The 52,339-nt window shown below is 50.1% G+C and carries 64 protein-coding genes and 3 tRNA genes; 35 read left to right on the top strand and 32 right to left on the bottom strand.

Going from position 1 to position 52,339, the window contains the following annotated elements; translation table 11 throughout:
- Positions 1-96: 96 nt before the first annotated feature.
- The 4 genes from SU32_RS15410 to SU32_RS15395 form a co-directional block, all read right to left on the bottom strand.
- Positions 97-705 (bottom strand): DedA family protein, encoded by a 609-nt coding sequence (locus tag SU32_RS15410; protein WP_054000268.1) that lies wholly within the window; start codon positions 703-705, stop codon positions 97-99.
- The gene (locus SU32_RS15405; protein WP_054000267.1) at positions 702-1,070 is read right to left on the bottom strand and encodes a hypothetical protein; all 369 of its coding nucleotides are present in this window, start codon (positions 1,068-1,070) and stop codon (positions 702-704) included. The genes SU32_RS15410 and SU32_RS15405 overlap by 4 nt, the downstream gene beginning before the upstream one ends.
- A gap of 1 nt (position 1,071) precedes the next feature.
- Positions 1,072-2,289 carry an NADP-dependent isocitrate dehydrogenase gene (locus tag SU32_RS15400; RefSeq protein ID WP_054000266.1) on the bottom strand — a complete coding sequence of 406 codons (1,218 nt, stop codon included), beginning with the start codon at positions 2,287-2,289 and terminating at the stop codon, positions 1,072-1,074.
- A gap of 137 nt (positions 2,290-2,426) precedes the next feature.
- Entirely contained in the window at positions 2,427-2,768 is a 342-nt protein-coding gene (locus SU32_RS15395) for an antibiotic biosynthesis monooxygenase family protein (protein ID WP_201454977.1), read from the bottom strand.
- A gap of 94 nt (positions 2,769-2,862) precedes the next feature.
- On the opposite strand from SU32_RS15395, the gene SU32_RS15390 reads away from it, so the two are divergent.
- The 6 genes from SU32_RS15390 to SU32_RS15365 all read left to right on the top strand — a co-directional run bounded on the left by SU32_RS15390 (position 2,863) and on the right by SU32_RS15365 (position 9,484).
- Positions 2,863-3,699, top strand: coding sequence for an RNA methyltransferase (locus SU32_RS15390; protein ID WP_054000264.1), 837 nt, complete (start codon positions 2,863-2,865; stop codon positions 3,697-3,699).
- Positions 3,692-4,501 carry a glutamate racemase gene (gene murI / locus SU32_RS15385; protein WP_054000263.1) on the top strand — a complete coding sequence of 270 codons (810 nt, stop codon included), beginning with the start codon at positions 3,692-3,694 and terminating at the stop codon, positions 4,499-4,501. The genes SU32_RS15390 and murI overlap by 8 nt, the downstream gene beginning before the upstream one ends.
- Positions 4,502-4,546: 45 nt before the next feature.
- A complete protein-coding gene (locus SU32_RS15380; protein ID WP_245625556.1) occupies positions 4,547-5,182 on the top strand; it encodes a MarC family protein in 636 nt (211 codons plus the stop codon).
- 147 nt (positions 5,183-5,329) lie between these two features.
- Positions 5,330-7,114, top strand: a complete 1,785-nt coding sequence (locus SU32_RS15375; RefSeq protein WP_054000262.1) for an SLC13 family permease — start codon at positions 5,330-5,332, stop codon at positions 7,112-7,114.
- Positions 7,115-7,359: 245 nt separating this feature from the next.
- Positions 7,360-7,977, top strand: coding sequence for a 30S ribosomal protein S4 (gene rpsD / locus SU32_RS15370; protein ID WP_054000261.1), 618 nt, complete (start codon positions 7,360-7,362; stop codon positions 7,975-7,977).
- A 7-nt stretch (positions 7,978-7,984) separates the two neighbouring features.
- Positions 7,985-9,484 (top strand): glycosyltransferase family 39 protein, encoded by a 1,500-nt coding sequence (locus tag SU32_RS15365; RefSeq protein ID WP_144421169.1) that lies wholly within the window; start codon positions 7,985-7,987, stop codon positions 9,482-9,484.
- 11 nt (positions 9,485-9,495) lie between these two features.
- On the opposite strand, the gene SU32_RS15360 is transcribed toward SU32_RS15365, so the two are convergent.
- Positions 9,496-9,963, bottom strand: coding sequence for a DUF1203 domain-containing protein (locus tag SU32_RS15360; protein ID WP_054000259.1), 468 nt, complete (start codon positions 9,961-9,963; stop codon positions 9,496-9,498).
- A gap of 72 nt (positions 9,964-10,035) precedes the next feature.
- Here SU32_RS15360 and ttcA point away from each other — a divergent pair, with 72 nt between their 5' ends.
- Positions 10,036-10,881, top strand: a complete 846-nt coding sequence (gene ttcA / locus SU32_RS15355) for a tRNA 2-thiocytidine(32) synthetase TtcA (protein WP_054000258.1) — start codon at positions 10,036-10,038, stop codon at positions 10,879-10,881.
- 15 nt (positions 10,882-10,896) lie between these two features.
- On the opposite strand, the gene SU32_RS15350 is transcribed toward ttcA, so the two are convergent.
- The 7 genes from SU32_RS15350 to SU32_RS15320 all read right to left on the bottom strand — a co-directional run bounded on the left by SU32_RS15350 (position 10,897) and on the right by SU32_RS15320 (position 17,955).
- Positions 10,897-12,168, bottom strand: coding sequence for a multidrug effflux MFS transporter (locus SU32_RS15350; protein WP_201454976.1), 1,272 nt, complete (start codon positions 12,166-12,168; stop codon positions 10,897-10,899).
- A gap of 11 nt (positions 12,169-12,179) precedes the next feature.
- Positions 12,180-12,878, bottom strand: a complete 699-nt coding sequence (locus SU32_RS15345) for a DUF2461 domain-containing protein (protein ID WP_054000257.1) — start codon at positions 12,876-12,878, stop codon at positions 12,180-12,182.
- Positions 12,875-13,363 (bottom strand): YtoQ family protein, encoded by a 489-nt coding sequence (locus tag SU32_RS15340; RefSeq protein WP_054000256.1) that lies wholly within the window; start codon positions 13,361-13,363, stop codon positions 12,875-12,877. Before SU32_RS15340 ends, SU32_RS15345 begins: the two co-directional genes overlap by 4 nt.
- Positions 13,364-13,494: 131 nt before the next feature.
- Entirely contained in the window at positions 13,495-13,827 is a 333-nt protein-coding gene (gene grxD / locus SU32_RS15335; protein WP_054000255.1) for a Grx4 family monothiol glutaredoxin, read from the bottom strand.
- 135 nt (positions 13,828-13,962) lie between these two features.
- The gene (locus tag SU32_RS15330; protein ID WP_018687743.1) at positions 13,963-14,196 is read right to left on the bottom strand and encodes a BolA family protein; all 234 of its coding nucleotides are present in this window, start codon (positions 14,194-14,196) and stop codon (positions 13,963-13,965) included.
- Positions 14,197-14,207: 11 nt separating this feature from the next.
- Complete coding sequence (purL, locus tag SU32_RS15325) at positions 14,208-16,445, bottom strand: phosphoribosylformylglycinamidine synthase subunit PurL (protein ID WP_054000254.1); 2,238 nt, start codon at positions 16,443-16,445, stop codon at positions 14,208-14,210.
- A gap of 100 nt (positions 16,446-16,545) precedes the next feature.
- On the bottom strand, positions 16,546-17,955 hold the full coding sequence (locus tag SU32_RS15320) for an aminotransferase-like domain-containing protein (RefSeq protein WP_054000253.1): 1,410 nt from the start codon (positions 17,953-17,955) through the stop codon (positions 16,546-16,548).
- Positions 17,956-18,046: 91 nt separating this feature from the next.
- Between SU32_RS15320 and SU32_RS15315 the strand changes: the two genes are divergently transcribed.
- Positions 18,047-18,310 (top strand): DUF1127 domain-containing protein, encoded by a 264-nt coding sequence (locus SU32_RS15315; protein WP_054000252.1) that lies wholly within the window; start codon positions 18,047-18,049, stop codon positions 18,308-18,310.
- A gap of 60 nt (positions 18,311-18,370) precedes the next feature.
- Here the strand turns inward: SU32_RS15315 and SU32_RS15310 are convergent, their stop codons facing one another.
- Positions 18,371-18,739 (bottom strand): hypothetical protein, encoded by a 369-nt coding sequence (locus SU32_RS15310; RefSeq protein ID WP_054000251.1) that lies wholly within the window; start codon positions 18,737-18,739, stop codon positions 18,371-18,373.
- A 181-nt stretch (positions 18,740-18,920) separates the two neighbouring features.
- On the opposite strand from SU32_RS15310, the gene SU32_RS15305 reads away from it, so the two are divergent.
- Entirely contained in the window at positions 18,921-19,259 is a 339-nt protein-coding gene (locus SU32_RS15305) for a hypothetical protein (RefSeq protein WP_054000250.1), read from the top strand.
- A gap of 10 nt (positions 19,260-19,269) precedes the next feature.
- Here the strand turns inward: SU32_RS15305 and purQ are convergent, their stop codons facing one another.
- The 3 genes from purQ to purC are packed head-to-tail and all read right to left on the bottom strand — an operon-like array spanning position 19,270 to position 20,956.
- Positions 19,270-19,941: a phosphoribosylformylglycinamidine synthase subunit PurQ gene (gene purQ / locus SU32_RS15300; RefSeq protein WP_054000249.1), complete on the bottom strand. Its 672-nt coding sequence runs from the start codon at positions 19,939-19,941 to the stop codon at positions 19,270-19,272.
- A complete protein-coding gene (gene purS / locus SU32_RS15295; RefSeq protein WP_054000248.1) occupies positions 19,941-20,183 on the bottom strand; it encodes a phosphoribosylformylglycinamidine synthase subunit PurS in 243 nt (80 codons plus the stop codon). The genes purQ and purS overlap by 1 nt, the downstream gene beginning before the upstream one ends.
- A gap of 8 nt (positions 20,184-20,191) precedes the next feature.
- Positions 20,192-20,956 carry a phosphoribosylaminoimidazolesuccinocarboxamide synthase gene (gene purC / locus SU32_RS15290; RefSeq protein ID WP_054000270.1) on the bottom strand — a complete coding sequence of 255 codons (765 nt, stop codon included), beginning with the start codon at positions 20,954-20,956 and terminating at the stop codon, positions 20,192-20,194.
- A gap of 231 nt (positions 20,957-21,187) precedes the next feature.
- Here purC and SU32_RS15285 point away from each other — a divergent pair, with 231 nt between their 5' ends.
- Positions 21,188-21,505, top strand: coding sequence for a DUF1476 domain-containing protein (locus tag SU32_RS15285; protein WP_054000247.1), 318 nt, complete (start codon positions 21,188-21,190; stop codon positions 21,503-21,505).
- A gap of 14 nt (positions 21,506-21,519) precedes the next feature.
- The gene (locus SU32_RS15280; RefSeq protein WP_082376824.1) at positions 21,520-22,323 is read left to right on the top strand and encodes an HpcH/HpaI aldolase family protein; all 804 of its coding nucleotides are present in this window, start codon (positions 21,520-21,522) and stop codon (positions 22,321-22,323) included.
- Positions 22,324-22,329: 6 nt separating this feature from the next.
- Here SU32_RS15280 and SU32_RS15275 read toward each other — a convergent pair whose 3' ends face one another.
- From SU32_RS15275 to SU32_RS15240, 8 genes are all read right to left on the bottom strand, one after another.
- On the bottom strand, positions 22,330-22,887 hold the full coding sequence (locus tag SU32_RS15275) for an RBBP9/YdeN family alpha/beta hydrolase (protein WP_054000246.1): 558 nt from the start codon (positions 22,885-22,887) through the stop codon (positions 22,330-22,332).
- Positions 22,888-22,936: 49 nt separating this feature from the next.
- Positions 22,937-23,812, bottom strand: a complete 876-nt coding sequence (locus SU32_RS15270; protein WP_054000245.1) for an EamA family transporter — start codon at positions 23,810-23,812, stop codon at positions 22,937-22,939.
- Positions 23,812-25,134: an adenylosuccinate lyase gene (purB, locus tag SU32_RS15265; protein ID WP_054000244.1), complete on the bottom strand. Its 1,323-nt coding sequence runs from the start codon at positions 25,132-25,134 to the stop codon at positions 23,812-23,814. The genes SU32_RS15270 and purB overlap by 1 nt, the downstream gene beginning before the upstream one ends.
- 61 nt (positions 25,135-25,195) lie before the next feature.
- Positions 25,196-25,693 (bottom strand): hypothetical protein, encoded by a 498-nt coding sequence (locus tag SU32_RS15260; RefSeq protein WP_054000243.1) that lies wholly within the window; start codon positions 25,691-25,693, stop codon positions 25,196-25,198.
- 14 nt (positions 25,694-25,707) lie between these two features.
- Positions 25,708-26,460, bottom strand: a complete 753-nt coding sequence (locus SU32_RS15255; protein WP_054000242.1) for a DUF2259 domain-containing protein — start codon at positions 26,458-26,460, stop codon at positions 25,708-25,710.
- A 15-nt stretch (positions 26,461-26,475) separates the two neighbouring features.
- A complete protein-coding gene (gene rpe / locus SU32_RS15250) occupies positions 26,476-27,159 on the bottom strand; it encodes a ribulose-phosphate 3-epimerase (RefSeq protein WP_054000241.1) in 684 nt (227 codons plus the stop codon).
- Positions 27,160-27,219: 60 nt separating this feature from the next.
- Positions 27,220-28,236, bottom strand: coding sequence for a P1 family peptidase (locus SU32_RS15245; RefSeq protein WP_054000240.1), 1,017 nt, complete (start codon positions 28,234-28,236; stop codon positions 27,220-27,222).
- Positions 28,233-29,249: an ABC transporter substrate-binding protein gene (locus SU32_RS15240; RefSeq protein WP_144421167.1), complete on the bottom strand. Its 1,017-nt coding sequence runs from the start codon at positions 29,247-29,249 to the stop codon at positions 28,233-28,235. Before SU32_RS15240 ends, SU32_RS15245 begins: the two co-directional genes overlap by 4 nt.
- A gap of 147 nt (positions 29,250-29,396) precedes the next feature.
- On the opposite strand from SU32_RS15240, the gene SU32_RS15235 reads away from it, so the two are divergent.
- From SU32_RS15235 to SU32_RS15210, 6 genes are read left to right on the top strand one after another with little or no spacing between them, the layout of a single operon-like run.
- Complete coding sequence (locus SU32_RS15235; protein ID WP_054000238.1) at positions 29,397-30,317, top strand: AAA family ATPase; 921 nt, start codon at positions 29,397-29,399, stop codon at positions 30,315-30,317.
- Entirely contained in the window at positions 30,317-31,579 is a 1,263-nt protein-coding gene (locus tag SU32_RS15230) for a vWA domain-containing protein (protein ID WP_082376822.1), read from the top strand. Before SU32_RS15235 ends, SU32_RS15230 begins: the two co-directional genes overlap by 1 nt.
- Positions 31,579-31,896, top strand: a complete 318-nt coding sequence (locus tag SU32_RS17450) for an XdhC family protein (protein ID WP_054000237.1) — start codon at positions 31,579-31,581, stop codon at positions 31,894-31,896. The genes SU32_RS15230 and SU32_RS17450 overlap by 1 nt, the downstream gene beginning before the upstream one ends.
- On the top strand, positions 31,897-32,589 hold the full coding sequence (locus SU32_RS15220) for an XdhC family protein (protein WP_054000236.1): 693 nt from the start codon (positions 31,897-31,899) through the stop codon (positions 32,587-32,589).
- Between the two features lie 5 nt (positions 32,590-32,594).
- The gene (locus tag SU32_RS15215; RefSeq protein WP_054000235.1) at positions 32,595-33,605 is read left to right on the top strand and encodes a molybdopterin-binding protein; all 1,011 of its coding nucleotides are present in this window, start codon (positions 32,595-32,597) and stop codon (positions 33,603-33,605) included.
- Complete coding sequence (locus SU32_RS15210) at positions 33,602-34,189, top strand: nucleotidyltransferase family protein (RefSeq protein ID WP_054000234.1); 588 nt, start codon at positions 33,602-33,604, stop codon at positions 34,187-34,189. Before SU32_RS15215 ends, SU32_RS15210 begins: the two co-directional genes overlap by 4 nt.
- Here the strand turns inward: SU32_RS15210 and SU32_RS15205 are convergent.
- On the bottom strand, positions 34,174-34,401 hold the full coding sequence (locus SU32_RS15205; protein ID WP_054000233.1) for a DUF2256 domain-containing protein: 228 nt from the start codon (positions 34,399-34,401) through the stop codon (positions 34,174-34,176). The genes SU32_RS15210 and SU32_RS15205 overlap by 16 nt on opposite strands.
- Positions 34,402-34,462: 61 nt before the next feature.
- On the opposite strand from SU32_RS15205, the gene SU32_RS15200 reads away from it, so the two are divergent.
- Entirely contained in the window at positions 34,463-35,332 is an 870-nt protein-coding gene (locus SU32_RS15200) for an alpha/beta hydrolase (RefSeq protein ID WP_054000232.1), read from the top strand.
- A 24-nt stretch (positions 35,333-35,356) separates the two neighbouring features.
- On the opposite strand, the gene SU32_RS15195 is transcribed toward SU32_RS15200, so the two are convergent.
- The 3 genes from SU32_RS15195 to SU32_RS15185 form a co-directional block, all read right to left on the bottom strand.
- A tRNA-Glu gene (locus SU32_RS15195) sits at positions 35,357-35,431 on the bottom strand.
- Positions 35,432-35,704: 273 nt separating this feature from the next.
- Positions 35,705-36,934, bottom strand: a complete 1,230-nt coding sequence (locus SU32_RS17445; protein ID WP_245625555.1) for a YcbK family protein — start codon at positions 36,932-36,934, stop codon at positions 35,705-35,707.
- A gap of 154 nt (positions 36,935-37,088) precedes the next feature.
- Positions 37,089-37,529, bottom strand: a complete 441-nt coding sequence (locus tag SU32_RS15185; RefSeq protein ID WP_054000230.1) for a VOC family protein — start codon at positions 37,527-37,529, stop codon at positions 37,089-37,091.
- Between the two features lie 222 nt (positions 37,530-37,751).
- On the opposite strand from SU32_RS15185, the gene SU32_RS15180 reads away from it, so the two are divergent.
- The 6 genes from SU32_RS15180 (at position 37,752) to SU32_RS15155 (ending at position 40,152) form a co-directional block, all read left to right on the top strand.
- Positions 37,752-38,330: a cold-shock protein gene (locus tag SU32_RS15180; protein WP_211097791.1), complete on the top strand. Its 579-nt coding sequence runs from the start codon at positions 37,752-37,754 to the stop codon at positions 38,328-38,330.
- Positions 38,331-38,371: 41 nt separating this feature from the next.
- Entirely contained in the window at positions 38,372-38,839 is a 468-nt protein-coding gene (locus SU32_RS15175) for a DUF192 domain-containing protein (protein ID WP_054000228.1), read from the top strand.
- Between the two features lie 102 nt (positions 38,840-38,941).
- Positions 38,942-39,018, top strand: a tRNA-Pro gene (locus SU32_RS15170).
- Between the two features lie 41 nt (positions 39,019-39,059).
- Positions 39,060-39,365 carry an ETC complex I subunit gene (locus SU32_RS15165; protein ID WP_054000227.1) on the top strand — a complete coding sequence of 102 codons (306 nt, stop codon included), beginning with the start codon at positions 39,060-39,062 and terminating at the stop codon, positions 39,363-39,365.
- Positions 39,366-39,439: 74 nt separating this feature from the next.
- Positions 39,440-39,516, top strand: a tRNA-Arg gene (locus SU32_RS15160).
- A 237-nt stretch (positions 39,517-39,753) separates the two neighbouring features.
- A complete protein-coding gene (locus SU32_RS15155; protein WP_054000226.1) occupies positions 39,754-40,152 on the top strand; it encodes a Kazal-type serine protease inhibitor domain-containing protein in 399 nt (132 codons plus the stop codon).
- On the opposite strand, the gene SU32_RS15150 is transcribed toward SU32_RS15155, so the two are convergent.
- Positions 40,149-40,508 (bottom strand): response regulator, encoded by a 360-nt coding sequence (locus SU32_RS15150; protein WP_054000225.1) that lies wholly within the window; start codon positions 40,506-40,508, stop codon positions 40,149-40,151. The genes SU32_RS15155 and SU32_RS15150 overlap by 4 nt on opposite strands.
- 131 nt (positions 40,509-40,639) lie before the next feature.
- Between SU32_RS15150 and SU32_RS15145 the strand changes: the two genes are divergently transcribed.
- The 6 genes from SU32_RS15145 (at position 40,640) to SU32_RS15120 (ending at position 47,137) form a co-directional block, all read left to right on the top strand.
- A complete protein-coding gene (locus SU32_RS15145) occupies positions 40,640-41,776 on the top strand; it encodes a PAS domain-containing sensor histidine kinase (RefSeq protein ID WP_054000224.1) in 1,137 nt (378 codons plus the stop codon).
- 466 nt (positions 41,777-42,242) lie between these two features.
- Positions 42,243-43,262 carry an amino acid ABC transporter substrate-binding protein gene (locus tag SU32_RS15140; RefSeq protein WP_054000223.1) on the top strand — a complete coding sequence of 340 codons (1,020 nt, stop codon included), beginning with the start codon at positions 42,243-42,245 and terminating at the stop codon, positions 43,260-43,262.
- An 83-nt stretch (positions 43,263-43,345) separates the two neighbouring features.
- Positions 43,346-44,527, top strand: a complete 1,182-nt coding sequence (locus tag SU32_RS15135) for an amino acid ABC transporter permease (RefSeq protein WP_054000222.1) — start codon at positions 43,346-43,348, stop codon at positions 44,525-44,527.
- A gap of 3 nt (positions 44,528-44,530) precedes the next feature.
- A complete protein-coding gene (locus SU32_RS15130; protein ID WP_054000221.1) occupies positions 44,531-45,667 on the top strand; it encodes an amino acid ABC transporter permease in 1,137 nt (378 codons plus the stop codon).
- Between the two features lie 9 nt (positions 45,668-45,676).
- Positions 45,677-46,480: an amino acid ABC transporter ATP-binding protein gene (locus SU32_RS15125; protein ID WP_054000220.1), complete on the top strand. Its 804-nt coding sequence runs from the start codon at positions 45,677-45,679 to the stop codon at positions 46,478-46,480.
- A 33-nt stretch (positions 46,481-46,513) separates the two neighbouring features.
- Positions 46,514-47,137 (top strand): DUF2459 domain-containing protein, encoded by a 624-nt coding sequence (locus tag SU32_RS15120; RefSeq protein ID WP_160316317.1) that lies wholly within the window; start codon positions 46,514-46,516, stop codon positions 47,135-47,137.
- On the opposite strand, the gene SU32_RS15115 is transcribed toward SU32_RS15120, so the two are convergent.
- Together SU32_RS15115 and SU32_RS15110 are read right to left on the bottom strand one after the other, a co-directional pair.
- Positions 47,092-48,228, bottom strand: coding sequence for an FAD-dependent oxidoreductase (locus SU32_RS15115; protein ID WP_054000218.1), 1,137 nt, complete (start codon positions 48,226-48,228; stop codon positions 47,092-47,094). The two genes, SU32_RS15120 and SU32_RS15115, sit on opposite strands and share 46 nt — an antisense overlap.
- Positions 48,228-48,476 carry a zinc-finger domain-containing protein gene (locus SU32_RS15110; RefSeq protein ID WP_054000217.1) on the bottom strand — a complete coding sequence of 83 codons (249 nt, stop codon included), beginning with the start codon at positions 48,474-48,476 and terminating at the stop codon, positions 48,228-48,230. The genes SU32_RS15115 and SU32_RS15110 overlap by 1 nt, the downstream gene beginning before the upstream one ends.
- Positions 48,477-48,585: 109 nt before the next feature.
- Between SU32_RS15110 and SU32_RS15105 the strand changes: the two genes are divergently transcribed.
- The 3 genes from SU32_RS15105 (at position 48,586) to SU32_RS15095 (ending at position 50,535) form a co-directional block, all read left to right on the top strand.
- The gene (locus tag SU32_RS15105) at positions 48,586-49,344 is read left to right on the top strand and encodes an alpha/beta fold hydrolase (RefSeq protein WP_054000216.1); all 759 of its coding nucleotides are present in this window, start codon (positions 48,586-48,588) and stop codon (positions 49,342-49,344) included.
- Positions 49,345-49,419: 75 nt separating this feature from the next.
- Positions 49,420-50,235, top strand: coding sequence for a serine O-acetyltransferase (gene cysE / locus SU32_RS15100; protein WP_054000215.1), 816 nt, complete (start codon positions 49,420-49,422; stop codon positions 50,233-50,235).
- A 78-nt stretch (positions 50,236-50,313) separates the two neighbouring features.
- Positions 50,314-50,535 (top strand): DUF3126 family protein, encoded by a 222-nt coding sequence (locus SU32_RS15095; RefSeq protein WP_054000214.1) that lies wholly within the window; start codon positions 50,314-50,316, stop codon positions 50,533-50,535.
- A 12-nt stretch (positions 50,536-50,547) separates the two neighbouring features.
- Here the strand turns inward: SU32_RS15095 and SU32_RS15090 are convergent, their stop codons facing one another.
- Complete coding sequence (locus SU32_RS15090; protein WP_054000213.1) at positions 50,548-51,294, bottom strand: hypothetical protein; 747 nt, start codon at positions 51,292-51,294, stop codon at positions 50,548-50,550.
- 89 nt (positions 51,295-51,383) lie between these two features.
- Between SU32_RS15090 and SU32_RS15085 the strand changes: the two genes are divergently transcribed.
- Together SU32_RS15085 and SU32_RS15080 are read left to right on the top strand one after the other, a co-directional pair.
- Complete coding sequence (locus tag SU32_RS15085; RefSeq protein ID WP_054000212.1) at positions 51,384-51,716, top strand: hypothetical protein; 333 nt, start codon at positions 51,384-51,386, stop codon at positions 51,714-51,716.
- A gap of 35 nt (positions 51,717-51,751) precedes the next feature.
- Positions 51,752-52,279, top strand: coding sequence for a gamma carbonic anhydrase family protein (locus tag SU32_RS15080; RefSeq protein WP_054000211.1), 528 nt, complete (start codon positions 51,752-51,754; stop codon positions 52,277-52,279).
- Positions 52,280-52,339 lie beyond the last annotated feature (60 nt).

Below are 52,339 nucleotides of genomic sequence, written 5' to 3'. Positions count from 1 at the left end.
TCTACCCCTTTGATTTGCCGCATGTCCGGGCAGAAAACCGGTCCCACTTTTCCTGACATGCTTTAAGGTCAGAGCAATTCTATCTGCGGGATTGATTTAAGGTCGCTTGCCAGCTTTGGATTTGGCAAGCGATTTTTTAACCCGTGACCAAAAGAACAGCGTGGCGATAAGCCCGCCAATGAAGAACACGATATTGGCAACGAGGCTGTCAATTGATGTGATTGACGCGCTGAACCCGTAACCGATGGACAGAAAACCGGCAATCCAGATGATTTCGCCGCAAATGCTCATCACGGTGAATTTGAGCCATGGCAGGCCGGTAATGCCGACGAGATAATTAAGATAGGGGCTGACGGGGCTCACGAGCCAGCGGCTGAAAAAGATGCCGATGGCGCCCCATCTTTGTGAGTACATCTCTGCCCGTTTGAACATTTTTCCCCAGCGGCTGTCAGCCAGATAGGATGCAAAGGCAGGCCCGCCCGCACGCCCGACCGCATAGCCGAACTGATCGCCTAAAGCAGCGCCGCAAATACAGGCCAGAAATACGTTAATCGGCGCAACGGTTTTATCAACCAGAATTGCGCCTACCGTTAGAAGTACAATCGTTGTCGGAACAGGAATAATGCCTGTCTGCCCAGCAAAAAGAGCAACAAATAGTGCCTGTACGCCATAAAGGGCAAACCATGTCAGCACAGTATCTATCATGATGGCGGTTCGCCATATTCTTCTTCAATCACCGATTGAATCTGCATGATGATAACCGATACCGGCTTATCCTGTTCTTTCGCGATACGGGCAATTGAAACGCCATTCAGCGCATTGTCAGAAATCTGCAAAGCGTCGTTGAGTTCGTGAGCGTCAACTTTCCAAACACGCGCAATGTGATTGATAGACATCCATGAGGCGATAGGTCTTTGGCGGTGATCCGTCCAATAGGTGAAGTGGACAAGAGCTTTCAGGCCGAAAATAAATGTCAGCGCGGCAGCCGCAAGAAAAGCGGATGCCAAAAGGGGCCTGCGGCGCAATAACACCGCAAGCCCCCTTAAAATGGTTCGCTGACCATGGGCCATATTAGCTGGCAGCCATTGCCTTTTGCAGGTTCTCGTCGATTTTATCGAGGAAGCCTGTTGTTGAAAGCCAAGGCTGGTCCGGGCCGATCAGAAGCGCAAGGTCTTTGGTCATAAAGCCGCTTTCAACTGTATCAACGCAAACCTTCTCCAGTGTGAGTGAGAAGTTAAGCAGATCATCATTGTTGTCGAGCTTGGCACGGTGCGCGAGACCGCGTGTCCATGCAAAGATCGAAGCGATTGAGTTTGTTGATGTTTCTTCGCCTTTTTGATGCTGGCGGTAGTGACGTGTCACTGTACCATGTGCCGCTTCTGCTTCCACAGTCTGGCCATCCGGAGTCATCAAAACAGACGTCATCAGACCAAGCGAGCCGAAGCCCTGGGCAACAGTATCGGACTGAACGTCGCCATCATAGTTTTTACAAGCCCAAACATAGCCGCCTGACCATTTAAGGTTGGAGGCAACCATATCGTCGATGAGGCGGTGCTCATACCAGATTTTGGCTTCTTCGAATTTCTCTTTAAATTCAGACTGATAAATTTCTTCAAAAATCTGCATGAAGCGGCCGTCATAGACCTTCATGATGGTGTTTTTGGTAGAAAGATAAACAGGCACTTTGCGCTGCAAACCGTAATTGAGTGATGCGCGGGCAAAATCGACGATTGAAGCGTCGAGGTTATACATGCCCATGGCAATACCGGCTGCCGGTGCATCGAAGATTTCGTGTTCGATTTCCTGACCGTCCTCACCGACAAATTTCATTGTCAGTTTGCCTTTGCCGGGGAAACGGAAGTCTGTTGCGCGGTACTGGTCACCAAAAGCGTGACGGCCAACGATAACAGGCTTGGTCCAGCCTGGAACAAGGCGCGGAACGTTTTTACAGATGATCGGCTCACGGAAGATAACACCGCCAAGAATGTTGCGGATCGTACCGTTTGGCGAGCGCCACATTTTTTTCAGTTTGAATTCTTCAACACGGCCTTCATCAGGCGTGATCGTCGCACATTTAACGCCGACGCCATATTCTTTGATCGCATTGGCGGCATCAATGGTGATTTGGTCATCAGTCGCATCGCGCGATTCTACGCCCAGATCGTAATATTTCAGATCAATATCAAGGTAAGGGTGAATGAGTTTATCTTTGATAAACTGCCAGATAATGCGTGTCATTTCATCGCCGTCGAGCTCTACAACGGGATTGGCGACTTTGATTTTAGCCATGTATGCCTCAGTTTTTGGTGTGGTGAATATGCGTTATCACGCATATCCTTCGGATTATGAGAGCGGCTATAGCAAAGCCGGTCACGCTGCGCAAATTTTTGCGCAAGCGTCTTTCGTTTAACACATCGTTTTTAAGTCTATTGGCGAAATTTTGCGCGACTATCAGGCAAAAACGTTTCAAGCGCACCGTCACCATAGGTCTTTTCAATGCGCGAAATCACCACATGGAAGCCGTCATACCATTTTTGATATTGCCGTTTGGCCTCTAGATGGGTGGAATTGTTGGCAAATGCTTTGAGTGCGGCATCATCACGCCAATAATATGTCGAGTTGCGCTTTTTGCCGTCCGGTTCGACCCAGCGCTCGACACCCAGATAACCGTCCGTTGCCTTTGCCGCTTTTTCGATCTGGCTATCGAGCCGGAAAAATTCTTCATCCAGCGTACCATCGACAAATATAAAAGCGGCAGAAAGCATCATCTTATCCCGTTTATTGATTTGGGGATGACTTTGGTTGTTGCGCGAAATATGACAAGACCAATATTTGTAACCCTGACAAGAATAAGCGACGCCAATGGCAGGCACTGACAACAAACAAGAACTTTTGGCCGAAGGGCCGTCCATCATTCTGGTTGAACCGCAACTGGGCGAAAACATCGGCATGGCCGCGCGGGCAATGGCCAATTTCGGTCTTATTGATTTGCGTATCGTCAATCCGCGCGATGGCTGGCCGAGCGAGAAAGCCAATAGTGCCGCAAGTGGCGCGGTCTATGTTCTGGAGCAGGCGACAATCTATCCGACCTTGCGCGAAGCGATGGAAGGCTTGAGCTATGTCGTGGCAACGACTGCGCGTATGCGTGACGGTTTCAAACAGGTTCTAGGGCCTGAAGAAGCAAGCCGGAACCTGCGCGCGCGTTTTGCAAAAGATCAAAAAGTCGGGATTTTGTTCGGTCGTGAACGTATCGGCCTGCGCAATGAAGAAGTCAGCCTTGCCGATGATATTGTCACATTCCCGGTAAATCCGGCCTATGCCTCGCTGAACATCGCGCAGGCTGTTTTGCTGATGTCATACGAATTTCTCAAAACGAAAAATGTCGAAGCTGACAATTTACCGTTTGCAGGCACAAATTTCGAGGAAGCGCCTAAAGAGCAATTGTTCGGCTTGTTCAACCAGTTGGAAGATGCGCTGGACGCACGCGGCTATTTCAGGACAGCGGAAAAAAAGCCGGTTCTGACTGAAAATCTGCGCGCTGTTCTCACCCGCGCAGGATTCTCTCAAGATGAAATTCAGGTGCTGCGCGGCGTTGTCTCATCGCTTGACCGCTTTAGCAGAAATATGCCGCGCGGGGCGGGCAGTCCTGATGATGATGCCCACCGCAAAGCCCAAAAAGAGGCTGCTAAAAATGGCTGAAAAACGCAATGCTTCGATACTGGTTTTTGACAGCGGTATTGGCGGTCTTTCGGTATTAAAAGAGATGCGGATTATTCTGCCGTCGATGCGCTATATTTATGTCGCCGATGATGCCGCGTTTCCTTATGGTGCATGGGAAGAAGAAGAGCTTCTGCTACGGATGACAAAATTGTTCGGCACGCTTATCGAGCAGCATGATCCCGGCATGATTGTGATCGGCTGCAACACAGCTTCAACCTTGGCGATCAATCATCTGCGCGAAATCTATCCTGATCAGATTTTCGTCGGCACGGTTCCTGCGATTAAGCCGGCGGCTGAACGCACGCATTCAGGGCTGGTATCGGTTCTGGCAACGCCTGGAACAGTTAAAAGGCAATATACCCGCGATCTGATCAAGCAATATGCCAGCAAATGTCATGTGCGGCTGGTGGGCAGCGAACATCTTGCAGGGTTGGCTGAAACATATATGCGCACCGGTTATGTCGACGAAGCGGCGGTGAAGGCGGAAGCAGCCCCTTGTTTTGTCGAACAGGACGGAAAACGCACCGACATCGTGGTCCTAGCATGCACACATTATCCGTTTCTGGTCAACCGCTTACGCAAGACAGCGCCCTGGCCGGTGGACTGGATTGATACAAGTGAGGCGATTGCACGCCGTGCCGTTTCGCTGGCTGAAAATCTGGATTTCAAGGAGCGAGAAACCGGCGCGCCGGACATTGCCTTGTTTACATCCAACAATACACCGCAGGAAATTCAGCGATTGATTGTTGGATTCGGGTTGATTGGAACACGCTATCCATAGAAGATAGAAGCCTAATCCTGATTTGGCACCTTAACAGAAAAGCGTATGATGATTGACTGGTCTTCTATAGTGAAAGACTTCATCACTATCTTTGTGGTGATTGATCCCATCGGGTCATTGCCGGTATTTTTATATGCGACAACGGGCGTGCCTGCCCATCTGCACAAGCGCTTTGCCATTCGTGCCGTTGTGATTGCGGCAATCGTGTTGATGGCCTTTCTGATTGGCGGGCAGTTCTTGCTTGAAGCATTGGGCCTAAGGTTAGGAGCGTTCCAGATTGCCGGTGGCCTTATTTTGCTTCTCTTTGCATTGCAGATGATCTTTGGTGACTCTAAACCATCATCAGAAATTAAAGCGGCGGAGAAAGACCATCTTTCCGGCGCGGTTTTTCCCCTTGCCATGCCATCTATCGCTTCGCCCGGCGCTATGCTCGGCGTTGTCATCCTGACAGATAATTACCGTTATTCGATACCCGAACAGGCAGTCACAGCCACAATATTGATGATCGTTCTTGGCTTGACACTATTATTGCTGCTGCTGGCAAGCCGGATTCATAAAATAATCGGTGCCACCGGTGCGAGCGTTGTTAGCCGCGTGATGGGCATTGTTTTGGCAACGATTGCAATAGATTCTATGTTAGCCGGATTGGAAGTCGTTGGAGCGATCAATCTTAGTAATTAAATCAAATACAGCAAAGAAAATTGGAATATTTTACCTGTTCTTGAAGCCATATCACTGGCTGAATGAACGGGAACAATATTGTTGTGCGATCGTTAACAGAGATGCCTACCGCCGGAGCAATCTGGCTGACAATCTCGCAGGGGTAATATGACGGCTGAACTATCACCTTATGCGGCCTATATCGCACTTGTAATCCTTGGGTTGCTTTTTGCAGCATTCGTTTGGGAAAAATACCCGCCGGAAGTGACTGCGGCGGGCGCTGCGGCACTCTTCATCGTTTTTGGGCTTGTGCCTGCAGACGAAGTTATGAATGCCTTTTCCAATTCAGCCCCGATTACCATTGCAGCCATGTTTGTTGTATCCGGTGCGCTGGTTAGAACAGGCGTTTTGGACGCAATCGCCAATTTTATTATTGAACATGCCGTTGTGCGGCCTGCTTTTGCACTTCTTGCCTTCTTTCTGGCAACAGTTGCGGCTTCTGCGTTCATGAACAATACACCGGTTGTTCTGGTATTAATTCCTGTCGTTGTCCGCCTTGCGGTGAGCCTTAAGCTGGCACCGACAAGGCTTCTGATCCCGCTTTCATATACAGCTATTTTGGGCGGTACTTGTACATTGCTTGGCACATCAACAAACATTCTGGTTGATGGTGTGGCGCGGCAAAGTGGTATCGAACCTTTCACAATCTTTGAAATTGCACCGGTCGGTATCACTGTTGCGCTGTTTGGTGGTGGTGCCATGGTGATTTTAAGCCATTTTCTTTTGCCTAACCGTGAACATGACGGTGGCTCAGAAGACGATAAAGAGACCCCATTTTTGTCTGAAATCACAGTTCTGACGGGCTACACAGGTATTGGGAAAGCCATCAAGGACATTGCAGATTTTCAACGCGCTGGAGTGCGTACAACAGGGGTCCGGCGCGGCGGAAAGATAAGCAGAACGGACATAAATGACTGCGTTGTCCAAAAAGGCGATGTGCTCATTGTCATAGCAACGACCTCTGAATTGCTGACTTTGGCCGAAGAGAGCGGATTGCGTGTTGGCTTGCGCAGCTTTACAGACCCCGAAAATGATTCAGACATGCGCATTGCTGAAGCAATTGTCACATCGCATCACTCGCATACGGGTGTTCGCATTTCCGATCTTGCTTTGGGCAGGCGCGCCGGAGTGCGTGTGCTGGGTGCATACCGGCCGAAACATATTGCAGGCTCCGATCTTGCCAGTGTTCGGTTGCGCCCGTCTGACAAACTGCTTCTACAGGGAAACTCCGCCGGCTTTCAAACGCTGGCAGCATCAGGTGATGTTGTCTCAATCACAGAGCCGAGCGCCCGTGCATTTCGGCGACGTCAGGCTCCTGTGGCCATTCTGGCATTAATTGCGATTGTTGCCTTTGCCGCACTGGGTATTTTGCCAATCGGCCTTCTGGCAATGATTGGTGTTGTCGGCATTTTGCTCCTGCGTTGCATTGACAGTGATGAAGCCTGGAGTTCGATTGACGGCTCCATACTCATTCTCATCTTTTCGATGCTCATTGTCGGGGCAGGGCTTGAATCAACCGGCGCTGTTGAACTGGTTGTATCCAAAATAACGCCTTATTTGATGGATTTGCCGCTTCTGGTGACACTTATAGCTGTGTATATGATAGCATCTTTTCTGACAGAACTTGTCACCAATAACGCCGTTGCTGTTATTTTAACGCCCATCGTCATTTCCCTGACCTCGCAGCTTGGTGTTGATCCAAGGCCGTTTCTTGTTGCTGTCATGATTGCTGCCAGCGCCAGCTTTGCAACGCCGATCGGCTATCAAACCAATACGCTCGTCTATGGCGCAGGCAATTATAAGTTTACGGATTTTCTCAAAGTGGGTATTCCGATGAATATTATCGTCGGGGTCATAGCGATTACGGCGATCAATATATTCTTTCCGCTTTGATCATGATCACTTGTGATGGGGAAACATCCGTGGCGGAATATTTGTGTGAAACGTTTGACAAACCGGCCAAATAATCATACACGCAGCCATCCCGCTTTTGCGGGGTTTTTTACGTGTCCCGTGAGCCTGTAACATACAATGCGTGCGTAACTGGTTCTGTCAGATGGCAATAGCTGTCAGAGGAGGGCGCGTTTCCTTGACCTGATACATTAAGTATCGGGCATAAACACTTGAAAGGAAATGCGATGAGCAAGCGCGAATCGACAAAATACAAATTAGATCGCCGTATGGGCGAAAACATCTGGGGCCGTCCGAAGTCTCCGGTTAACCGTCGTGAATATGGCCCGGGCCAGCACGGTCAACGCCGCAAAGGCAAATTGTCTGACTTTGGTGTTCAGCTTCGTGCTAAGCAGAAGCTTAAAGGCTATTACGGCGATATTTCTGAAAAACAATTCCGTAAAACTTTTGATGAAGCCGCACGCCGTAAAGGCGATACACCTGATCTTTTGATCGGCCTGCTGGAAAGCCGTCTGGACGCAATGGTTTACCGCTCAAAGTTCGTTCCTACGATCTTTGCCGCACGCCAGTTTGTGAACCACGGCCATGTTAAAGTGAACGGCCAGCGAGTGAACATCCCTTCATACCGCCTGAAAGAAGGCGATGTGGTTGAGATCCGCGAAAAATCAAAACAGCTTGCGCTTGTTATTGAAGCAACACAGCTTGCCGAGCGTGATGTGCCGGACTACCTCGAAGTTGATCATTCTAAAATGACATCGAAATATGTGCGCGTTCCTTCATTGAGCGACGTGCCATACCCGGTCATGATGGAACCAAACCTCGTGGTTGAATTCTACTCACGTTAATTCTAGCGTGACGACTACTTCAATGCGCGGTGATATGTATCCCATATCGCCGCGCATTTTTTATTATCTATTTGCAACATTTGCCTTTTGGACTGTGTTTCCACTGTTGTCGCAAGTCGGTTTTGACAGTTATGGCGACTTCTTTGAAAATTATGTTTGGGGCATCAGATGGCAGTGGGGTAATGACAAGCACCCACCACTGTTCGGATGGACTGTTGCTGTATGGTTTGAAGTTTTTCACCGAAACGAGCTGAATTACTGGTTGCTGGCATCGCTGAATTTAACGATAAGCCTCGCCCTGATGGTTTTGATCGCGCGTCGTTTTCTCAACGAAAAGCAGCAAGACTGCACAGTGCTTTTAGCACTTTTTATGCCTTTGCTTGGCTTTCAGGCAATCCGTTATAATGCCAATGCAGCCATGCTGCCCTATTGGGCGGCGACCATTTTGTTTTATTTGCGGCTCTACGAAAAACCCAGAATGTTAGACGCAGCATTTCTAGGGTTTGTCGCTGCCTTGGCCATGCTATCAAAATATTTTGCGGCGACATTGATTGTAAGCTTGTTTATTCATGCGATGACAGTGCCGCACATGCGATCTTTGGTGTTCGGGCGCTTCGGCATTGTTGCAACCATTGTCTTTTGCGCTGTTCTGCTGCCTCACATTGCGTGGCTGATAGATAATGATTTTCAACCATTTGTATTTGCAGCCAGCGAACAGGGTGACAGCAGCGTCGGCAATATTCTTTACAGGCAGGCGGCGTTTTTTATCGCGCAGATCGTCTACGTAATTCCGGGCTTTTTTGCTCTGGCTTTTTTCCGCTCATTTGAAGAACGGTTGCAGGTCTTTAACTTTTCTCATGTTCCGAAACTCTTAGCTGTACCCAAAATCAGGATTATCCTTTGGGCTTTCATTGTTCCAATAATTGCAGCAATGTTATTAGCGCTTGTGATTTGGACACCGCTAACCAGCAACTGGTCGTTGCCAATCCATATTGTTGCCCCGCTACTGGTTGTTCTGTTTCTGCCGGTGGAAAAGTTTGAATTAAAGCGCAGAACAACATCTGCCTTGTTTGTTCTCTTCTGCTCTGTGGCTCTGATCGCAACGCCGTTTCTTAAAAAAGCCGACCTGGCGGAGGCGAGCGGTATATCGGTCATTCCGCACGCGGCGCTGGCAGAGCGAGCTGATGATATATGGCAGACAGCGGGTAATGGGCCTTTGTTGGCTTATGGCGGCGATTTGTTTCCCGCATATGGTATGTCGTTTTATGCCGAGGGCAAAAAACAAATCATTCAAGGTCCGGATTTTTCCCGTTCGCCTTGGCTCAATCCGAATGAATTTAAGAACAATGCATTGCTTATCATTTGCGCCGAGGCAGATTGTGCGCAAGCGTGGCGGGAAAACGGTTGGCAATTGGATCGATTACCTGATTTGAAAGCCGATGCGCTGGACGGCGCTGGCGGACCTTCTCGCTACAACTATTTTCTATGGGCGGCCAGTAAAATATAGCGCTTCGCACATTATAAACGTGTGACACGGGCGGCGTAACAGCCTTGTTTTGCAAAGTGGATATGTAGATTTTCTACCTTTGGATCAGCCAGAAACGCCATGATCGTTTTCTTCACGTCGCTGCCCTCAGCGGTATCTGCAATAAGCATCATGCCCTGCGCGTCAAATGCGCGAACAGACAAAAAGCGATGGTTTAGAAATTTCGGTATTTCGTTTTCCTCAGGCTTGGCCGTGGTCACGCCCTCGCGCACATAAACGGCATGGGATGATCTGTATGGCGAATCCTTCGGCATGTGTAGGTAATTTGCCAGAATAACGGTTTCACCGACCTCGGCATCTTCAAGGCTCACGCGGCAGGGCGCGCTGGGAAAATCACGCACTTGAATGCGGCGGGCATTGTGCTGTGCTAGAGTTTCATCATCAAACGCGAGCAGATGAGCGAATTCTTGGTGGTCCAGAGCATGGAATTGAAAGTTCATTTTGATCTCCATAATGTTTGTAACCACTATGGTGCTTGCTAAAATTCCCGCCACCCGATACTTGCAATTGCTATGAACATTGCTGTCGACCACATTCAAGAACATACCGTGCAAGACCTGTTTGCCCATGCGCCAAGCACGACCGAATTTAACAAGCTGCGCAAACGCCTGACCCGTCAGGTACAAACCGCATTGAACGATTTCTCGATGGTAAAGGCCGGTGCGCGCTGGCTGGTCGGTATTTCGGGCGGTAAAGATTCCTATGCGCTGTTGTCCATTCTGCTCGATTTGCAGAAACGCGGTGATTTGCCTGTTAAAATTCTGGCTTGCAATCTGGATCAGGAGCAGCCGAATTTTCCAAAACACATTCTTCCCGAATGGCTGGAAAGACATGGCATTGAGCACCGCATTGAATACCGCGACACCTATTCGATCGTCACAGAAAAAGTGCCTGAAAACAAAACCTACTGCGCCCTGTGTTCGCGTCTGCGGCGCGGGCATTTATACCGAATTGCACGCGAAGAAGGGTGTTCGTCGCTGGTTCTTGGCCATCACCGCGAAGATATTCTGGAAACCTTTTTCATGAACATGTTTCACGGCGGGCGGCTGGAGGCGATGCCGCCAAAACTGCTCAATGATGAGGGCGATTTGACAGTGCTTCGTCCTTTAAGCTTTTCAGCCGAATCCGATATCGAAAAGTTTGCGCAGGCAATGCAGTTTCCGATTATCCCGTGTGATCTGTGCGGCAGTCAGGACGGTTTGCAGCGTGACGCCATGAAGCGTTTTCTGGCAGATCTTGAAAAACGCGCGCCGGGCCGAAAAGAGACTATTTTGCGCGCATTATCCCATGTGCAACCAGGCCATTTGCTTGACCGCACATTGTTTGATTTTGCCGCGCTCGATCACGAAGGCGGATAGAAATTCCAGGCACGTCTATGTGTCTGCGGCAGTACCGAACAGACGGCCATTTTCTGCGATAAGCACGAAGAAAACAGCCATGCCGGATACAAGCGCAAAGCCGGTCGCAAGGTCCAGAACCTGACCGGAATAAAACTGTCCGATCGTCGCGCCAACCAAAGCGCCTCCCACCGTTTGCATGAAGCCCAACACCGATGACGCTGTGCCGGCGATCGCACCGAGCGGTTCCAGCGCCAATGAATTAAGGTTCGCGCCTATCAGCCCGAAAAGCGGCATGGCAAGCGCAAGAATACCCATGAACAGCCAGAACGGTGGATTGCCATTGAGGGACACGGCGACGAGAATCAACGCGGCGGTAAAGAATGCCAGCAAGGCACTGTGCGCCAATCGGCGTTGACCCAAAGTGCCGACCAGTCGCGAATTTGTAAATGAGGAAAACGCCATCAGAACGGCAACCGAGCCAAAGGCGATCGGAAACCAAGCGCCAAGCCCGTAAACATCGCCATAGATAGGCTGGGCGACATTCAAAAAGCCGAACAGGCCGCCAAAAAAGAATGCCGTGGAAATGGCATAGAAAAAGGCGAGGCGGCTGGAAACAATCAGCCTGAAGGACGTCAAAACCGACTTCAGTGTCAATTCGCGCCTTTTATCCACGGGCAGTGTCTCAGGCATTTTAAATACAGCCCATGTTAGCACGAGGGCACAAATCGCGGCCATGAAAAGAAAGATGAGATGCCAGTCGCCAAAAATAATAATGCCTTGTCCGATCATCGGCGCGAAGATCGGCACCACCATAAATACCATCATGACAAGCGACATGGTTGAAGCCATAGCGCGTCCTGAATGGGTGTCACGTACCACCGCAACGGCAATCACGCGTGTTGAGGCAGCGCCCACACCCTGCATAAAGCGGCAGAACAATAGCAACTCAAAGCTGGGGGCAAAAACACCGGCAAAAGCAAATATGATGTAAAGCGTCATGCCGAAAAACAATGGCGCGCGACGCCCGAAACGGTCTGTGACCGGACCATAAAAAAGTTGCGCAATACCGAAACCGATCAAATAGGCAGACAGCACATATTGCACCTTATTGCCGACATCCTGACCGAATGTGTCGAGCATGGCCGGAAATGCGGGAAGGATAATGTCAATCGCCAGCGCATTGAGAGCCATAAACATGGCAATCATTGCGATGAACATCGGACGCGAGATGGTGCTTCCTTCAATAAAGCCTTGATTTTGGGAAGGCAGAGAAGGATCGGTTTTTATTTGGACAGAATCTGTCAAAAGTCACTCCGTTACTGGTCCCGAAGCGGGTCCATTGCCCGCCAGCAAAACTGCATCAGGGGCATCGTGTCTTGGGTCAATTCGACGAGAGTTTCAATCAGGGCAGGGTTTTGGATATCTTTATCCGCAACGGGGCGTGTGACCGTAAAACTCTTTTGCTTGAGTAACCGCTGCAAGTCCAAATCTTCAATATGTTTGAACGCAGGAGGCACCCGCTTTAGAGCCTTCTCATTGTCAAAACGCAAGCCTTTGCTTGCCAGTTTGCGCTCTATTTCAAGAAAATCATCGCGCCGTTCTACGATCATTTCACGCAAAGCACGAAGCTCATGGGGTTCAGGATACCAGACACCGGCCGCAAATAGGCAATTGTCGGGCTTGAAGTGCATATAGGCGCCGGAGCCGTCTTTTTTGGTGCCGTTGCGCGTTAAAACGGCTGAAGCGTGGGTGTTGTAAGGATCTTTGTTCTTTGCAAACCGCACATCGCGGTTGACTTTATAGAGCGATGTTTTGCGGGTGCCATGTAAGGGAATGCCAAGTTCCGCAAAACGTAAAGACGCCGCCTCAACCAAATCGCCCATTGGCTCCTTGATCAGTTTTTCATAAAGCGGCTTGTTTTCGTGAAACCATTCGCGGTTCTGATGAAAACCAAGTGCTGTTAAAAACTTGAGTGATTTTTCATCAAAACCGTCAAATAGTATTGGCTCGCTCACGACGCGCTTCCGTCTGTATAGCCGTCAAGCCGGCCTTCAATCACATAACGCAAAATGTCGGCAACCTGCGCGGGCGTCTTGGCGACAGCCAGCGCTGCGGCGTCAACTTCCTTAAGCGCATGGGCATGTTCATCCTGATGAATGATGATGAGTGGCTTGCCAAGTGCTGCGGCATAGCCCGCATCAAAGGCCGCGTTCCATTGCTTGTATTTTTCACCGAAGCGTACGACCACAATATCAGCATTACCGATTAGTGTGCGGGTGCGGATTGCATTGATTTGCGCACCTTTATGGTCATGCCAGAACTTGTCGGACTCAGCGCCTAAAATAGCAACGCCGCAATCATCCGACGCTTCGTGATGGGTCACAGGCGCGGAGAATGAGACAGGTAATCCGGCTTCATTCACAGAAGCTTCAATCTGTTCGCGCCAATCGGTGTGAATTTCACCTGAAAGATAAATGTTCCACTTGGTTGATTTGGTCATGGCGAACTCCTGTTTAAATCTTGACTATGGCGCACATAGCGATCTGTCTACTGACAATTTCAATAATGATAAAAGCAAAACGCGCCCCCGAAGGTGCGCGCTGCAAAGTTTTAAAGTGAATTTGGCGCGTCTTAGCTCGCCGCTTTTACTTCCACGCCGGCATCGCTCATATGTGTTTGAAGTTCACCTGCCTGGAACATCTCGCGAATAATATCGCAGCCGCCTACAAACTCGCCTTTGACGTAAAGCTGCGGAATTGTCGGCCAGTCAGAATATGTTTTAATGCCTTCGCGCAGATCGTCATCGGCAAGCACATTAATGCCTTTATAGTCGACGCCCAGATAATCGAGAATCTGAACAACCTGTCCGGAAAATCCGCATTGCGGGAAATCCGGTGTGCCTTTCATGAAAAGCACGACATTGTTGTTTTTCACTTCATTGTCGATGAAATCGTTCATGCTCATGGCATATTCCTGTTCATTAGATTGTTTAACCGCAATGTAGCGATGGCACTTGGTAAATTCCAGACTTAGCAAGCGCTTTCTTGCAAAATAGGAATCGTATGAATACCGGCAATCAAAGCGGCTTGTGGTGTTTGTTTAGTCCGGTGCTGATGTTTGCAGGGCGAGGGCGTGCAAAACACCGCCCATATTACCCTCAAGCGCCGCATACACCATCTGGTGCTGCTTTACACGGGAAAGACCGCGAAAGCTTTCCGAGACAACTTCAGCAGCATAATGGTCACCATCACCTGCCAGATCACGAATCGTAACTGTTGCGTCCGGAATGGCGTTTTTAATCATCTTCTCGATGTCATTGGCGTTCATCGGCATTGAGTGTTCTCCTACTCGGCCGCGATTGGCGCTTGTTCGGCGCTCATATATTGCGGGAACCAGTTTTCATGTGCGTTGCGCATGTCTGCTACTGATATGGTTGTCGATACGATTCCCGTCAATGTTAGCGCGTCACCGCCTACTATGCCAAGATCACGGAAGGGAATGCCCGCTGTTTCAGCATTGATCGCAAAGAAATTCGCATCAGCATCAGGGATGGTCACGACATAGCGCGCCTGATCTTCACCAAATAAAAGAGCATGGGCCAGATCTGCTTCGCCGGGATTGATCTCCATGCCTTTACCTGACGCGATACACATTTCCGCAAGCGCAATAGCCAACCCGCCATCGGACAGATCATGGCAGCTCGTAACCTGACCGTTGCGGATAGCCGAACGGACAAAATCGCCGTTGCGCTTCTCAATGGCCAGATCAACCGGCGGCGGCGGGCCGTCAGCACGTTGATGCATGATTTCAAGATAAATCGACTGGCCAAGATGCGATCCGTCACCGCCAAGCAGGAAGACATGGTCACCGTCTTTCATGGTGCCGATACGTGCCATCTGGTTCCAGTCCGGCAATATGCCCACACCGGCAATGGTTGGTGTGGGTAAAATAGCTTCGCCAAATGTTTCGTTATAAAGCGACACATTGCCAGATACGATAGGGAAGTTCAGCGCGGAACACGCAGCGCCGATACCTTCAACCGCTTTTACAAACTGGCCCATGATTTCAGGACGTTCAGGATTGCCGAAGTTGAGGTTGTCGGTGGATGCGAGCGGTTCTGCACCGGTGGCGGTGATATTGCGCCAGCATTCGGCCACAGCCTGTTTACCGCCTTCAAAAGCATCAGCTTCACAATAACGCGGTGTTACATCCGATGAAAATGCCAGCGCTTTCGTGTCGTGGCCGTCGACGCGCACAACGCCGGCATCACCGCCCGGCAATTGCAGGGAGTTGCCCTGAATGAGCGTATCATACTGCTCCCAGACCCAGCGGCGCGATGACAGATTGGCAGAACCAAGCATTGTTAAAACCGCTTGCCCGTAATCTTCCGCCTCTGGGAACTCGGACGATGCCATCGGGTTCCATACGCCCGGCTCGATCCACGGACGGTCATATTCCGGTGCTTCATCGCCAAGTTCTTTGATCGGCAGATTGGCCACTTCCTCACCCTGATGCATCACGCGGAAGCGCAGATCGTCGGTTGTCTTGCCGACGATTGCAAAATCAAGACCCCACTTGACGAAAATTGCTTTGGCTTCTTCTTCCTTGGCAGGATCAAGAACCATCAACATGCGTTCCTGACTCTCGGAAAGCATCATTTCATAGGCTGACATGTGATCTTCACGGACCGGCACATCATCAAGAATAAGCTCGACACCCAGATCGCCTTTGGCACCCATTTCAACCGCTGAACATGTAAGGCCCGCCGCGCCCATATCCTGAATGGCGATCACCGCGCCGGTTTTCATGAGTTCGAGGCAGGCTTCCAGCAGGCATTTTTCTGTAAACGGGTCACCAACCTGAACAGTCGGGCGCTTTTCTTCGATTGTCTCGTCAAATTCGGCTGACGCCATTGTCGCGCCACCCACACCGTCACGGCCGGTTTTTGCGCCAAGATAAACAATTGGCAGGCCAACACCTTTTGCTTCCGACAGGAAAATAGCGTCTGTTTTCGCAATGCCGGCTGCGAAGGCGTTAACAAGGCAATTGCCGTTATACCGCGCATTAAATTCAACTTCACCGCCGACTGTCGGCACGCCAAATGAATTGCCATAACCGCCAACGCCTGAAACGACACCGTGAACGAGATGCCTCGTCTTGCTGTGTTCCGGCTCGCCAAAACGCAAAGCGTTCATTGCTGCAATCGGCCGTGCGCCCATGGTGAAGACATCACGCAAAATGCCGCCAACGCCGGTCGCAGCACCCTGATAAGGTTCGATATAGGACGGGTGATTGTGGCTCTCCATCTTGAAGATAACGCATTCACCATCACCAATATCGACAACACCGGCATTTTCACCGGGACCATGAATGACTTGCGGGCCGGTGGTCGGCAGTGTGCGCAGCCATTTTTTCGATGATTTATAGGAGCAATGTTCATTCCACATCGCCGAAAAGATGCCAAGCTCGGTAAAGCTCGGCTCACGTCCGATCAGACTTAAAATGCGCTCATATTCATCCGGTTTTAAACCATGCGCGGCAATGAGTTCATCGGTGATCGGGGCGGTATTGTTGATTTTCATGACAATCCAGCAAATTCGGGCGTTTTTGACTGGCCATCTGATAGCGGATCATGCGGCACGTTTACAGTCTAAACTGCGCTATGCCACAGTTAAATCGCGCTTATTCAATGGTATCATAGGCAAGCGCCGGCTGCTGGAGCAATTGTTTGAGGACATTCAGCCCGTCATCAAGGCGATCAGCCTCCAGTTCTCCCGTTATGCCAATGCGCACAAAGGGCACCGCATATTCAGTTTGCCCGACTTTGAACTCGTCAGCTTCTTCAACGACAACATTTTGCGCACGTGCCGCCTTGCAAAAAGTACTCGGAAGCCACGGTTCCGGAAGGCGCAACCAGACGAACGGACAGCGCGGGTCGCTGCGAAATTCAAATCCGGCAAGCGCGGCGCGTACTTTTTCAACACGCGCCGCATTATCAAGCGCAACTTTGGCCATGATCTGATCGGCTTCACCGGACAGAATAAGGCGTGTTGATATTTCCATGATCGCGCGCGGCGCACTGCCTGTAATCAGCCGGTGGGCGTTCATCACACGGGTGGCATAGCCTGTCGGGCAAACCACAAAGCCGGAACGCAGACCCGCCGCAACCGATTTTGACAATGATGTCACGTGGAATGTGCGCTCAGGCGCCAGTTCGGAAAACAATGGCGGCGCATCATCGTCCAGAACGCCATAAGTATCGTCATCAAGAATAAGGACATTGTGGCGGCGGGCGCTCTCGACAATTTTTAGCCGGTTTTCGAGCGGGATGGTTGTCAGGGTAGGGTTGTTGAACGTGGACACAATGACTGCAATTTTTGGGTGCTGCTGCGCGCAAACATGTTCGAAAGCTTCAGGGTCAAGTCCCTGATCCGTTGTCGCAATCTTGATCGAGCGTCTGCCCATCAAAGCACTGGCCCTAACCGTTGCCGGATAGGTCAGTTCTTCAAAGGCAATCCGGTCACCGGTACCTGTCACCGTGTTGAGCACAGAAACCAAGGCGGCATGGGAGCCTTGTGTCGGCAAAATATTTGCCAAGGAGGGCGACCAGTTTTTACGCGCAACCCACCGTCTGCCGGCCTCGCGCCAACTATCAGGGATGTGGCGCAAATAATCGGAGATAGCTTTGGGATCCTCCTCGGCAATTTCAGTGAAAATTCTGGCAATCATCTTTGCCTGACCGACCTCCGGCGCGGATGTCGAGTTCATCAATGTCAGTTCCGGATGTGCTTTTGGCAGCAAGCCGTTGTAGCGGCTCAAATTGTTCGAGGTGAAATTGCGGTCTGCCGCAGGAGATTTGATATAGGTACCGCGCCCGACTTCGCCGGCCACAAGCCCGCGCTCGCGCACAACGCCATAAGCGCGGCTGACAGTGCCGACGGTCACGCCAATATCAAACGCAAGATTACGATGCGGCGGCAATTTGGACCCGGCAGGCAATGCACCCGAACTGATGTCGCGTTCTATCGCGTCAGCCAGCCTTACATAGAGCGGGCCTTTGTTGTCGGAGAGTTCAGGGAGCCAATTTGTCATGGTGCCAATTCTTTATATTGATACAATATTGGGTTCAATGTATCAAACTATTGCAACAATGTAACCCAAAAATTTAGACTGGAGCATGAAAATGGGTACAATCGATACAATGCGCTTTCAAGATCAATCAATCCGGATTGGCACTCAAAATTTTGATGCAATGGACATGGTTCCATTTCGCACTTGGGTAAAAGTGGCTGTAGCGATGTTCGTTGCCAAGCTTCAGAAACGACGTACGCGCTCTAATTTGATGAAGCTGGAGAGGCACCATCTGCGCGATATCGGTATCTCGGTACAGGATGCGGATGCCGAGATCCGCAAATCCTTCCCGATGTATGTGCGTTCGGATAGCTAACCCCGTTGAGGAAAGCCGCAATCCGGCTTTCCATTCAAGATCGCGCAAATCCTGTTCGAATTAGCACCGGTCCTTACCCGTATTCCACGCGATGATATCGCTATTGATGCGGGTGGATAAGGGCGACGCGGTCAAAGGGCCGTAAGTTTGAAGCTTAACCGGCTTTCCATTGGCTTCAATCACCATCTGGGGCAGGCCCTGCGACTTGCCTTTCTGTACGATTAAAATGCGCGGACTGCCGCTGCGCGTGTCAAGTTCGGGGACAAGGGCGAGCCCCCTAAATGCCTTGTCCCCGGATTTGATCCAGCATTTCAGTCCAAGCGAATTGACGTTTTGCAGCAGCGCTGTGGCATTTTTTGCCTCAAACTCACCGGATAATGGCCCGGCCACCGGCTCGGACGTGACACATCCTGAAAGCGCGATACCCATTACAGGCACAAGAGCGATCAGACTTTTCCAAACATGGTTTATTTCCGTTAACCATTTCGCCGTAGCATTGAAGGTTAAAGCGCACGAATCAGCCGAAGTCTGATCTGCGTTCAATGTTTGGGAGAGGGGGAATGCAACTTTTTTAACGTTGCACTCTGTTAAGCGATCGGGGGATCGAACCATGAAGAAGTTGCCTTTAATCGGGGCCGGTGTGCCTGTTATTATGAGCGTTTTAATGACTGCCAATATAGCTTATGCCGGTGAAGAGCTGCTTATCCGCACGGCCACACATTTTAATGATTGTCCGGCGGTCATTTCCACCATGTTGCAGCAGCTTGGTGCAAACAGCAATCGTGTTCGCACAAAAATTGATACCGGTGCGCATTATTACGTTACGCTTGAATCACATGCGGCAAATCTTGAGTTCCGCTGCAATGCTGTGTCAGAACTTATTGAGGTTGTTCGGGTGACGCCAGGCACATTGCAAGTCGCATCTCAAGCACAAGTCCCTGCACAATAAAGAGAATTTATCAGGCAGCGACAAGTCCTAGAGCGCTTTCAAACAAGGCGCGGCCATCATCGCCACCATGTGCCTGCTCGATCAGGTTTTCCGGATGCGGCATCATGCCGAGTACATTACCTTCAGCATTCAAAATGCCGGCAATGTCATCAATTGAACCATTCGGGTTGGTGCCGTTGGCATAACGGAAAGCGATTCGATTATCGTCCTGCAGCCTTTTAAGCGTCGCCTCATCAGCAAAATAATTGCCGTCATGATGCGCGACAGGGCAGCGAATAATCTGGCCTTGGGCGTAGCCGCCTGTAAATGCGGTTGAAGCATTGGACACTTCAAGTTCAACTTCGCGGCAGACAAATTTCAGCGATGCGTTGCGCATTAATGCGCCCGGCAAAAGCCCGCCTTCAAGCAAAATCTGGAAACCATTACACACGCCCATGACTTTAACGCCCTGTGCTGCTTTTTCCTGCAAAGCTTTCATAAACGGCATACGCGCGGCAATGGCACCGCAGCGCAAATAATCGCCATAGGAAAATCCGCCCGGTACAATAATCAGGTCAACATCGGGAATAGTTGTGTCTGTCTGCCATACGGTGACAGGCGGCTGGCCTGAAATACGCGTGATCGCCGCAATCATATCGCGGTCGCGGTTAAGGCCGGGCAGGAGGATAACGGCGGCTTTCATTAAACCAGCTCCACCGTGTAGTTTTCGATCACAGTGTTGGCCAGAAGCTTTTCGCACATAGCGTTCAAATCAGCTTCCGCTTTGGCTTTGTCATCATGTTCAACAGCAATATCAAACACTTTGCCCTGACGCACTTGATCCACACCGTCGAAAGACAGAGCAGATAATGCGCCTTCAATCGCCTTTCCTTGCGGATCCAAAACACCATTTTTCAAGGTGACGATAACGCGTGCTTTAATCATTTTGGGTCTCACTTCACCAATTTTGGGCCGCTGGGGCGCGGGGCGTCGTTTTCGTTCAGGATGCCAAGGCGCCGTGCGACTTCTGTGTAAGCTTCCACAAGACCGCCAAGGTCACGGCGGAACCGGTCCTTATCAAGCTTTTCCTGACTGTTGATATCCCAGAGGCGGCAGCTATCCGGGGAAATTTCATCCGCCAGAACAATCCGCATTGTGTCATTTTCAAACAGGCGGCCGAATTCGATTTTGAAATCCACCAGTTGAATACCGATGCCGACAAACATGCCCGACAAAAAGTCATTGATGCGAATAGCCATCGCCATCATGTCATCAATTTCCTGAGGGTTGGCCCATCCAAACGCCGTAATATGTTCTTCGGACACCATCGGATCATCAAGCTCATCATTTTTATAGTAGAATTCGATGATTGAGCGCGGCAGAGGCGTGCCTTCTTCAAGGCCAAGACGTTTTGAAATGGTACCGGCGGCAACATTGCGTACGACAACTTCAATCGGGACGATCTCGACTTCGCGGATCAATTGCTCACGCATATTCAGCCGCTTGATAAAATGCGTCGGAATGCCGAGTGCGCCAAGGCGGGTAAAAATATGTTCTGAAATGCGGTTGTTCAGAACACCTTTGCCTTCGATCACATCGTGCTTTTTGGCGTTAAACGCGGTTGCGTCATCTTTAAAGAACTGAACAAGGGTGCCTGGTTCCGGTCCTTCATAGAGAATCTTGGCTTTGCCTTCATAGATGCGGCGGCGCTGTTTCATATGCAAATGCTCGCTTGTGTGGGAGGGCCGGTTCCGGCCGCTGAAACAATATGCGCTCAAATAAACCAAATAAAGACAAGGCACAAATGCCAAGTCGCAGTTCCGGGCTGAAATGCCACGCTTTTTTTAAGAAACACACATGTTTTATAAAGTTTAGCGCAGTGATTGATTTTATCCGCGTTAAATCGCATCTAATGACAGTAGATACTTATTTCTAATTTGGAGAGAATAATGAGCCTTGAAGATCGCAAAGCCGCATTTGAGAATAAATTTGCGCATGATGCCGAGCTTCGTTTTAAAGCCGAAGCACGTCGCAACAGACTGCTTGGCGAGTGGGTTGCAGAAAAGTTGGGCAAGTCCGGTGACGAAATTGCCGCTTATGCAAGAGAAGTTGTTGCCTCCGATTTTGAAGAGGCCGGTGACGAAGATGTTTTCCGCAAAGTGCGCGGCGACTTTGATGAGGCGAATGTTCCAATCAGCGATACAGATATCAGAGCCAAAATGGTTGAACTAATGGAACTTGCTATCCAGCAGGTTGAAAAAGACTAAGCCTTAAAAGCACCATGGCAAAACCATATCAAATGGCAAACCTGCTTCGCAGTGGCGACACGCTTTTAACAGCGTGGTCGTCATTGCCTAGTGCTGATCTGGTTGATCATCTAGCGACAACCGGATTTGATGCCGTCACCCTTGATATGCAGCATGGCGGGCATGATGAAAGATCTGTCTGGGACGGGCTTTCAGCTATTATAAACCGACAAAAATGCGCCGTTGTCCGTATTCCGGTTGGCCGCAATGATATGACATCGCGCGCGTTGGACATGGGCGCTGATGCCATTATCGCGCCGATGATCAATTCGGAGGAAGATGCCAGAGCATTTGCCGATGCCGCCAAATATCCGCCGCTCGGCAGCCGCTCCTGGGGCGCAACGCGCGCGCAATCTTTGCGCGGGCTGGAAGGCGGCAATAAGTTTCTGGCAAGCGCCAACAATGAAACACTTGCTCTGGCAATGATAGAAACCCGCGAAGCCGTGACGGCACTCGATGATATTCTGGCTGTTGATGGGATTGATGGCGTTTTTGTCGGCCCTTCCGACCTGTCGATTGGCTGGACAAATGGCGATAGGGTGGATCCGACGCTGGACGACATGATGAAGGCAATCGCCATGATTGCCAGCAAAACGCGTGACGCAGGTAAATTAGCCGGTATTTTTTCAATGAATCCAAGCGATGCGCCACGTTTCACGCAAATGGGGTTTCAATTGATCGCGCTCGGTTTTGAAACAAGTCTGATCAGCGCTGGCGCGCAGCGATTTATAAAGGCAGCCAAAGACGGCGATCAGATTGACCTGGACGGTGGCTACTGACCGCGCCTAAAGCCGTTTCATAAACTCGGCAAATACCATCAAACCTTCCGGCCAAGGGCCGTGTCCCGTTTCACCGTTAATATGGCCGCTTTCGCCTGCATCAACAAAAAACGCGCCCCAGTCGGCGGCAGTTTCCTGCATCCTCTTCTGATCGGAAAAACTGTCATTGCTGCTGCCGATAACAAATGTCGGGCAGGGCATAGGTCCGGTCGGGTAAGGGCCGAAAGTCATCAAATGTTTGGGCCGAATCTTCGGATTGGCAACATCAGGCGGCGATACGAAAAACGCGCCGACGACTTTCTTTTTCACATCGTCATTTTCATTAAGAACATGCACAGCCGCCGCAACGCCCAAGGAATGGGCCACCAATACAACCGGCTTGTCGCTGGCAAGAATCGCCTTTTCGATTTCCTTTTTCCAGTCCTCACAAACCGGTTTGTTGAACTCGGCTTGATTGACACGCGTTGCGTTCGGCATTTTAGCCTCCCACCGCGTTTGCCAATGGTCCTCATCGGCACCTTTAAAGCCCGGAATAATCAGAATATTTGCGTCACGAATTTTCATGGGTGCAAAGTGGGTATTGGCGTGAGAATGTCAATATTGTCGTACAAATTCATTGTTTGATTTCGCGCAAACTTTTCCGCCTGATCACAGCAATTGCCAATCCGATAAACACGAGCGCAGCACCCAGCAGTGTGACAGCGCTGAGCGGTTCGCCAAATATCAACGCTGTCGACCCCATACCGAATATCGGTATGAGTAGCGCAAAGGGCGTAACTGCCGCCGCGCTATGCTTTTGCAATAGGAATACCCACGCCGTGAAAGCCAGCACGGTTGTCGGGTATGCGAGATATAAAATTGAAGCGATAACAATCGAGCTTGGCGGCCAGACAGGTAAAACGCCAAATGTGGTGCTTTCAATCAGGCTCGATAAAGCGAACAATGGCACCGGTGCGAACGCAGCAGACCACACCACATAGCCAAGCATGGAGTTTGGCTTTGCTTTCTTAGAAATAATATTGGCAATGCCCCATGCGGCGGCCGAGGCGATGGTCATGAAAAACGGAACAAGCGGCGCTGAAGCGCCAAGCCCCCAACCGATTACGCCGACGCCGCAAATCGCAATCGCAGCGCCTGTAATCTGCTTTGGTGTCGGCTTTTCACCCATCAAAACGAAGGCAAAGAAAATCGTGCAAAACACCTGAAGCTGCACAACCATGGAGGCAAGGCCCGGCGGCATGCCCAGCCGGATCGCCGTAAAAATAATGCCGAACATAATCGTGCCCTGCATGACGCCATAACCGGCCAGATTGAGCCAGCCGACATTGGGTTTACGCACGAAGAAAATCAGCGGCAGCGCCGTCAATAAATAGCGATACCCCGTCGCCATAAGCGGCGGGATTTCAAGAACGGCATATTGAATGGCAACAAAGGCGGTGCCGTAAATCGCGGCCACCAAAATGGCGAGCGCGATGTGGGCGGCAGGCATCAGCCAAACACACGGTCAAAAATCGTATCAACATGTTTGGTGTGATAGCCAATGTCGAACTTGTCGCGGATTTCTTCTTCGCTCAAAGCTTTTCGCACATCGTCGTCGGCAAGCAATTCATCCAGGAACACGGGCGGATTTGGCAGGCGTTGCTGATACGCATCCCAAACTTTCATCGCATTACGCTGTACCAGACGGTAGCTGTCTTCACGGCTGACACCGGCCTGTGTCAGCGCCAGCAGAACGCGCTGTGAATGAACAAGACCGCCAAGCGCATCCATATTGGCAAGCATACGTTCGGGATAAACAACAAGATTTTCAACCACATTGGTCAAACGGGCCAGCGCAAAATCAAGCGTCACCGTCGCATCAGGTGCGGCCATACGCTCCACTGATGAGTGTGAAATATCACGCTCATGCCACAGCGCAACATTCTCCAAGGCTGGCGTTACGAATGCACGGACGATACGTGAAAGACCGGTGAGGTTTTCAGTTAGTACCGGATTGCGCTTGTGCGGCATCGCGGACGAACCTTTTTGGCCTTTGGAGAAAAACTCTTCAGCTTCCAGCACTTCGGTGCGCTGCAAATGGCGCACTTCTGTGGCCAGACGCTCAATCGAAGAGGCGATAACACCAAGAACAGCAAAATACATGGCATGGCGGTCGCGCGGAATAACCTGCGTGGAAACAGGCTCCGGCTTCAAACCCATGGATTTGGCGACATGTTCTTCCACAGCAGGATCGATATTGGCAAATGTGCCGACAGCACCGGAAATGGCACAGGTCGCGATCTCTTCGCGCGCAGCCAAAAGACGCGCTTTGCAGCGGTCAAATTCGGCATAGGCCTGCGCCATTTTAAGACCGAATGTAACAGGCTCGGCATGAATGCCGTGCGAGCGGCCGATACAGACAGTATATTTGTGTTCTTCGGCACGTTTTTTGATAGCAGCGAGCAGCTTGTCCATATCTTCAAGCAGCAGATCGGTTGCGCGCATAAGCTGAACATTCAACGTCGTGTCGAGCACATCTGATGATGTGAAACCCTGATGGACAAACCGTGCCGGTTCGCCAACGATTTCAGCAAGATGGGTCAGAAACGCGATAACATCATGCTTCGTTTCACGCTCAATCGCGTCGATGCGCTCAATGTCAAAGGTTGCGGCATTTCCCTTATCCCAGATCGTGCTGGCTGCCTCTTTGGGAATAACGCCAAGATCGGCAAGAGCGTCGCAACCATGAGCCTCAATTTCAAACCAGATACGAAACTTGGTTTCAGGCGACCAAATATCGACCATCTGAGGGCGTGAATAGCGAGGGATCATGGGTAAAACTCATCATTATGTTAATGTATGCTGCACCGCCTAACAGATGATGGCGCAATGCTCAATCCGGCTGACGGTTTAACCACCAGCTTGTTATCGCAAGGCCGATAATGCCTACCGGCAGGTATAGCCTCAAGCCGATAACGAAATAGGTATAAACCGAACTTCCGGCTGTAAAAAACTGCTGCCAAAACCATACTTTAGAAAAGGCGGGGTGATGCCATTGCGCAAAATAAAGGCGAAACTGCAACGCAAACAGGATTGCGGTAAAGAAAATTGTGCCGCTTGCCAAAAAGAAGATAAGCAAAAAAAGCCGCAACTTGCCGGACTTGGTAGAGAATAGCCGCGCTAGATAAAGCGACGGCCAAAAGGCAAGCGTTGCGCCAAGTGCATAAAAAGACGCAACGGTGATGGTCTGCTCACTGAGCACCCAACCGCGCGAATAGACAAGAGCAAGCAGGCTGGCAGTGCCGCAAACCAATGTCCAGAAAAGCCAAGGTAAAAGCGAGGCATATGCTGGCGGTAATGCCTGCGCTAGTCTTTTCCGTATTGCGATCATCGGGCTTTCCGCAGTTAATTGCCGGCTTCAGCGCGAGTTGTAACAGCCATCCAGCGATAATCCGGCCCTTCAAAACCGAAGGATTTCACAGCAATTGTTACCACGTAAACAGGTTCAGTGGTTGGCGGATAATCAGCGCTTGGCGGATAATAGGTATATACACCGCCGATGCGGTATCCGGTCGGGCAAGCGCGTGACGCCGGTACGCTCTCATCCTTATGCAGCACTTTAACCGTTTGGCCGGTTTGAGTGGCAATCTGTGTCAATGTGAAGCCGGCAGAACTGTCCGTAACACCGGCACATGTTTCAGATGGCAGAAATTGCTGCTCTTCCAAACGAAACTCAATGACAGAATCAATGGGTGGCATCACCGGACGCGGGTTGACCGCCATGCGGTAAGGATCTGCCGATAGTTCAGTCACGCTGTTCAAACCAGCCGTATATCCGTCGACAAGATCATTATCGGCGATAATGGCACTACCTGATTGTGCTGCCATATCACGCACGTCATCGACACTGACTGTTTCATCATCAATGCGCTTACGGATAGGCGATCCGCTGACAAAGCTGTCGGTCGCCGTATCGATATAAAAGCGGTTGGCATATGGAAAGCCGGAGCCGTCCTGAACGCCATACTCTTCAAAGGCAAAGATTGAACCGTCTTCAGAAAATCCAAGTACATTGAGTGTGGAAAAATCACCGGCAATGGCAGCATTGCTAGAAAGCACAACAAATGCAGCCGGGATAAGAGAACGCTTCATCTTCATAGCAAACCTCGAAGGTTAGGGGCGGTTGGTTTCTGCTGCTTTGCGTATGGCATTGATGTTATCACGATAGGCATCAATTGTCCCGCCTTTGAAAACCGCTGATCCGGCCACCAGCGCGTTGGCACCGGCTTTCGCACAATCAACCGCTGTTTCAGTGGTCACACCACCATCCACTTCCAGATCAATCGGACGCTCGCCAATGAGCGCATGAATATCCGCCATTTTATCTGTAACGGAGTGAATAAATTTCTGCCCGCCAAAACCAGGGTTGACGCTCATAACAAGAACAAGATCAACCATATCAATCACTTGCTCGACAATATTCATAGGCGTCGCAGGATTGAGCGCTATACCGGCTTTTTTGCCAAGGTTACGAACTGCTTGCAGTGAACGGTGCAAATGCGGTCCGGCTTCCGCATGGACTGTGATGATGTCACAGCCTGCTTTGGCAAAGCTTTCCAGATACATATCAACCGGCGAGATCATAAGATGGCAATCAAACACCGCATCGGTATGCGGGCGCAGTTTTGCTATCACATCAGGTCCGTAGGAAATATTAGGCACAAAGTGACCGTCCATAACATCCAGATGGATCCAGTCTGCACCGGCTTCGGTAACGTCACGTATTTCCTGACCGAGTTTTGAATAATCAGAGGCAAGGATTGAGGGAGCGATTTTGATGGGGCGGTGCGATGTCATGATCTTATTTCCGTAAGCATGAAATTGGTGCGCCCTGATTGGCCCCTGAGCGCATCCAAGTCAACGCATGGATGACCAAACAGGCATAATATCCCCGTCTTGCGGCGTTGCTTCATAAATCCCGCGCGCCACAGCCCGCGCCATGGTGCTGGCCGCAACAGCGCAAATATCAATCATTGCATCCAGCGAGCCATTAAGCGCCACCTTGCCGGTTGAAACCCCGAAGATCAGATCACCGTCAAGCGGCGTGTGTGACGGCCATATTGCGCGGGCAAACCCGTCATGAGCCGCAATCGCAAGGCGCTGGCATTCAGCTTTCGTCAGGTTGGCGTCAGTCGCGATAATGCCAATAGTCGTATTGGTGCCGGTTTTTGCCGGACCGCGATCGCGGAACTTGATACGTAAATCCTTGGCATCTTTCGGCAATGGTGAAGGATGACCATAGCCGCCGAACTCACCATCAAGTTCAAATGGGGCCGACCAAAAATGATGTGCGTCGCCGATCGTTGTGCTGCCAAGCGGATTGGCCGCAACCAGAGCGCCGATGGTGACACCTTGCGTTTCAATGACCGAGGACGCCGAACCAAGCCCGCCTTTGATATTTGCGGTCAGAGCGCCGGTACCCGCGCCAACCGAACCCAGGGCAAAATCCTTACCAGCATTTTCTACCGCATTCGAACCAAGCGCCATATAGGGCGATTGCTCTGCCCAATCCTTATTGCCGCCATTGATCAGGTCAAAGAGAATGGCTGACGGTACAATCGGTACGCGAACCGGACCAACTGCAAAGCCGCGGCCCTGACGTCTCAAAGCGTTGGTGACACCGGATGCGGCATCCAAACCAAAAGCGGAACCACCCGATAGAACAAGCGCGTCAACGCCGCCAACCGTATTTTGCGGTGCCAGAAGATCAGTCTCGCGCGAGCCCGGTGCGCCGCCAAGAACCTGAACGCTGGCCGTATAAGGTTCATCACAGAGGAGGGCGGTGACACCGGATTTCAGCGATAAATCCTGTGCGTTACCAACGCTCAAACCGTCAATATCAGTGATAAGGTTACGCGGCCCGCGGACAATCATCCGTTGTTTCCCTCAAATGGTATTGGCTTGCCGTCACTGATCTTAAATATGCTGAACCATTGGCGGTCGTTTTCGCCGTCGAGATCAAAGCGAATGAGGCCCAAATCTGTTTCAAATGGCTGCGCAGTCATCGCGCGCGTCATGGTCGTTTCATTTTCCTTGGCATAATCAAGCGCTTGAACACCGATCTGTTTTGCCGCCTTTGCCAGTTTTGAAAAATAACGGCCGTCCGTATTGCTCAAAATATCGGAAAGTCCGGCAAAAACAGCACCTTCCGGCAAAGTACCATCAGCGGGAGGGGCGAGAAATGCGTTGCCGCCTGCGAAGGTAACATCAAGGCCTATGGCAGCGGCATCTTGGCCCATAATGGATACATCATACGCATCGCCGCCGACAAACACATGCGTTGCACCTGACTTTGCAATACGCCGCACGAGACCTGCCTGTCGTTCAAGCAATGGTCTGTAAACATCGGTAAAGACCGGCGTTAAATTATCTTCTTCAAACAATGCGCGCACATCCTGCGCCAATTGCCGACCGTAGAGCGTACCGTCATCAATGATTGCAAAGGGTTTGTCGCGCCAGCTTGCCTTCAGATATTCGCCAATAGTGGCAGCTTCATTCGATATATTGGGGCCGAGACGGAAAACAGGCCATTCAGCGCGTTTTTCGCGGTCAGTAATGTCGTCAACTTCAACGCCAAGAGTTAGTATGACGGCATCTTTTTCGCTCTTTGCAACGATGTCGGCAGCGGCATCCAGTGATTCAACGCAAGGAAGGCCGTAAATAAAGCGCGCGCCATTTTGCAAAGCAGTATTTGTTGCTGTTGCCGCCATATCAGCTTCACAACCATCATCTTTGGCAATTGTGTCAGCGCCCTTGGCCATTTGTTTGCCGATAAAGGTGCTGGTGCCGCTTACCGGTGCGATAAGCTGCTTTTCCTGTGCTTTTACAGGCAAGGCATACAAAACCAATGCCAAGGTCAAAGCAATTTTATTTAGCTGCAATCTCATATTGCTTTGATGCAACGGGAATACGATCAGAGCAAGGCATAAAGTGCCGCTTTGCAAGCGCAATCGCTGCACTATTTCAATGTCTGGCTGGTTGCACAATTTTGTTCAATCGCGTTTGATAGCTAATCCATGTGCAGAGGAGTAGACATGGCAACATCATTGCCAAACTCGATTGACGAAACGATGCAACTGCTCGGCGATGCCGGATATCTGGCAGACAGACCGCTCGCAACAGTTCTTTATCTGGCCCTAAAAATGCAGCGTCCCTTGTTTTTGGAAGGTGAGGCCGGTGTTGGCAAAACCGAAATTGCCAAAGTGCTGGCAATGGCGCTTGAACGACCATTGATCCGTTTGCAATGCTATGAAGGCCTGGACATTTCAACGGCGGTTTATGAATGGAATTATCCGGCCCAGATGATCGCATTACGCCTTGCCGAAGCCGCCGGTGAAAAGGACCGCGCCGGACTGGAAGAGGGCATCTATAACTCAAAATATCTGATTGAACGTCCCGTCTTGCAGGCTATAAAAGGCGAAAGCGGTAAAGCGCCGATCTTTCTGATTGATGAGCTGGATCGTACCGATGCGGCCTTTGAAGCTTTTTTGCTTGAAGTCCTGTCTGATTTTCAGGTCACGATCCCTGAACTGGGAACAGTTAGAGCGGCAGAAGATGCCAAACCAATTGTTATCATCACCACAAACCGGACACGCGAAATTCACGATGCGCTCAAACGGCGATGCCTTTATCATTGGGTAGATTATCCCGACGCACAACGCGAATTGCAAATCGTATCGCTTAAAGTGCCAAACGCGAATGCTCGGCTTTCAGCCGAACTCGTGCACTATGTCCAAAAGCTGCGCGGCCTTGATTTGTTCAAAGTGCCGGGTGTGGCCGAAACGCTCGACTGGGCAAGCGCGCTAACCGAACTGGACAAGCTGGCACTCGATCCTGAAACCATATCCGACACATTGGGCGTATTGCTGAAATATCAGGACGACATAGCCAAGATCGGCGATGGTGAGGCAGAAAGGCTGCTTGGCGAAGTACGCAATGAAATGGAAATGCCGTAATGCATAGCGCCGATTCAGACGGACGTCTTGCCGATAATATTATCTTTTTTGCCCGCGCGTTGCGCAAAGCCGGAATGCAGGTCGGTCCCGCATCGGTAAATGATGCAATTGAGGCGGTTCTGGCATCGGGCATTGGCAGCCGCGAGGATTTTTACTGGACCCTGCACGCCAACCTTGTCAAACGGCATGAAGACAGTGCGGTGTTTGAAGAAGCGTTCCGGCTTTATTGGCGGTCACGCGAATTGATTGAAAAACTTCTTGCGATGTTCTCGCCGCAGGCACCGGCAAATTCGCGCCGTGAAAAACAGCGCATCGGCGAAACCCGTGTGAGCGACGCACTGTTTGAAGGGCACCGCAAAAACAAACCCGAAGACGAAACGCCTGAAATCGAGGTAGATGCGCGCATGTCGGCATCAGGCAAGGAAATTCTGCGCCATAAAGATTTTGCGCAAATGAGTGCGCAAGAGCTGAGAGCCGCCAAGCGCGCGATTGCCGAAATGAAAATGCCGGATGATCTTATCAAGACACGGCGTTATCGCCCCGCGTCAAACGGGCAGCAATATGATCCGCGCGCAACAATGCGTAAATCAGTGCGCGGCGGTGCAGACCTCATTTTGCCGCAGTTCCGCACCCGAAAAACGATCAAGCCACCAATTGTTGTGCTGGCGGACATATCCGGCTCAATGAGCCAGTATTCACGTGTGTTCTTGCATTTCGTCCATGCGTTGTCAGAACAGCGCGGCGATGTTCATTCGTTTTTGTTCGGTACAAGATTAACCAATATTACGCGCCAGATACGTCACCGCGATATAGACCATGCCATCAGCCAATGCGTGCTAGCTGTTGATGACTGGTCCGGCGGTACACGCATCGGCGAAGCTCTGCATGCGTTTAACCGGTGTTGGTCGCGGCGCGTCCTCGGACAGGGGGCAACCCTCATCATCATTACAGATGGTCTGGAGCGTGATGATGTTTCGGTTTTAGATGTTGAAATGCAGCGTTTGCAGAAAACAGCACGGCGCGTGATATGGCTCAATCCGCTCTTGCGTTTTGACGGATTTGAGCCACGTGCGCGCGGTGTCAAAACAATGCTTGATCATGTTGATGAATTTCGGCCCGTTCATAATATCGATAGCTTGCAGGGACTTTGCGAAGCATTATCAAGCACTAAAGTGCCAACAGCACCTAAAAAGCGACATAAGCAATCACCCGTAGTGCCTTATGGTGGCGCAAACTTACAACCGGTAAGTGGAGTTTCGTAATGGATATGCTCGATCCGCTCATTTATGCAGAAAAATGGATGCTTGAGGGCAAGGAGGTCGTCATTGCCACCGTGATCAAAACATGGGGTTCAGCGCCGCGTCCGGTCGGCAGCCACCTTGCAATCTGTGAGGACGGGACATTTGAAGGATCAGTTTCCGGCGGATGCGTGGAAGGTGCTGTCATCGAAGAAGCATCGGAAGTGATGAAAAGCGGCCAACCCAAAACATTGGAGTTCGGTGTCGCTGATGAGACGGCCTGGCGTGTGGGCCTAAGCTGCGGTGGGCGTATCGAAATCTATCTGGAGCGCGTTGGCTAGATGGATCCGAATCTTCTCAAACAACTCAATGTGGAACGTGCTGCGCGGCAAGCCTGTGCCGTTGTCATAGATCTTGCTGATGGCCGCGACAGGCTGGTCAAAAAAGCTGACAGCAGCGCGGTACAAGGACCGCTCGGCGTTGCTGTTCAAGTCGCATTGCGTTCAGGAAAATCATCAATATTTGAAACGGAAGGGCGATACTTTTTCATCAATGCGCATGTGCCGGCGTTGCGTATCGTCGTTATCGGTGCCGTGCACATATCGCAAGCGCTTGTGCAGATTGCCCGCGCCGTGGGTTATTCAATTGAGATTATCGATCCACGAACAGCATTTGCAACGGCGGAACGTTTTCCCGATGTTGACCTTCATGCAGAATGGCCGGAGGATTATCTAAAGAATCACCCGCTGGATGCCTATACGGCCATGGTTGCTGTGACCCATGATCCAAAGATTGACGATACAGCACTGATCGAAGCGCTTATAGCCAACTGCCTTTATGTTGGTGCTTTAGGAAGCCGTAAAACGCATGAGAAGCGCGTTGAACGGCTGATTGCTGCAGGTGTAAGCGCTCCCGCCATTGAGCGTATTGCTTCGCCTATCGGCCTTGATATTGGCGCAGCGAGCCCCGGTGAAATAGCTGTTGCTATAATGGCGCAGATTATCGAAGCGCTGCGCCGTCATGATGGAGCCTAAGGCATATGCGCTTTGGCACGTTTCAAATCGACAACACAGATCTGGTCGGCGCAAAGCTCGCGCACCGTACTGTTTTGAAAAATGATGTCAAATTCCCCAAAGGAAAAGTTTTATCTGAAGCGGATTTAACCACGCTTCAACAAAGCGGGTTTGAGACTGTCACGGCTGCCATTTTGGAGACCGGTGACATCTGGGAAGATGAGGCGGCGCGTCTTTTGTCCGAAGCGTTTGGCGGCACCAAAATTCGCATTGGTAAAGCGGCAACGGGCAGGGTGAACCTTTATGCGGCCTGTGATGGCATTTTGACGTATGAACGTGAAAACTTTATTGCCTTTAACAGCGTTGATCCGCGCATCACATGCGCTGCGCTAAAGCCTTACGAGCGTGTTGAGAAAGGCCAGATGGTTGCAACGGTAAAAATCATTCCTTTCGGTCTGCCAAAAGCAGTTTGCGGGAAAGCTATAAATGCCTTGAGAGTCGATATTTTCAATGTCCACGCATATGACCACGATTTAAAAATTGCGCTTGTTCAGACTCAGCTTGAGGAAACTGCCGCCAAGGTGCTTGATAAAACGCAGAAGGTGACTGCAGAGCGGTTGTCGGCGTTTGGTCTTGAACTTGATGCGTCTGACCGTCGGCCGCACAAAGTCGAAACACTGGCTTATCATCTTTCTGGCGCGGCAAGCGCGCAGGATATCATTATCATTTTTGGTGCATCGGCGATTTGCGACATTGTCGATGTCGTGCCGCAGGCGATTGTTCGTGCCGGTGGTGAAATTGATTATTTGGGTATGCCGGTCGATCCGGGTAACCTTATTTTGCTTGGCCATATCGATAAGACAACAATCATCGGCGCACCGGGATGCGCGCGCAGTATCAAGCTCAATGGCTTTGACTGGGTGCTGGAAAGGCTTTGCGCAAGACTGCCTGTTACCAGTAAAGATATTGTTGAAATGTCAGTCGGCGGGCTTTTAACGGAAATTCCAAGCCGCCCCAGCCCGCGAGACAAGTCTTGAGCGCGCCGCAATTTAAAATTGCCGGTATTATACTGGCTGCCGGAAAATCCCGCCGTATGGGACGTGACAAGCTGCAGCTTAAAGCGCGTGACGGGCAAAGCATATTAAATACAATCATTGATGTTGCGGCTTCATCCACACTTGATGAGGTGACGGTACTTTTTGATGAGGGGAAAACGCATCATGAACAGTTCAAGGTCAGCTTCGCCGCTATCAGATCTGATAATATGGCGCAAAGCGTCAATGCCGCTATTGATCACGCGACAGCCACTGGCGCATCCCATGTCATGATTATTCTCGGCGATATGCCGGCAGTTGTTACAAGCGATATTAACGCGCTTATTGAGCAAAGCCAGAAAACACCCAAGGCGATCGTCCGGCCCACACATAAATCAGAAGCCGGTAATCCCGTCATTTTACCATTGCGTTATGCCAGAGAATTTAAAGCAAAACTCAGCGGCGACGAGGGCGCGCGCACAATTTTTGAGACTGGCCAGTTTGATATTGTAGATGTTGAATGCGGCGCGGGCGTTCTTATTGATATCGATACGCCGGAACTCTACCAAGCCTATTTGCGCGATTGATCCGCCGACTTGTTGGACTTTGCCTCACGGCGGCAGCGCTGCGAGCAATATTTCACATCTTCCCAGTTTTTGGCCCAGGCTTTGCGCCAAACCATGACACGCCCGCAATGCGCGCAATCTTTTTCCGGTAATATGGGTTTTACATGAGCCATAATGTTCACATGGTGCAATTTTGGCCAAAAGTCCATGCGCAGAATGATCTTTTCAGCCAAGGCCAAATGCCTATGATGATCAAATAAATGCCGCGAACAGAATTAAAGGACTGGTGACATAATGAAATTATCTGGAGTTTGTGCTGTCATTGGGTTCTTTGTTATTTTTACCACCAGCGCCAGCGCACAGGAAACGCTAAGACCATTCAAAGACCGTCTATTTGCCTATCCGCAGACATTGGAGAAACGGGACGGCGGTAACTATCTTAAAGTCGATTACCGCGAGCAGCGTGATATCAACGGCCGTGATGCCGTGCCTGAAAGGCGGGTAAAACGCCAATATGTTGATCTTGCGGGCCGCCGCGCAACGAAATCAGCGCAGCTTGAAACATCGCAAGGCATATTGAAATATCAGTTCGCTGGAAAAACCGGCAATGCAAAGTTCATCACCATTTATATCCACGGCAAAGGCGGCAACGCAAAGCAGGGTGTTAATGATTATAGTTTTGGCGGAAACTTCAACCGCATCAAAATGTTGATGCTCAAAAATAACGGCCTTTATCTTTCGCCGGATGCCGGTGATTTTTCTAAAAATGATCTGGCGAAAATTGAAGCACTTATCGGTGCGGCCGCTTTAAACTCTCCGGGCGCGAAAATCATACTGGCATGCGGTTCGGCGGGCGGGGCGGTTTGCTACCATCTGGCGAATAGGAAAAATATCGCTCAGCGTTTGGCCGGTATCACATTGCTTGGCTCGTTCTGGAATGATTCTTTTTTCGCGTCGCAGGCAGCCCAACAAAGAGTTCCGCTTTATATCGCCCATGGCAGCCGCGACACTGTTTTTGATATCGCGCAGGTCGAAGCATTTTATGCGCGCACAAAAAGCAAAGGCCTACCGGTACGCATGGTGCGCTTTGAATCAGGCACACATGGAACGCCAATCCGGATGGTTGACTGGCGCGCAGCGATTAACTGGATGCTGTCACAATAGTGTAATCATTTAGGGGAAATATCTTGGTACGCCCTAGGGGAATCGAACCCCTCTTTCCAGAATGAAAATCTGGCGTCCTAACCGATAGACGAAGGGCGCGTCCAAGATGCGCGGTATATATGCAAGAAATTTTGAGGCCGCAACCCTGTTTCTTCATCTGAATGATGTTTTTTTTAGTCCTTTTCCAAACAGGCCGAAAATAAGCAGAAAACACGCCAAAATGCGGCGTTTGACGGACCTAATTTGTTTGTGAATAAACAGTCAGCAATATTTACCGGATACAAATGTTCCAAATCACATTCGGTTCGCTTGTCGATAGCGGGTTTGAAGAATGCTGATATGGAATCGCGCAGGCGAGTCAGCGTCTAAAAATTATTTTTTGCGGCGGCAGCGCCAGTTCCAGTCGCGATTCGGGCCGATATCAATATGGACTGACTTGGTATGGCAATAAGTGCCAACGCCGCCACGACCCGGCATGGAGCGCAAATATTTAGCCAGTGTCCACTTGTCGACGCCTTCGACCTGAATGTCGGCCGCCGCACAATACATGTGCAATGAGTTCTTCGCGCCACTTGCACGTTTATTGCGTGACGGGCTGCGATAACCCGATGTTACAACAGCTGGCTTGCCGTATCTTCTCTCGACTTGTTTCAGCACACGCACAAGGGCGGGCTTCAAGCATTTCACATCAACATTACCGGTCTGCGTCTGAATACCATTTGGAGCCAGACGTGCGAGACCGGCAGCTGAGGCCAGTTGAATTGGCCTGTTATCCGATGAGGATCCGGAATTGATTCCCAACGCCCGCTCGCGGTTAACACCCGGCAATGCCGAGCCGCTGCTGGAACCTGATGCCGTTGCAATAACACGTTGCGGCGCAGGGGCAGGCTTGGCAGATATCTTTCTTTCGCCGCCAACCGGCAGGGCTGGTCGTTTGGGCGCATTACCGAACAAAGCGCTTAAAAAGCCCGGACGGTTTTTCGCCGGAGCCTTTTTGATTTGCGGTGATGGCACAAGTGATGCCGCTGCGATGGATGCCGACGGCACCGGAATAGCTGAAGGGGCAGGAGCGGCAGATGGCGTATTGGCAGCAGCGATACTTGTTGTTGCCTCTGCACTTACCGGCGCTGATGGCGCGGCATTTGCTGTTGCTACGCCGGACGTGGAGTTTGCGACCGGTGCAGAAGCTGCCGCAGCAATGCGCTGTGTTGCGACATCATCAATATCACCTGTAGCTTCGGCAATGACAGCTTGCGGTGCGTCGGCTGCAATTGCCGATTGATTTGCAATAGATCCTGTTACAGCTTCGGCTGATTCAACGGTCGGTGTATCGGATGGTGCTAATGCGGCTAAAGCAACGTCGGATTCAGCGTCTTCTTCCAGCTCACCTTCCGCATCTGCTTCTTCCTGCGCTTCGGCATCGCTCAGAACATCTTCATTGTTAAGCGCGAGAATATCGGATGGTTGCGGGACCTGTGTTGTCGCCGCAAAGCCTTCAGGTGTGTTGATTGTGGAGCTTACGCATCCGCTCAGAAGTATCGAGCCACACACTGTTGCAACGCTAGCCGTCAGATATAGATGTCGCTTGGCTATGCGTCTCAACCCTGTAATCCCCCGATTCCCATCAATAAATTAAAACTTTTACATGGACTTAGTCGGTAAACAAAGTCCTTACCGTCAATAGTAATAATTATAATATGTGCGCCTATTGTCTAAATAAGGCAAAAAAATGAACTTTTGCAATAAGCCGGCTACTTTACCAGCTGCCGGTGTTCTCCATTGAGGCCCAAGGTTCCTTGGGTTCAAGATGATCGCCTTTTTGCAAAAGTTCAATCGAAATACCGTCGGGCGAGCGCACAAAAGCCATGTGACCGTCACGCGGCGGACGGTTAATCGTCACGCCTGCGTTCTGCAGTTTTTCACACAATGCGTAAATATCATCAACAACATAAGCCAAATGGCCGAAGTTACGGCCACCCTGATAATCTTCAGGATCCCAATTGTAAGTCAGTTCGACCGCTGGCGCTTTGCCTTTCAAATAGCTTTCCTTGTCTTCCGGCGCTGTAAGAAAAATCAGCGAAAAGCGGCCTTTTTCATTATCGATGCGGTTCACTTCCTCCAGACCAAGTTGGTTGCAGTAAAACTCCAGTGATTCCTCAAGATTTTTGACGCGAACCATGGTGTGAAGATAGCGCATTGAATGCTCCTAATATAAATTAACCGATGCAGACGAATCTTCGCCGCAAATACATATGAACCGGATACTAGGGCGCAGTTTCAATCAGGCAAATAAAAAAGTTGGGCATTTTTATTAAAACTTTACGTTTTGTTTATTCCGTATTGCTGCGGACAAATGTTATGTTCTTCTCGAATCAGGCGTTGCCCATCTGGATTTGCCTGTTTCCGAGGGGTGTTTGTAATGAGTGATAAGTCGCAGCGACCGGAAGGCATGGAGTTCGTCGACCACAACGGCGAAAAAGTCGTATCTGTAGAGATTACAGGTACGATTAAATGGTTCGATATCGGCAAAGGCTACGGTTTTATTACTCCTGATATTGCTGAATATGGCGATGTAATGCTTCATGTGACGTGCCTGCGTCGCGACGGTTTTCAAACAGCTCTGGAAGGTGCGCGCATCGTTTGCGAAGCCAATAAAGGCCAACGCGGGCTTCAGGCATTTCATGTTTTGTCTATGGATACCTCGACGGCGGTTAATCCTGCCAGCACTGAGGTAAAAACCCACGAGCATGTCGTTCCCACCAGCGGCTTAGAACGGGTTATCGTCAAATGGTTCAACCGTACCAAAGGGTTTGGTTTCCTGTCACGCGGCGAGGGCACCGAAGATATCTTTATTCATATGGAAACATTACGCCGCTTCGGGCTGACAGAATTACGGCCGGGGCAGGTGGTGATCGTGCGCTTCGGCAATGGCGACAAGGGCCTTATGGCCGCTGAGATATATCCTGATATCGGGCTGCAGCCACCTGCCGCGCATTGAATGTCAGTCGAACTGGCATTTGCCATAAGGCATCAACAGCTATGAAAATCTTTATCGGCCTGTTTGTTTTCTTTTTCGCTGTGGCTTGCAGCAATGCACAAGAACCGATGCGGCTGGATGTCGACCCTCAGAAACTGACAATTGTCGAGCAGACAGCAACAATTGCCCAATTCGAGATTGAAATTGCCCGCACAGATGCTGAGCGGTCCGCCGGTTTAATGCACCGCACCGATTTGTCGGAAGATCGCGGTATGCTTTTCATCTTTGATGGTGAGAAGCAGCGATTCTTCTGGATGCAGAATACTCCGACACCATTGGATATAATCTATGCCGATGCCCGCGGCACGATTGTCCACATTGCCCGACAGACAACGCCGTTTTCAACAGATCCCATTCCGTCGCGCAAACCGGCTCAATATGCTTTCGAAATTCATGCGGGCCTTTCAAAAAAGCTTGGCATCGACATTGGCCAGACGCTGCAACATGGTGCAATTGGCATCGCTCAATAAGAAAATAGCAAAAAAATCAAATTTATTTGGAATCTGTGCATTCTATGTATTGCTCATTTCAAATCAGCCGTGTAGTGGACTGCCAGCGTGGAAACACGAAGTCGGAGCGTAGCGCAGCCTGGTAGCGCATCTGGTTTGGGACCAGAGGGTCGCAGGTTCGAATCCTGCCGCTCCGACCATTTCCCAAACGGCTTACTCTGTTCAACCAGGATTAAGATTAATGACCGCACGCATCTACAGCCCCGCAAAAACCGCAATGCAGTCCGGCAAGGGAAAAGCAAGCGTCTGGCTTGTAGAGTTTGACCGTTCTTCTGCTAGAAGTATTGACCCTTTGATGGGTTATACGTCATCAGGCGATACACAGACGCAGGTTAAATTGCGCTTTGACAGTAAAGAAGATGCTATTGCCTATGCGCAGAAGCAAGGTTTGGCATTCCGTCTGGAAGAACCGAAACAGCAAAAACGCCGTAACGCTTCCTATTCGGATAATTTCAAATTCGACCGTAAGGTTCCTTGGACGCACTAACGCCGGTTTTACGACAATTTGTTCGTTTGCGGACTTGTCGAACACTGTTCTTATGGCTAATGCATGCCTAGTGCGGACCCGTAGCTCAGTTGGATAGAGCAGGTGACTTCTAATCATCAGGTCGAAGGTTCGAATCCTTCCGGGTTCGCCATTTGTAAGTGCTGATAGTAGGCACGCTTTAAATACTTCCCCTAAGTACAATTTGGCGCATTAGGCTTGTTGAGTGTCAGCAAACCATACTCATATAACGATATTTAGCTGTATCAATCGCCAGCGCAGCGCAAGATTGCCAAGGACCGCGCGCTAGACTATAAATTTTGACAGGCTGTGAAAATAAATTCGCTGACAAAAGCAAAAGCATGTCCGTGACTGTCGAGAGGTTATTTCTATGCTTTGGTCAAATCTGGTTCCCAAAATAACAGTACTGTTTGGCGCGGCTTTCATTTTGACAAGTTGCACCGTTGTGGTTGACGAAGGTGCGGAACGTCCGCGTCCGCCGCGCCCTGACCGCCCTCAGGTCTGCACGATGGAATATAATCCCGTTTGCGCACGGGCACGTGGCAAGGAGCGCACATTCTCCAATGCGTGTATGGCACGCGCAGAAGGTTTCCGTCCTGTATATCAGGGCAAATGCCGTACGCATTCGGAACGTCCGCAGAGAGTTTGTACGCGAGAATTTGCACCTGTCTGCGCACGGCGCGGAAATGTCAGACGTACTTTCCCCAATGCCTGCACAGCGCGCAATGCCAACTTCCGCATTATACGCCCCGGTTCGTGCCGTTCTTAATCCAGAAGGCCTTCCCTGAGTTTTTCCCGAATGACGAATTTATCAATGACGGTTATTTCGGGAAACTTAGGCGCCAGCTTGAAGCATTCATCATTGATTGACGCTGATATCACATATATTTTGGCGTCATTTGAAAGTCTGGTAATAGCGGGCAGCGTTTCGCGGAAATCAGCATAGGGCCGCAATCTATTATCGAGAAAGACAGAAGCGAACTCCATTTGTGATAATTTTTCCACGCCTTCTTCGAGTGTTGTGGCCACATGTAATTGGCATTTTCCTGCCGCCAAATGATCGACATAGGCGCCGAACAGCTTGTGCTCATTCAGATCGTCGTCAATTAACAATATATTCTTCATTAAATTTCCGCCCGATACGCTTGTTAACCAAATAGTAGCCAACTTTTTAGTTTAGTTGAAAAGGGCTTAGGCGCATTGTCCAAAGGATATTGTACGAATCATAGCTGAATTTTGATGAAAAGGGGCATTCATTGAACGACAAGCTTGAGAAGTTATTAGAAACGATAGACTTATATCAGGTTCCGGTATTCGTATTATCCGTGGAAAACCGGGAAATTATCAGATTTGCCGGACTCAACCAATTTCATCAAAATGCAACGGGTCTGCGTCAAAGCGATGTCTTTAACAAGACGCCGCATGAAGTTTTCCCGATGCGGACCGCAGACACTTTGATGCGCAACTATATGCACTGCGTTCATTTGGATGATGTGTACAAATACGAAGAACTCCTTGATCTGGCTTCAGGCGAACAGTGGTGGCAAACGACATTGTCTCCGGTAATGGACGGCGATGAAATGGTCGGAATCCTTGGTGTGGCTTTTGATTGTACTCTGGCAAAGCGGGCTGAAGCAGATCTGGCCAAGGCTGTGCAGGAAGTCAGCCGCATAAATTTTGACTTACAGGCGCTAACCTCCACAACAGTGCATGATTTGCGCGGACCGCTCCGGCAGGCAAAGCTCGTTCTCGAAATCATTCGCGAAGATTTTCAGGATTTAGGCGACAACAAATTGCAACTTCTTGAAACGGGCAGCGATGTGGTTGACCGTGCGCTGGACTTTATTGACAGCCGGCTTGCCCAAGTTGTTGAGAAGACAGAGGTCGACAGTAACGACGCGAGTGTCGACCTTGGACACTGGTGTTCCGATATAATTGCCATTGTCGACCCACTTGCAAAGCTGCAAATCAGCTACCCCGAGATTACGTTGGAATGCGAAAAATTCATTCTTGATATTGGCTTGAGAAATCTGATTGAGAACGCGACGAAGCACGCCAAATCCCGGATTAAAATTGAGGTCATCAATACTGATAATACCATCACGTTCTTTATTTCGGATGACGGTGAGGGCTTCAAAGAGGATATTTTCAAGGAAAGCAATGCGCTGGGCGCGAATATCTCCAAAGACACCAAAAGCGGCGTGGGGCTGACGACAACGCGCTCACTGATAGAATCAAGGCAGGGAAAAATATGGTTGGACGAACCACACCTTGATGGCAAAGGCGCGACAATCGCTTTTTCTGTTTTTGGAAAAGTCCTGCCTGCGCAAGCTATTAGTACACAAGCTATAAGTGAAGATGCCACATCAAATGCGGTCATCGCCGCAGGTTGAAAATAGAAACATTCATGCGGATTATTTTAAATCATACCGCATTATGGCGCTGCTTTTTTCAATCATGAGCTTTCGGCTCAAGAATTGGCGCGGGCTTTGTGCCAATGGTATTTAGACTTTATTTTCAATTCGAAGACACGACATTGGCCTCTTGCCGCAACAGATACGCGCCTGATTTTTAAGCGCGCTGCAACAAGAGTAATCTGCCTGCCTTTATAACTGACAATGCCGTGATGCGGCAGTTCCATAATAGCTGCGCGTTTACCTATCTATGTAGAAAATATAGGTTTTCCTCTTGACGGTTACGTAGTTTTGGCCTTGGGTATATCTTGGGTATTGGGAGGTGCTGATAATTGTTCGTGATCTGGTTAGAACCTGATCGCGGAATTACACAAACACATTCACAAAATTTATTAGTGCTCAGGCCCGTAAATCACAACTTGAGAAACCAAGGGGTTCAACTCATATGAAAACGAAAATTTTTACAGGAATGCTGGCGTCAGCTGCGCTTGCACTTAGTGCATCAACAGCTTCTGCAGCAACGCTAGACGATGTTAAAGCAAAAGGCTTTGTACAGTGCGGCGTTAGCACAGGTCTTTCAGGCTTTTCTGCACCGAACGATGCCGGCGAGTGGTCAGGTATTGATGTTGAATACTGCCGCGGTGTTGCTGCTGCCGTCTTTGGTGATCCATCGAAAGTTAAATTCACAGCGCTGACAGCTAAAGAGCGTTTCACAGCGCTTCAGTCTGGTGAAATTGATATTCTTTCACGTAACACAACATGGACAATGAGCCGTGACACGCAGCTTGGCTTGAACTTTGCTGGCGTAAACTACTACGACGGTCAGGGCTTCATGGTTCGCAAGGCCTTGGGTCTTAATTCAGCTCTTGAACTTTCCGGCGCATCTGTTTGCGTTCAGACAGGTACAACAACAGAATTGAACCTGACAGACTACTTCAAAGCCAATAACATGGAATACAAGCCAGTTGTTTTTGAAAAGCTTGAAGAAGTAAACGCAGCGTATGCGGCTAACCGTTGCGACGTTTATACAACTGACGCATCAGGCCTTTATTCAATCCGTTTGACACTGGACAATCCGGACGAACATACAGTTCTTCCTGAGATTATCTCAAAAGAGCCTCTCGGCCCTGTTGTTCGTCAAGGTGACGACCAGTGGTTCAACATTGCTAAGTGGACACACATCGCAATGGTGAACGCGGAAGAGCTTGGTGTGACTTCTGAAAATGTTGATCTTGAAAAAGACAGCGAAAACCCGAACATCAAGCGTTTGCTTGGTACAGAAGGCAATTTTGGTGAATCAATCGGCCTAGACGCAGAATGGGCTTACAACATCATCAAAACCGTTGGTAACTACGGCGAAGTCTTCGATCGTACAGTTGGTGCAGGTTCACCGCTGAAAATCGAACGCGGCAGAAACGCTTTGTGGACTGATGGTGGCCTGCAATACGGCCCGCCAATCCGTTAATATCCGCGAGACATCATGGCCCATCCCTTTGGATGGGCCATTTTGTATAATAATAATTCACACGCGTTTGGTGATTGAAAACAATGAATAACGACAGCAATGCTCAAAGCAGTAAAGCTTCGCTTTTATACGATCCCGTTGCACGCTCTATATTTTTCCAATGTCTGACTGTCGCCATTGTTGCTTGGCTCGTATATGCCGGTATCAATAATGCGATCACCAACCTTGAAAAAGCTAATGTTGCCTCCGGCTTCGGCTTTCTAAGTGATCGTTCCGGCTTTGACGTAAGTCAGTCATTGATAGAATATACGAATGACAGTTCCTATTTACGCGCCTTTTATGTCGGTTTGACGAACACATTGCTCGTCTCTGCGCTCGGCATATTTTTTGCGACAATAATCGGTTTTGCTGTTGGCATCGGTCGTCTTTCTCAGAACTACCTTATCCGCAAAATATGCATGGTTTATGTTGAGTTGTTACGCAACATTCCACTGCTATTGCAGCTTCTGTTTTGGTACAAAGCCGTTCTCGGCGTGTTGCCGAATGTGCGCGATGCTATGCAGGTTGGTAACATCTATCTTAGTAACCGCGGATTGGCGATCCCAAAGTTCATACCTGAAGCAGGCGCCTCAACAATATTCTGGGCGTTCGTGGTCGGTATTATTGCAACCTTCGTGGTTGCTAAATGGGCTAAAAAACGCCAGATGAAGACCGGACAGCAATTCCCGACCATCCTCGTCGGATTTGGTTTGGTACTCGGTTTGCCATTGCTGGCGCTGATCGTATTGGGCTTTCCATTTGTCATTGAAAATCCGGAACTTGGCGGCTTCAACTTTAGAGGCGGCTCTGTTGTCTTGCCTGAATTTGTGGCGCTTTTGCTGGGCCTTGCGCTCTATACGGCTGCTTTTATCGCCGAGATTGTGCGGTCGGGTATTTTGGCTGTGTCCAAAGGCCAGACAGAAGCCGCTTACGCGCTTGGCATTCGTCCGAATATCACAATGCGTAAAGTGATTGTGCCGCAGGCTATGCGTGTGGTCATTCCGCCGCTTACCAGCCAGTACTTGAACCTGACGAAGAACTCGTCTTTGGCCGTTGCGATCGGATATCCTGATCTTGTGGCTATCTTTTCGGGAACAGTACTCAACCAGACCGGTCAGGCGGTTGAGGTAGTCTTGATGACAATGCTTGTTTACCTGTTTCTATCATTGGTTACATCGACCTTCATGAACTGGTTTAACAGCCGCGTATCGCTGGTGGAGAGATAGACCATGGCACAAGATAGAAATCACTCTCTGGCTTACGTCAGAACAGATATGGTGCAGGACGAACCTGCACCGATCAATTCCAAAGGCCCAATCGCTTGGGTGCGTCAAAATCTTTTTGCGACTATCCCGGATACGATACTAAGCATCGCGGCAATCCTGCTGCTGTTTTATATCATTCCGCCGATGTTCCGCTTTCTGATTACAGATGCTGTCTGGACAGGTGAAAACCGGGAGGCATGTATTGTGCCCGGTGCTGGAGCCTGTTGGGCATTTGTAGACGCAAAGTTCAGCCAGTTCATGTATGGACGTTATCCCGTCGAGGAGCGTTGGCGCGTGGATCTGACAGCGATCCTGCTGATTGCAGGAACGGTGCCTTTGGCCATCCCGTCGGTGCCCTATAAAAAATGGAACACGATTTTCGTCCTCGTAATCTTCCCGATTCTGGCATTCATCCTGCTTACCGGAAGATTGGGGCTGGAGTCTGTTGAAACATCACTCTGGGGCGGCTTGCTCGTTACGCTTGTAGTGGCGATCGTCGGTATTGTTGTATCGTTTCCGTTTGGCATACTGCTGGCTCTGGGGCGACGTTCCAAAATGCCGATCATCAAGATGCTCTCGATTATTTTTATCGAGTTCTGGCGCGGTGTACCGTTGATTACAGTGTTGTTCATGTCATCGGTTATGTTGCCGTTCTTTTTACCGGATGGAGTGTCGTTCGATAAATTGCTCCGGGCACTTGTCGGTGTGACCCTGTTTGCCTCGGCCTACATGGCAGAGGTGATCCGCGGCGGATTGCAGGCAATTCCCAAAGGGCAATATGAGGCCGGTGATGCCATGGCATTGACCTTCTGGCAGAGTATGCGGCTTATCATTTTGCCGCAGGCTTTGACGCTGGTTATTCCAGGCATCGTGAATACCTTCATTGGTCTTTTCAAAGATACAACGCTTGTTCTGATTATCGGTATTTTCGATCTTCTGGGCATTGTTCAACTCAATTTCACCGATGCGAATTGGGCTTCAGCGAAAACGCCGGCGACAGGTTTGATCTTCGCGGCTTTTATTTACTTTATTTTCTGTTTCGGCATGTCTCGTTATTCCATGTATATGGAACGTCGTCTCGACACTGGCCACAAAAGTTAGGATTACCAAATGGCAACTGAAAACGCCGTAAAAGAAGACGCGAAAAGCGTCGACCGTTCAAAAATGCAGGTGTCGGATACCGATGTCGCTGTTGAAATCGACGGCATGCATAAGTGGTATGGCGACTTCCATGTACTTAAAGATATCAACCTGAAAGTGATGCGCGGCGAGCGTATTGTTATTGCGGGGCCATCCGGTTCCGGCAAATCAACAATGATCCGCTGTATCAACCGTCTGGAAGAGCACCAGAAGGGCAAGATTATTGTCGACGGTATCGAGTTGACCAACGATCTGAAAAAGATTGATGAAGTGCGCCGCGAAGTTGGCATGGTGTTCCAGCACTTCAATCTATTTCCGCATCTGACGATTTTGGAAAACTGTACATTGGCGCCAATCTGGGTGCGTAAAACACCTAAGAAGGAAGCCGAAGAGCGCGCCATGCACTTCCTTGAGCGCGTGAAAATTCCGGAGCAGGCCCATAAATATCCAGGCCAGCTTTCCGGTGGTCAGCAGCAACGTGTGGCGATTGCCCGCTCATTGTGCATGAACCCGCGCATCATGCTTTTCGATGAGCCAACATCCGCGCTCGATCCTGAAATGATCAAAGAAGTACTTGATACGATGGTTGGCTTGGCCGAAGAGGGCATGACCATGCTCTGCGTAACGCACGAAATGGGCTTTGCCCGTCAGGTTGCGAACCGTGTTATTTTCATGGACCAGGGCCAGATTGTTGAACAGAACGAGCCGGACGAGTTCTTTGACAATCCGCAGCACGAGCGCACGAAACTGTTCTTGAGTCAGATCCTGCACTAATTGTTGCGTATCTTAAAATATTTAGCAGGCGCCGTGATCCTAGTGATTGCGGCGCTTTTGCTCGGCGCTGTACCTTTTCCGGCATCATCAGATCACGCAGGTTCAGCCAAAGACCGTGTGACGATCTATGTCCTCTCAAACGGCTTTCATTCGGATATTGCGGTTCCTCGGCTTGATGGACAGACGTTTGAGCAGCTTGGCCTTAGCGAGCAGGACTATCCTGTCCAGATCGATCATGTAAAATATTGGGCGTTCGGCTGGGGCTCAAAAACAGCCTATACCAGCTTGCTGGCTGTATCAGATTTAACTGTCGGAATTGCCGCAAAAGCACTCGCTTTTGATGAGACGGTCATGCACATCACGCCGCTTGGCGACTTAAAGGCAGGCGAGAACATATTTGCCTTTGAGATATCAAAATCGCAATATCAAGCCTTGCTTAAAAATATGGCGCGTTTCTTTGCCAGCAAAAACCCGCTTGACGTAACGCAGGGGGTTGGTGACCGGTTCTACGCCGGAAACGGGCGTTTTGCGCCCTGGCTCAGTTGTAATACGTGGACGGGCAGGCGGCTGAGGGAAATTGGTATTGGTGTGGGCCTCTGGACACCGACATCTCAAGCGCTGGAGTTCGGGCTCCACGCGGTGGCATCAAAATCATAGATCCAGCTTTGCCGTGCCATCAGCCGTTCCGGACCGAGCATAGCCATGCCGGAATCACGTATCTTCGCCATCGGTTGGGGAAGGTGATATATTTGCCGGTTCTGCCGCGCTGTCGCCGCGACTTTCGTTGTGCGTTTTTCACGCGCAATCGCCCAGTGCCGTAAGGCTTTCGGGTTACTTTTTAACTTGGATATCGCTGTTGCCAGCATAAAGGCATCTTCTATTGCCATGGCCCCGCCTTGCGCGGCGAAAGGCAGCATTCCATGCGCCGCGTCACCCATAAACACGAAAGGGCCATTGAGCCGGCTTGCCATAGTCGGTGCTGCCCGGAGCGGCCAGGCTATCCATTCGTTTTGCTTTTCGAGCAATGGCTTCCATTTGGATGACCATTTGTCAAAACCGCTGCGGATATCTGTGCCTTCTGCTAAAATTGCAACGGCATTCAATTCTAGGCCGGATGCGATGGGATAGGTGACCAAATGCGCCGCACTGCTAAGGCACAATGTGGTTGAATGGTTTGAGAATGCCTCAGGACGTTCATCCATCGCGAAAGTCGCGCGCCATGCGATCAAGCCGGTATCAACGGCATCCAGCGCAAAACACTGTTTGCGAAGCTTGGAGTTCACACCATCGGCCACAATGACAAGATCAAAGAAATCACCCAAAATGTCCGCTTTACCGTTTTCAAGCGGCACGCGCTCAATCTGAGCGCCAAGATTGGTCGCAATCTTTGGCGAGCGTTCACAGGCTTGTGCCAAGGCTTTTTGCAAATCCGCACGGTGGACTGAAAGATAGGGCGCGCCAAACTGTTTTTCGATTGTCTGGCCCAGCGGCAATTGAACAATCGGTTTGCCGGACCGTCCGGAATAGATTTTGATTGCACGCGGTGCGCTGGCAAAGCCGTTGATTGCGGGCATCAGGCCAAGCTTTTCAAGCGGCTTTACGGCATTTGGCGAAAGCTGAATACCGGCGCCGACCTCTTTGAGAGCGGTTGCCTGCTCGAAAATGGTTGAGTGAAAGCCGCGCTGTGCCAGTGCGAGGGCGCAGGTAAGACCTGCGATACCGCCACCAATGATGGCGATATTAGGCATTATGCGGCTTTGGACGTATCAAACGCACAGCCTTGCGGCGTGGTTTCGTCAGCTTTCAGTGCGCCATTATAGACGTAAAGTGTCGAGCAATACGGACAGACTTTCTCTGAGTCGCCACCCATATCCAAAAACACATGCGGGTGATCATAAGGTGGCAAAGCACCGATACACATGAATTCTTTCACACCAACTTCAATACGCGCATGTCCTTCGCTATTGTGAAAATGAGGTGTTTTACCGCCAGCCATGCTGAATTCTCCGTTGATATCGCTCAAAACCTTTTGTCTGGCTATGCTCTAGCCAATCTTGAATAAAATTTCTACATAGCAAATCGGCTTTCTCAAAGATGGATTCAATATGCCCGACTTTTATCACGATGACTTGAATTTCGCATTCCATGATGAGGGGTCGCGTGATGCAACGCCGATTTTGCTTATTCATGGCTTTGCGTCCAACAAACGGGTCAATTGGGTAAGCCCGGGTTGGGTGCAAACCCTGACTGATGCCGGTTACCGCGTTATTGCCATCGACAATCGTGGCCATGGTGAAAGCGACAAGCCCCATGAACCTGAAGCTTACACGCCGGAAACAATGGCTGATGACGCGGCCGCTCTGCTCGATCATCTTGATATCCGGCAGGCGCATGTCATGGGTTATTCGATGGGTGCGCGAATTTCAGCGTTTCTGGCGCTGAGGCACCCGGATAAAGTGAAAAGTCTTATTTTCGGCGGTCTCGGCATCGGCATGGTCGAAGGTGTCGGCGAATGGGATCCGATTGCCGATGCGCTACTCGCACCCTCATTGGACGATGTGACGCACGAGCAGGGGCGTACATTCCGTAAATTTGCCGACCAGACAAAATCGGACCGTTTTGCGCTTGCCGCATGCATAAAATCTTCCCGCACGCTGATTTCCAAAGAAGATATGGCAAAAATTACCGTCCCGACATTGGTTGCGGTTGGAACAAAGGACGACATTGCCGGCAGTCCTGCGGCGTTGGCAGAGCTGATGGAAAACGCGCAAGCCTTTGAAATTGAACGCAGAGATCATATGTTGGCTGTTGGCGATGCATCGTTCAAAAAAACTGCATTAAGCTTTTTGAACGATCAACTTTGATTGATTATGTAGCCGTGCTACTTTGTGATGTAAGTGATGCTCGATAACGAGACGCAACGAATAGTGGAACTGACGATGTCAACTTCAAATCCAAGCGCCGCGCGTGAACAGATCAATCCGGTTGATCCTATCTGGTCGTCGATACGCAACGAAGCGCAACAAGCGATCAATGATGAAGCGTTACTCGGTGCTTTCATGTATGCGTCGATCCTTAATCACAAGACGCTTGAAGACGCCGTGGCACACCGCATCGCTGAACGTCTTGATCATGCGGATGTGCCTGCTGACATCATTCGCCATGCGTTTGGTGAACTCGCGCAAAGTGATGATAATTTCGGTCACTTTATGCGTGTCGATATTCAGGCGATCTATGACCGCGACCCTGCATGCCGCCGTTATCTGGAGCCTGTGCTTTATTTCAAAGGTTTTCACGCAATTCAGGCGCACCGTCTGGCCCACTGGCTGCTTAACAATGGCCGCCGTGATCTGGCGCTTTATATTCAAAGCCGTTCATCATCCGTGTTCCAAACAGATATCAATCCGGCAGCGCGTATCGGCAAGGGTATTTTCCTTGACCACGCAACCGGTCTGGTTGTCGGTGAAACAGCGGTCATCGGCGATGATGTATCCATTCTTCATGCTGTAACGCTTGGCGGTACGGGCAAGGAAGGCTCTGACCGGCATCCGAAAATTGGCAACGGCGTGTTGATTGGCGCGGGTGCCAAAATCCTTGGCAATATCAAGATAGGCCATTGTTCGAAAATCGCCGCAGGTTCCGTTGTATTGGCAGAGATACCGCCGATGAAAACTGCAGCGGGTGTGCCTGCGAAAGTTGTGGGCGACAGTGGTTGTTCAGAGCCGTCCCGTGCGATGGACCAATTGATTGGATAATCATGCGGCTAGCGGTTGCACTGAATCAATGAGCATGGTTCACAGCGGCCAGCCTGAATACAAAACAATAATTGGAGAATGAGCGTGAACGCTGACGAATTAGCATTGCTGACAAAATATTTTCAAAAGACGTTTAACAACGCGACATTGGCTGTCAGAGCGCGTCCGAAAATCAAGGATTCTGCGGAACTTTATATCGGTGAAGAGTTTTTGGGCGTTGTGACAAAAATCATTGATGAGGGCGAAACCTCTTATGATCTTTCAATGTCGATTCTGGATTTTGATCTCGAAGAACTTTAAGCCTTAAGCGCTTCATTTGCCGACTGATATGCGGTCGGCAAATGCACTTATTTCCTTTGAAAAACGCTGCCATTCAACAAGCTTCGATGTGGCAAAGCGGAATTTAGCTTCAGTATTATTGCCGATAAATATATCTGTCTCGCAGGGTAAAAGCAGGGCGGGTCCATCACCGGTTGACGCTTGGCAACGCGCAATAAATTCCGGACGGTCAGCGCCCGCCGCCAAGCTGTAAACAAGCTTTTCATTCACATAGCCATATTCGGCCAGCAATGGCGCTACATATAAACCGTTCTTCAGCTTCTTGATTTTCGATTGGTCAATGGCATCAAGATAGACAGGCTGGAAGCGATCCGCCATGTCCAAAAAACTACGGCGTTTCGTTAGACCAGCCATAACCAGCTCAATTTTTTTGGGGTCCGCTTCGCGAAAAGCCGGTGCAAGTTCAACGGAATAGCCGCTTTGGGTCGGCCAGTGTAAATAGATATCGAGTCGTGACGTGCTGCCACTGTTGCGTTGGTCAGCATGACGAATCATGTTGGCGGGAATTTCAAAACCGTCATTGCCGATAAAAACAGATAAAACAGTTTCATCTGTTGAGTGACCGGCATGGCTCATGCGCTCACCATAGAACGAGCCGAACAAATACAATGCCAACGACAAAATGGCCAAAATTCCAAAAACAGAAAACACACGCCAAACGATCCGCGGCATGCCTTGGCTGATATTTTCCTCTGACGGGCTTATGGCCTGCGCGGGCATTAACTACTCCGGTAAAGTCTGGAATCAGGTGCTAGGCACAACAACTATTGAGCAGTATCATGGTAAATAGTTAGTAAAGAGTATGTGTAATGTTTGTTTTGATGATGATAATCGCCGGAATGACTGTCGCATTGGCGATTTATTTCCTTTTGGCTGCAATTTTCCCGGAAGAACCAAATTTGGATCGATATACGGTGGAAGATCTCGGCGTTATCCTATCGGCACTGGTGTTTGTCTTTTGCGGGCCGGTACTGGTCTTAAAGTTGTGGAATGCAGGCGAGGGAGGGCACAGTATTGTTAATACAGCTCATCTCGATCTTATTGCCAAAGGCGTAATCGCAAGCACTTGGAGCGGTATTTTGGGATTTGCTATCGTGCAGTCCGCCTATCTGATACTTGTGCCCAAGACATGGCCTATCTAGGTTTGGCAAGAATGACGCAGTGTCGGGAGTAAGTAATGACAGTTTACACTTTAGCGGACAGAAAACCTGATTATCACGGCAGCGGACCGGCATTTGTAGCAGATGATGCGCAAATTATCGGCGATATTGTGCTTGGTCAGGACACCGGCATCTGGTTCGGGGTGGTGCTGCGCGGCGACAATGAACAGATCAATATTGGCGCCAGGACCAATGTTCAGGAACATGTCTGTATGCATACCGATATGGGCTACCCGCTGACAATCGCAGAGGGGTGCACAATCGGTCACCGCGCAATGCTGCACGGCTGCACGATTGGCGAAAACTCTCTCATCGGTATTGGCGCGATTGTTCTTAACGGTGCGAAAATAGGCAAGAATTCGCTTGTGGGTGCTGGTGCTCTTGTGACCGAAGGGAAAGAGTTTCCCGACAACAGTTTGATTGTCGGGTCACCGGCCAAAGCCATTCGCACACTGGATGAAAAAGCCGAACAGATGCTGCGTGATTCCGCCGAAAGCTATGTGCAAAACGCCAAACGCTTTGCGAAGGACTTAAAGAAAATCTAGAGCGTGTCTGCTTTTCATTGAATCACTTCCACGCTCTAACCCTTTGATTTGCCGCATGTC

It is taken from the genome of Ahrensia marina, assembly GCF_001293565.1.
Taxonomy (GTDB): Bacteria; Pseudomonadota; Alphaproteobacteria; order Rhizobiales; family Rhizobiaceae; genus Ahrensia; species Ahrensia marina.
Note: the sequence above shows the minus strand (reverse complement) of the source record. Positions and strands in the feature narration are given on the sequence as shown.

Coding starts and splice junctions, on each gene's coding strand:
- SU32_RS15410 (WP_054000268.1), bottom strand. CDS start 705: ATGATAGATACTGTGCTGACATGGTTTGCCCTTTATGGCGTACAGGCA.
- SU32_RS15405 (WP_054000267.1), bottom strand. CDS start 1,070: ATGGCCCATGGTCAGCGAACCATTTTAAGGGGGCTTGCGGTGTTATTG.
- SU32_RS15400 (WP_054000266.1), bottom strand. CDS start 2,289: ATGGCTAAAATCAAAGTCGCCAATCCCGTTGTAGAGCTCGACGGCGAT.
- SU32_RS15395 (WP_201454977.1), bottom strand. CDS start 2,768: ATGATGCTTTCTGCCGCTTTTATATTTGTCGATGGTACGCTGGATGAA.
- SU32_RS15390 (WP_054000264.1), top strand. CDS start 2,863: ATGGCAGGCACTGACAACAAACAAGAACTTTTGGCCGAAGGGCCGTCC.
- murI (WP_054000263.1), top strand. CDS start 3,692: ATGGCTGAAAAACGCAATGCTTCGATACTGGTTTTTGACAGCGGTATT.
- SU32_RS15380 (WP_245625556.1), top strand. CDS start 4,547: ATGATGATTGACTGGTCTTCTATAGTGAAAGACTTCATCACTATCTTT.
- SU32_RS15375 (WP_054000262.1), top strand. CDS start 5,330: ATGACGGCTGAACTATCACCTTATGCGGCCTATATCGCACTTGTAATC.
- rpsD (WP_054000261.1), top strand. CDS start 7,360: ATGAGCAAGCGCGAATCGACAAAATACAAATTAGATCGCCGTATGGGC.
- SU32_RS15360 (WP_054000259.1), bottom strand. CDS start 9,963: ATGAACTTTCAATTCCATGCTCTGGACCACCAAGAATTCGCTCATCTG.
- ttcA (WP_054000258.1), top strand. CDS start 10,036: ATGAACATTGCTGTCGACCACATTCAAGAACATACCGTGCAAGACCTG.
- SU32_RS15340 (WP_054000256.1), bottom strand. CDS start 13,363: ATGACCAAATCAACCAAGTGGAACATTTATCTTTCAGGTGAAATTCAC.
- grxD (WP_054000255.1), bottom strand. CDS start 13,827: ATGAGCATGAACGATTTCATCGACAATGAAGTGAAAAACAACAATGTC.
- SU32_RS15330 (WP_018687743.1), bottom strand. CDS start 14,196: ATGCCGATGAACGCCAATGACATCGAGAAGATGATTAAAAACGCCATT.
- purL (WP_054000254.1), bottom strand. CDS start 16,445: ATGAAAATCAACAATACCGCCCCGATCACCGATGAACTCATTGCCGCG.
- SU32_RS15320 (WP_054000253.1), bottom strand. CDS start 17,955: ATGACAAATTGGCTCCCTGAACTCTCCGACAACAAAGGCCCGCTCTAT.
- SU32_RS15315 (WP_054000252.1), top strand. CDS start 18,047: ATGGGTACAATCGATACAATGCGCTTTCAAGATCAATCAATCCGGATT.
- SU32_RS15310 (WP_054000251.1), bottom strand. CDS start 18,739: ATGGGTATCGCGCTTTCAGGATGTGTCACGTCCGAGCCGGTGGCCGGG.
- SU32_RS15305 (WP_054000250.1), top strand. CDS start 18,921: ATGAAGAAGTTGCCTTTAATCGGGGCCGGTGTGCCTGTTATTATGAGC.
- purQ (WP_054000249.1), bottom strand. CDS start 19,941: ATGAAAGCCGCCGTTATCCTCCTGCCCGGCCTTAACCGCGACCGCGAT.
- purS (WP_054000248.1), bottom strand. CDS start 20,183: ATGATTAAAGCACGCGTTATCGTCACCTTGAAAAATGGTGTTTTGGAT.
- purC (WP_054000270.1), bottom strand. CDS start 20,956: ATGAAACAGCGCCGCCGCATCTATGAAGGCAAAGCCAAGATTCTCTAT.
- SU32_RS15285 (WP_054000247.1), top strand. CDS start 21,188: ATGAGCCTTGAAGATCGCAAAGCCGCATTTGAGAATAAATTTGCGCAT.
- SU32_RS15280 (WP_082376824.1), top strand. CDS start 21,520: ATGGCAAAACCATATCAAATGGCAAACCTGCTTCGCAGTGGCGACACG.
- SU32_RS15275 (WP_054000246.1), bottom strand. CDS start 22,887: ATGAAAATTCGTGACGCAAATATTCTGATTATTCCGGGCTTTAAAGGT.
- SU32_RS15270 (WP_054000245.1), bottom strand. CDS start 23,812: ATGCCTGCCGCCCACATCGCGCTCGCCATTTTGGTGGCCGCGATTTAC.
- purB (WP_054000244.1), bottom strand. CDS start 25,134: ATGATCCCTCGCTATTCACGCCCTCAGATGGTCGATATTTGGTCGCCT.
- SU32_RS15260 (WP_054000243.1), bottom strand. CDS start 25,693: ATGATCGCAATACGGAAAAGACTAGCGCAGGCATTACCGCCAGCATAT.
- SU32_RS15255 (WP_054000242.1), bottom strand. CDS start 26,460: ATGAAGATGAAGCGTTCTCTTATCCCGGCTGCATTTGTTGTGCTTTCT.
- rpe (WP_054000241.1), bottom strand. CDS start 27,159: ATGACATCGCACCGCCCCATCAAAATCGCTCCCTCAATCCTTGCCTCT.
- SU32_RS15245 (WP_054000240.1), bottom strand. CDS start 28,236: ATGATTGTCCGCGGGCCGCGTAACCTTATCACTGATATTGACGGTTTG.
- SU32_RS15240 (WP_144421167.1), bottom strand. CDS start 29,249: ATGAGATTGCAGCTAAATAAAATTGCTTTGACCTTGGCATTGGTTTTG.
- SU32_RS15235 (WP_054000238.1), top strand. CDS start 29,397: ATGGCAACATCATTGCCAAACTCGATTGACGAAACGATGCAACTGCTC.
- SU32_RS15230 (WP_082376822.1), top strand. CDS start 30,317: ATGCATAGCGCCGATTCAGACGGACGTCTTGCCGATAATATTATCTTT.
- SU32_RS17450 (WP_054000237.1), top strand. CDS start 31,579: ATGGATATGCTCGATCCGCTCATTTATGCAGAAAAATGGATGCTTGAG.
- SU32_RS15220 (WP_054000236.1), top strand. CDS start 31,897: ATGGATCCGAATCTTCTCAAACAACTCAATGTGGAACGTGCTGCGCGG.
- SU32_RS15215 (WP_054000235.1), top strand. CDS start 32,595: ATGCGCTTTGGCACGTTTCAAATCGACAACACAGATCTGGTCGGCGCA.
- SU32_RS15200 (WP_054000232.1), top strand. CDS start 34,463: ATGAAATTATCTGGAGTTTGTGCTGTCATTGGGTTCTTTGTTATTTTT.
- SU32_RS15185 (WP_054000230.1), bottom strand. CDS start 37,529: ATGCGCTATCTTCACACCATGGTTCGCGTCAAAAATCTTGAGGAATCA.
- SU32_RS15180 (WP_211097791.1), top strand. CDS start 37,752: ATGAGTGATAAGTCGCAGCGACCGGAAGGCATGGAGTTCGTCGACCAC.
- SU32_RS15175 (WP_054000228.1), top strand. CDS start 38,372: ATGAAAATCTTTATCGGCCTGTTTGTTTTCTTTTTCGCTGTGGCTTGC.
- SU32_RS15165 (WP_054000227.1), top strand. CDS start 39,060: ATGACCGCACGCATCTACAGCCCCGCAAAAACCGCAATGCAGTCCGGC.
- SU32_RS15155 (WP_054000226.1), top strand. CDS start 39,754: ATGCTTTGGTCAAATCTGGTTCCCAAAATAACAGTACTGTTTGGCGCG.
- SU32_RS15150 (WP_054000225.1), bottom strand. CDS start 40,508: ATGAAGAATATATTGTTAATTGACGACGATCTGAATGAGCACAAGCTG.
- SU32_RS15140 (WP_054000223.1), top strand. CDS start 42,243: ATGAAAACGAAAATTTTTACAGGAATGCTGGCGTCAGCTGCGCTTGCA.
- SU32_RS15135 (WP_054000222.1), top strand. CDS start 43,346: ATGAATAACGACAGCAATGCTCAAAGCAGTAAAGCTTCGCTTTTATAC.
- SU32_RS15130 (WP_054000221.1), top strand. CDS start 44,531: ATGGCACAAGATAGAAATCACTCTCTGGCTTACGTCAGAACAGATATG.
- SU32_RS15125 (WP_054000220.1), top strand. CDS start 45,677: ATGGCAACTGAAAACGCCGTAAAAGAAGACGCGAAAAGCGTCGACCGT.
- SU32_RS15115 (WP_054000218.1), bottom strand. CDS start 48,228: ATGCCTAATATCGCCATCATTGGTGGCGGTATCGCAGGTCTTACCTGC.
- SU32_RS15110 (WP_054000217.1), bottom strand. CDS start 48,476: ATGGCTGGCGGTAAAACACCTCATTTTCACAATAGCGAAGGACATGCG.
- SU32_RS15105 (WP_054000216.1), top strand. CDS start 48,586: ATGCCCGACTTTTATCACGATGACTTGAATTTCGCATTCCATGATGAG.
- cysE (WP_054000215.1), top strand. CDS start 49,420: ATGTCAACTTCAAATCCAAGCGCCGCGCGTGAACAGATCAATCCGGTT.
- SU32_RS15095 (WP_054000214.1), top strand. CDS start 50,314: ATGAGCGTGAACGCTGACGAATTAGCATTGCTGACAAAATATTTTCAA.
- SU32_RS15090 (WP_054000213.1), bottom strand. CDS start 51,294: ATGCCCGCGCAGGCCATAAGCCCGTCAGAGGAAAATATCAGCCAAGGC.
- SU32_RS15085 (WP_054000212.1), top strand. CDS start 51,384: ATGTTTGTTTTGATGATGATAATCGCCGGAATGACTGTCGCATTGGCG.
- SU32_RS15080 (WP_054000211.1), top strand. CDS start 51,752: ATGACAGTTTACACTTTAGCGGACAGAAAACCTGATTATCACGGCAGC.